Raw genomic sequence first — 57,265 nt, forward strand, 5'->3', positions numbered from 1 at the left:
GGACGCGGTCTTCGACGAGGACAACAGCGAGTTCACGTCCCTGCTCACCGGTCAGGCGCTGGACTGGTACCTGGAGAACCACGGGAACGAGGACCCGCTGCTCGACACCCGGCACATCCCCTTCAACCTCACCCCCGGCACGGCCGAGCCGATCGGCGACGTGGTCAAGGTGAACGGTGCGATGTGGGCGGAGGAGGCGGTCGACGAGTACGGGTTCGACTACCTGGCGGTCCGCACCGAGTACACGATCGTCCACCCGATCGCCCGTCCCGGCGATCCCGTGTCGGTGCGCCTGGTCACCTCGCACCTCGGTGAGGTCTCCTTCTACGACCGTGGCGACGGCACCTGGGACGTCTGGCCGTTCTGGACGCGCTCCGCGGGTCCCATCCACTGCCTGTCCGATCAGCACACCCTCACCCCCGCCTACCCCGACGAGCTGCCCCGGGGCGAGCGGCCCAAGGGCAGACCCGAGGACGCCTACGACCTGGACAACGCCCGCGACGACCTGGAGTCGGCGGACGAGGGGGAGTGCGGGACCATCCAGGAGACCTGACCGACCCGATCCGTCCGACCCGCGCTCCGGGGAGCGGCGCGCGCGGGCCCTCTTCCTGTTTGAATGACGTGCATGATCGTGCGTCGAGTACTGCCCGAAGAGATGAGCGCCGTCAGCGAACTGCGCGTGACCGCCTACCTCGCCGACGGCCTGTTGGAGGCCAGCCCGGAGTACGCGGAGACCCTCCGGCTCCTGGGCGCCGACGGGACCGGGGAGGTCCTGGTGGCCGTGGACGGGGACACCCTCCTGGGGACGATCATGTTCGAGCCGTGGTCGCCCGACAGCGAGGTCGCGCGGGACGCGGACGAGGCGGAGATCCGCGCGTTCGCCGTGGCTCCCCAGGCACGCGGGCTCGGTGTGGGGCGCGCCCTGGTCAACGCCCTCGTGGAGCGGGCCGGGGAGGAGGGCGTGGTCCGGCTCGTGCTGTCCACCCTGCCGCGGATGCGGGCCGCCCAGTTCGTCTACCGTGCCCGCGGGTTCACCCGGGCCCCGGAACGCGACTGGACCCCCGCGCCGGGAGTCGAACTCCAGGTCTACGAGCTGGAGCTCAAGGAGTAGGGGGCGGCGGGCCCGTCCGGTCCCGGTTCGGCCGGTCCTCCCGGCCTGGCCGGTTCCGATCCGCCGGGGCCGGACTCGGCCGCGTATCCGTCGGCCGCCCCGTTCAACACCCGACCGGGCGCACCCGGCGGGCGGCCTCGGCCAGCGGTTCGCCCAGGGCTCCGTCGGCGAGCCGGTCCAGGACGGCCTCGGCCGCCGGATGCCCCGTCAGCCACATCGTGCGCGTGAGCTGTTCGGCGCACGCCGTGTACCGGTCCCGGTCGCGGTCGGGCAGGGGGCTCCCGGCCTCGACCAGGATCGCGTAGCTGTCCAGGACGGCCCACACCACCTGGTGGGACGTGGGCACCTCGGCGTGCGTGCCGCGCAGGCGGCGCGCCCACCCGCCGAGCACCGGATGGTGCACGTACATGCGCAGCACCGGTGTCAGGTCGATGCCCAGCCCGGCCAGGGTCGCGGCGACCCGGTGGCGCCGGTGCCACGCCCGCGGGTCCGCGGAGGCCTCCAGCAGTTCCCGGGCGGCGGTGTGCGGCTCGCGGGTCGCCAGCCACCGGGTCATGAGCTCCTCGGTGTCGACCGGCCGCCCCTCCTCCAGGAGGGTGAGGACGTGGTCGGCCGCCATGTCCTCCACGGGGGGTGTGAGCGGAACCTCGGCGCCCGAGCGGCGCAGCTGCCGCACGACGAAGTGGTCTCCCAGCCGCGTCACGCGGTAGGAGTCCCCGCCGGTCCGTTCGACCGCTCCCAGCCCGACCAGCGTGTCCAGCACCGAGCGGAGGTCGTCGCCGGGACGGCCCGGGCACGGGCCCAGCGCGACCCCGGCGCCGAACACCTCGACGATCTGGTCCGGGGTGCGGGGCCGCCCGCTGACGAACAGGTCGGTCAGGGCGAGGAAGGCGGTCATCCCCCGCGCCCCCGTCATCGCGAGCAGGGCGTCCGCCCACGCGTCGGCCGCCGCACCCGGCGTGCCCCGCTCCCAGGCGCGGGCGACGCGTCCGCGCAGCACACGGGTGTAGGTGGTGCGCAGGAGCCCGGCCTCGCGGGCCACGCGGAGGATGCGGGGGACCGCGTCCGGGGGGACCCCGAGGGCGTCGGCGGCGCTGTCGCTGTCGGGTCCGGTCAGGGCGTCGTGCGGGCGGTCGGGGTCCAGGGGCCGCCCCTCACCCACCCACGCGGTCAGCCCGGCCGCCTCGGACAGGGGTCGGCACGGTCGGGCCGCGGCGTCCAGGTCGGCCGCGCGGGCGGGGACGATCGGGGGGAGCGGGTCGGGTTCGCCGCCGTCCGCGACCCCGAGACGGCCCAGGAGCGGCAGGGCGGCCTCGTCGAGGGAATCGGCGGTCGCGGATGGTCCGCCGGGAGTGAGGTCGACCGTCGAGATCGCCGCGCGCAGCCTGCGCGGACTCTCGCAGGAGAGCAGCCCGCCCCGGTCGACGAGGTGGTCGCACCAGGTCAGCCAGGTGTCCCGGAGGGTGTCGGGTACACGGTCCCAGTCGCGGACGGTGCCGACGATGTCGCGGACGTCGGCGGTGGTCCAGTCCCCGGGGTCGGGCGCCCCGGCGTCCCGATGGGCGGTCAGGAGGAAGACCAGGGCGTCGGCGTCCACGTCGACCGGGGGATCCAGGCCCCGGGCCCAGTCCAGGCACTCGTCTACGGCGGACAGGATGCGTTCGGTCATGGTCATCTCACCGAGAGTGGAACTCTGGGACGGCGTCAGGCTATATCCGTCGACCCCCGTCGCGGGGGAGAACGGGAGAATCGGGTCCGCGTCCGGCCTCCGTGCCCGGAGACGCCGGAGCAGGCGGGCGTCCCCCGCCGCCCGCCCGCGGGTTCTCCGAAGAATGGCGGCGCGTTTTCCCGGACTTCGCGGACGCACACGGGAAGGCACGCGAAAAGCGCGTGTCAGTGGGTGGAATTCCGTGATGGCGGCGTGCCCGGCCCGCGCTTTCCTCGGAAAACGCGCCTCAATCATGTCCACGCTGACCGGAACCGGCCAGCGGCGCCCCGGGCGCGGCGTTTGGTGACCGTGGGTGGGGAAGGACACGGGAGACGGCCGTGCGCCCTCGACCGGAGGCCCGGCACCGGGCGGGGGCGGACCGCCCGAGACGCGAACGCCGGAGTGCCGCAGGGCGAGGTTTGCCCGCACTCCCTGAGAGTACATATCCGATCAAACGCGATATTTGCGTGTAATTCACGCGTGCTCTCGCCTCCAGGAGGACACCAGCGTGGCAAGGAGCGCCGACAACGCACGACCACTCAGCGGCGACCACACCGGGGTCCAGGGAGAATGGCCCGAGACGATGGACGTCGAGGACCTGCTCGCCCTGGGGTGGCGCCCCACCCCCTTCCGCGAGTTCGTCCTCAAGGTGCACAGCAGGTGCAACCTGGCCTGCGACTACTGCTACATGTACGAGATGGCCGACCAGGGGTGGCGCGACCGGCCCCGCCGCATGGCCCGCCCCGTCGTCGAACGCGTGGCCGAGCGCATCGCCGAGCACGCCCGGGCCAACGGCCGCTCCGGCGTCGACGTCATCCTGCACGGCGGCGAACCCCTGCTCGTCGGCCTCGACCACCTGCGCCACACGGCACAGGTCCTGCGCAAGGCCAACGAACCCGACGTCCGCGTCGACCTGCGCCTGCAGACCAACGGCGTCCTGCTGGACACCCACTTCCTCGACCTGTTCGACGAACTCGGCGTGCGCGTCGGCGTCAGCGTCGACGGCGCGGAGGACGACCACGACCGCCACCGCCGCCGCGCCAACGGACGCGGCACCCACGCCGAGGTCCGGGCCGGGCTGGAACTGCTCGGCTCCCCGCGCTACCGCCACCTGATGACCGGCCTCCTGGCCACCATCGACCTGGAGTCGGACCCCGTGACCACCTACCAGGCGCTCCTGGAGTTCGATCCGCCCACCATCGACCTCCTCCTGCCCCACGGCAACTGGGACGCCCCGCCGCCCGGGTGGACCCCGGACGGCACCGCCTACGGCGCCTGGCTCACCGCCGTCTTCGACCGCTGGTACCACGCCCCCGCACGCGAGACCAACATCCGCCTCTTCACCGAGATCATCCGCCTCGTCCTGGGCGCCCCCTCACGCACCGAGAGCGTCGGCCTCTCCCCGGCCGCCCTCGTGGTCGTGGAGACCGACGGCTCCATCGAACAGGTCGACAGCCTCCGATCCGCCTACGACGGCGCCGCCGCCACACCCCTGCACACCCTCACCCACGCCTTCGACGAGGCCCTGTACCTGCCGTCCGTCGCCGCGCGTCAGATCGGCGCCCGCGCCCTGAGCTCCACGTGCGCGGCCTGCCCCCTGGCACGCGTGTGCGGCGGCGGCCTGTACCCGCACCGGTACCGGAACGGGAGCGGGTTCCTCAACCCCTCGGTGTACTGCCAGGACCTCTTCCGCCTCATCACCCACGTCCGGGCGACCGTGGCCGCGGACGTTGAACGCCTACGGGAAGGACGCTGAATGCCACCCGAGGACCCGCTCCCGGACGACGTGTTCGACGCGCTCGCCCGGGGCGGGGGCGGTCACGCGGCCACCGACCTCCTCCGCCGCACCCAGTACGCCAAGCACCTCCTGCTCGTGCGCCGCGTCCTGGACGCCGCCCTCGCCCGACACCACCCCGACGCGCCGCGCGCCCGCGCCGCCTACGACCTGCTCGCCCGCGCGGAGGAGGCCGACCCGGACGCGGTGTCCGCGGTCCTGCGCCACCCGGCCGTCGGCGTGTGGGCCCGGCGCACGGTCCTGGCACTGGACGGCCGCCGCGACGAGAGCCCCCGGGTGGGCACGCTCTCGGCGCTGTCGGCCGCCGCCGCGCTGCGGGCCGGGCTGACCGCACGCGTCGAGGCGCCCCTGTTCGGCCCGACCGCGCCGCTGCCCGCCCTCGGCCGCGCCCTGCTCGGCCGAGGGGAGGGGGACACGGCCGTCGTCGAGACGCAGGCCGGTCGGGCGCGGCTGTCGCGCGGGTGCGTCCACGTGGAGGTCCCGGCCGACCCGCACGAGGACGCGCCGGGGTGGCACGCGCTGCGTCGGATGTCGGCCGAGCACGCGGGGCGGCGGATCGACCTGGTCCTGGACGACCAGGACCCGGACCGGCTGCCCGGCGCCGACCTGGTCGCCCGGCGGCTGACGGGAGAGGAGGCCGCCCGGTGGCGGGGGAGCCTGCGCGAGGCGTGGGAACTCCTGGTGACCGACCACTGGACCCTCGCGGAGGAGACCGCCGACACCGTCGTCGCGCTGACCCCGATGACCGCGCCCGGCGGGGCGCACACGAGCGCGACGGCCCAGCACGCCTTCGGCAACCTCGGGCTGTCCGACCCGCCCAGCCCCGTGCTGTTCGCGCTCACCTTCGCGCACGAGGTGCAGCACGCCAAGCTCATGGCCCTGCTCGACCTGGTCCCGCTCACCCTGCCCGACGACGGGAGCACCTACTACGCGCCCTGGCGGCCCGACCCCAGACCCGTGTCCGGGCTGCTCCAGGGGGTGTACGCCCACCTGGGGGTGGCCGGGTTCTGGCGCCGCCACCGCGGCACGGTGACGGGAGAGCGGGCGCTCCGCGCGCACGCCGACTTCGCGCACTGGCGGGCGGCCGCCCACGAGGCCGCGCGCACGGTGGCCGGGTCGGGGCGGCTCACCCCCGAGGGGATCCGCTTCCTCGCGGCGACCGCGCGGACCCTGGCCTCCTGGATAGCGGAGGAGGTTCCCGAGGACGCCGTGGCGGCGGCCGACGCCGCCGCCCACCGCCACCTGGACCGGTGGCGCGCCCGCAACCGGGCCCCGGGGACCGCCGAACCCGCCGCCCGCGGTCGCTGACCGCGGCCCGCCCGAACCCGCCCCGCCCGCCCGCTCCGGGGACGCCCGGCCTCCGGTGCGGGTTCCGGTGCGGCCTCCGGCGCCCCGGCGTACTCGCGTGCGGATCCCTCCCTTCGGGGAGGGGAGCGGTCACAGCAGCGGTGGGTCGAAGTCCGTGACCAGACGGCTGCCCCGCTGGGCCGCCACCGTGTAGTGGTGCTCCCGGCCCAGCGTCCGCACCAGGGCCGTGTACGTGGTCTCCGCCAGCGCGTCCGCCTCCGCCGTCTCGTCCTCGATCCGCAGGTCCAGCGCGAGGTTGGCGGCGCACGCGAGCGTGCTGTGGTGGTCGTCGCCCAGCAGTGCGCGCAGCCTGCGCAGCGTTCCCCGGCCCAGGCGCACGGCGTTCTTCGTCTCACCCAGCGCCGACAGGTCGCTGGCCAGGTTGGTCGCCACCCCCAGCGAGTAGTGGTGGTCGCGGCCCAGTTTGTCGTCCAGGGCCGCCAACGCCGACTCGTTCATCGACCGCGCCCGCGACGCGTCGCCCAGCAACCGGTACAGCAGGGCCACGTTGCTCGTGCACCCGTGGTTGTAGGGGTGCTCGGGCCCGTACGCCCGCACGTACCGCAGGTCGGTGTCCTCGCCCAGCTCCAGCGCCCCCGTCAGCTCCCCGGTCACCCGCCAGATGTTGGTCAGGCACATGGCCGCCGCCAACGTCTCGGGGTGGTCGATCCCGTACAGCCGCAGGTACCGCGAGTGCACGTCCAGGGCCAGTTCGAGCGCCTCGTCGAACTCCCCGGACATGCGGCGGGCGATCGCCAGGTCCATCTGGGTGCGCAGCGTCCGCGGATGCTCGACGCCCAGCTGCTCCCGGCCGTAGGACAGCGCGTCCTCGCCCAGGTCACAGGCCTCGGTGAAGTCCCCCGACAGGCGTACCGACAGGGCCAGTCCGTGCCAGAACGACAGCAGCACCGGCGAACCGGGCGCCGCGCTGCGCCGCTTGTACAGCATGTACGCCCGTTCGTGCCGCGCCTGGGCCCCGGCGAAGTCGCTGGTCAGCGCGTAGTCGATGCCCAGGTTGTGCAGTGCGCGCAGGGTCGCGGACTCGTTGGGGCCCAGCGTCTCCTCGTGCAGCCGGAGGGTCTCCTCGTCGTGCTCGCGGGCCTTCCAGAAGTCCCCGCGCGCACGGTAGTCGGCGCCCAGGCCCGACAGGACGTTCAGGGTCTCGCCGTGGGTGCGCCCCAGGGTCCGGCGCACCTTCGGCAGGAGGGCCCGGTTGAGGTCGTAGGCCTCCTGGTAGCGGCCCAGGTCGCGCAGCCGGTTGGCGTACAGGCGCTGCGCCTCCAGCACGTGCGGGTCCTCGTCCCCGGAGTCGGCCACCCACCGGTCGATGAACACGCGGGCGTAGCGGCTGGCCGTCTCGTAGTTGCCGACCACGAACAGGAAGCCCAGCATGCTCAGGGCGAACCGGCGCACCCGGGGGTTGGTGCTCTCGGCCACCCGCGCGGGTCCCACGTGCGGCAGCAGCTCCTGGTAGCGGGCCTGCGCGGCCGGATCGGTCCGGCTCTCCGGCGCCGACGCGCTCAGCAGGGCCCACACCTCGGTGCGGATCGAGTCCTGTGTGGGCTGGTCGAGCTCCTCCCGCAGCAGGGCCTGGATGAGCCGGTGCACCTGGATGGTGCGGTTGGCGTTGTCCAGCCGCACCAGCGCGTACCGCCCCAGCTGCCCGATCGCCCGGCTCAGGCGGATGGGGTCGGCCATCAGCTCCGCGAGTTCGGGTCGGACCCGGCCGCCCTCGACCGGGAAGAACAGGTCGCGCGGGATGGGGTCGGGGCCGAAGAACGCGCAGCAGCGCAGCAGCTCCATGGCCTCGGGCAGGTTCTCCTGGAGCTTGGCCACCGACAGCTGCCAGGCGGCGGTCATCGGCTCCGGGTACTCCGGCGGCTTGCCCTCGCGCAGGAGGGGTCCGGTGCGCTCGGAGAGCAGCGACAGGTACTCACGCGCCGACATCCCGGTCTCGGACTGCAGCGCCCCGGCCTGTTCCAGCGCGAGGGGCAGGTGACCCAGCGCCTCCGACAGCTCGACCGCGTCCTCGATGCTGATCCCCCGGGGGATGCGCCGTTTGAGGAACTCGACGCTCTCGTGGGACGGGAAGACGTTGACCGACACCGTCCGGGCCACCGACTCCCAGCGGTGGTTGCGGGTGGTCACGATCACGTGGCCGGGGCCCTGGGGGATGACGTCGGTGAGGTCCTCGGGCTCGTCGGCGTTGTCGAAGACGAGCAGCCACCGCGAGTACGGCTCGCCCCGGCGCAGGGCGTCGAGCACGCCGTTGGCCGCGTCCTCGACCCCGGTCAGGCCGGGCCCGGGCAGGTCCAGGTGCGGGGCGAGGTGGGCCAGCGCCGAGCGCACGAGGCCGGGCTGGTCGGCCATGATCCACCACACCAGGTCGTACTCATCCCGGAAGCGGTGGGCGTACTCCACCGCCATCAGGGTCTTGCCGACGCCGCCGTAGCCCTGGAGGGTGTGGGGGACGACCGCCGTCACGTGGCCCCGCAACCCCTCGTACAGCTCCTGGAGCTGTTCCGAGCGGCCGGTGAAGTTCTTGTTCTGCGGCGGGATCCTCCCCCACACCTTGGGATAGCGCGGGGGGTTGTGGCCGGTGGCCCTCGTGGAAGCGCTCACGCGATGTCCTCCGGTTTCACATCGGCCCCACCAGGCATTCTGGACCAGTTCCGGAAGATTCCTGGTGTCGAGTCGAGGATTTCGGTCAGCGGGTGCGGAACGGGCGGGAATATGCACTCAGGGTAGGCGAAGATGTTAGGGAAGGACAGGCCGGTGGTAGAAACTCCATGGGACTGACGAAGAAACGAAAAGGAGGGCGGCAGCGGCGCGATCGCTTCCGTTCTCTCCTTTATCGCTGGCCGGAAGGACGAAGTCGATGCCACAACAGCACCTCTCCGGAGGAGCGGCCCTGGTGGACGCCGACGGTCTGACCCTGCGCGATCTCGACGGGTACGGGGAGACGGCGATCATCCGGGCGCTGCGGTCGGTTCTGGATCCGGGAGCGGGCGCCTCGGAGGCGATCGCGGCGTTCACGAGTGACGGGGACGAGGACGGGTAGGGTGCGGCCCCTCCCGGCGCCCCCGCCCCGGGAGTCCCTTCCGAACCGTGTCGCCGATCCGTTCCCCCAGGTCCGCCACGGGGCCGCGATAAAGGGCCGGACAATGTCGCCCGGGCCCGAACACGCGCCCTTCACCGATTCGGGGTGCCCGCCGTTTCCCGGCGGGCCGGAACCCCCCCAGGCTCGGAGCTGATTTCATGCCACGAATCGCCGCCGGTCACCCGCGTCGCACGGGACCGTTCGTCGGTGCGCGGCCTTTCGGTTCCCGCGACCGCCATCTCTTCCTCGGCCGGACGGAAACGGTACGGGATCTGGTCGGGGCGTGGACCGGAGCCCGCCTCACCGTGCTGCACGGCGACGCGGGGGTGGGCAAGACCTCCCTCCTCCACGCGGGCGCCGTCCCCGCCCTCACCGACCGGGGCGCCCACGTCCTGCCCGTGGGGCGGCTCCTGATCGACCCCGCCTTCCCCAGCGCCGTCCTCCCCGAGCAGAACCCCTTCACGCGCGCCCTGCTCGCCTCGTGGAACCCGGACGAGTTCCCCACCCACGGGCCGGGCAGGTCCGCCGGCGACTTCCTTCGCGACCACGCGCGCGCCGACCGCTACGGCCGGGTGCGGCCCCTCTACGCCGCCCTCGACCAGACCGAACCGCTGCTGCGCTCCCCGGCTCTCCCCGAACCCCACCGGGGCGACCTGATCGACGAACTCCTCGTCGCGCTCGACGACCACCCCGGCCTGCACCTGCTGCTCACCGTGCGCACCGAGCACCTGGCCGACCTGCGGCGCGTGATCGCCGCACACGGGGCCGACCACGCCGAGGTGCGCCTCGGCCCGCTGACGCCGACCGCCGCCGTCGAGGCCACCGCCCACGCCCTGGACACCGTCGGTGTCCAGCACGCCCGGGCCGTCGCCGAACGCCTGGTGGAGGAGGTGCGCACGCTTCCCGGGCAGCCACGCACCGGCCCCGCTGTGACCGGCGGTGCCACGGAGCCCACGAGCGCTGACCGCCATGGCCGTCCCGGTGGTCTCACGGAGTCCACGAGCGTTGACGGCCACGGTCGTCCCGGTGGTCTCACGGAGTCCACGAGCGTTGACGGCCACGGTCGTCCCGGTGGTCTCACGGAGTCCACGAGCGCTGACGGCCACGGTCGTCCCGGTGGTCTCACGGTGCCCACGAGCGCTGACGGCCACGGCCGTCCCGGCGGCCCCTCCACGACCGGCCCGGCCCAACCCAGCGACCCCGAGAGTCTCGGTGGCTCCATCGGTTCCCTCGACCTCACCGTGACCGTGAACCCCAGGGACCTCGCCGCGACCGTCGACCCCGCCCTGCTCCAGACCGTCGGCGCCCTCCTGTACGCCGAGGGCTCCGAGGCCTTCGCCGCCGCCGACGTCGACCGCACGCTCGCCGTCCACCTCTCACTCCTCCTGGAGGAGGTCGCCGCCGAACACCTCGTCCCCCGCGACCTGCCGCACGCCTGGCTGCGCCGCGCCGCCGCTGCGGGCGCCCCCGCGCCCGGCACGGACGACACCCGCCACACCGACCTCACCTGGGGCCTGGTCCACACCCTCCAGGACCGCCACCTGGTCACCCCCACCGCCGAGGGCACCGCCTACCGCCTGCGCCACCCCCGTCTGGCCCGCCCCCTCCTGGACCTGGCGGCCCACCCGCGCGAGCCCACCCCGCAGCCCTGGACGACCGCGGACCGCATCGTCGTCGCCCGTCGCGCCCACACCCGGGGCGAGCCCGACCTCGCGGGCGAGCACGCCCGGCAGGCCCTGCGGTCGACCCCGCCGCCTCCACCCCGTGACCGCGCCACGCTCACCTCGCTCCTGGGCGACCTCGCCTTCGAACGCGGCGAGCCCGCCGTGGCGGCCGCGTACTACGCCGAGGCCGCGGAGCTGCTGGAGGCCGTCGGGGACAGCGCCGGCGTGGCCCGGCTGCTCGTCGCCCAGTCGAGCAGCAGACTCCGGGCGGGCCAGCGCTCCGCCGCCCTGGACGGGCTCCGGGCGGCCGCCGGTCGCGTGCGCGGGGACTCCAGCCTGCGCACCGGGATCGGCCAGGCCCTGTGGCGGATCGGGCAGAGCCAGTCCGCGCTCGACGTCCTGGACGCGGTCCTGACCGGTGACAGGTCGGCCAGCGAGGCCCGACGCACCCGCAACCGGATCCGCGCCGAGCTCATGTCCGCGCGGGGCCTGGCCCCGCGCCGGGGTTGGTGACCCGACCGTATGGACTCCACCGTGTTCATCGCGCTCGTCACCGGCGCCATCACGGCCCTGAGCACCCTCGGCGCCACCGCGCTGGCCGCCCACCGGGCCGCGCGCACCGAGCGCTGGCGGGCCGAACACGCCCTGGAGGTGGAACGGACGCGGCACCTGTTCGAGCGGGAACGCCGCCGGGACCAGGAGCTGCGGTCGCGCTTCGACGACGCGCGCAGGGCCGTGCTCCGGCTCGGCATGTCGGTGCGGGTGGTCACGCACATCCGCGCCGAGGGCCCGCCCCGCCCCGGCGACGAGGAGCTCGGCGACCTGCTGCGCCAGGCCCGCACCGACAGCCTGGACGCGGTCGTGGCGGTCGAGCGCCTGCGCGGCGTGCTCCCCGAGGGGCGGCGCGGGCCGGTCGACGAGCTGCGTGACGCCGCCGACCGGGCGTTCAACCACGTTCAGACGAGGACAGGCCAGGTCGGCGACGCCCTGCGGATCCAGAGGACGCTGGACACCGCCCTGCGGTCGGTGGGGGAGTCGCTGTTCCCGGTGGGGGAGCGGGGCGCGGCGCGGGCGGATCCCACACGGCGGCCGGAGTCAGGGTGAGCGGCACGGCGAGCAGGAGGATGAACGCGGTGACCGCCACGGCGGTCGCCTGAACACCGACGCTCTCCAGGACGTGGCCCCCGCACAGCACGCCGACGGGGAGCGCCCCGTTGGTGACCAGACGGACGGTGCCCGTGACCCGTCCCAGGAGTTCCGTGGGCACGCGCGTGGTGTGGTAGGTGGTCACGGTGACGTTCATATGGGCGCCGACGAACCCGATCCCGCCCCAGGTCAGGGGCAGGATCACCGCCAGGTGCACCGGACCCGCCCACTCGGCCAGCGCCAGGGGCGCGGTGACCCCCGCCCACGCCCACAGGCACAGGGTGACCACGGTGGCGGGACGCAGCCGCCGCACCAGGTGGGGGGAGGCCAGGGAACCGAGCAGACCTCCGGCCCCCGTCGCGGCCAGCACCGCGCCGAGCAGGAACGCCGACAGCCCCCGCTCGGTGGCCGTGACGATGATGACCAGCCACACCGTCTGGAACAGGGCGTTGGTGCAGGCGCACACCGCCGTCGCCAGGAGGAGGAAGCGGTCGCGGCGCACCCGGGTCAGGCCCGCCGACAGGTCGCGGCACAGGGTCGACGCCCACCCCCGCCGCGACGTGGGACCGCCGTCGGCCGAGGGGGCGCGAAGCCGGGGCAGCCGTGCCACCAGCCACAGCCCGACCGCCGTGACCACCGCGTCGAACGCCGCGGGCAGGAACTGGCCCAGACCGAACAGCGCGCCGCCCAGTGGGCGCCCGGTCATCTGCGTGGCGTGCGTGCGCGCCTCGTTGCGCGCGGCGGCCGTCGACAGGTGGTCGTGGGGCACCAGGAGGGGCACGGCCGCCGACGCGGCGGTCGCGTGCAGGGCCGCGCACACGCCGTGGACGGTGGCGGCCGCGGCCAGCAGCGGCACGGGGGCGTCGAGGATCAGGACCGGGCCGATCAGCAGCGCCACGCACGTCAGGCGCACGCACTGGCTGGCGATCATGACCGAGCGGGGGTCGTGGCGGTCCACCACCACCCCGATGGGGACGTACAGCAGGGTGCGCGGCACCATCCCGGCGGCGGCGATCCACCCGGCCAGGGCGGGGGATCCGCTCTGGTGCAGGGCGAGCAGCGGCACGGCGAGGGTGAGGGTCATGGACCCCAGTCCCGACAGCGCGCCACCGGCCCACAACAGACCGAACCGGCGCCGCCAGCGTCGGTCGTCCCGTGCGTTCGACAAGCGTTCTCACAACGGTCGGGGAAGCTGGACGTGGATGCCCGTGGGGCGGCCGTGCTGGTCGGCGAACGCGCCCCTGGGGCCGTCGGTGGTCCCGCCGCCCCTGCGCCGTGTCCGGTGGGTGTCGACAGGGCGTGGGTGGGCTGCGCACATCCTAGCGGGAATGGCGTTGCGCCGGTGGACAGACGGAGAAATCGGAGATTATGGAGAAAGGGGTGAAAAACGGAATTCCGACTTTCTCCAGAGAGGAGAAGAACCTCTCCGGCATTCGGGTCGCCCGGTCGGCTTGACCTCAACTCTGGTTGAGGGTCCAGACTCCTCCTCGTCCGCCCACGACCGGAGGAGTCCCGTGTCCGACCACCCGTCCGTCCCCGCACCCGACCACATCACCGAGCGCCTGCGCTCGGCCCGCAACGTCTGGATGGGCACCTCGCGACGCGACGGCTCCTCGCACCTGACCCCGGTCTGGTTCACCCACCTCCGGGACCGCTGGTGGGTCTGCACCGGGCCGGGCACCGTCAAGGCGCGCAACATCGCCGCCGACCCCCGGGTGTCCCTGGCGCTGGAGGACGGTGACGCGCCCGTGGTCGCGGAGGGCACCGCGACGGTGCACACCGCCCCCTTCCCCGCCGACGTCGTGGCGTCCTTCCACGACCGCTACGGATGGAACATCGAGGAAGCCGTCGCGAGGAGCGGCCGCCCCCAGGTCCTGCTGGAGATCGGTGTCCGCCGCTGGCTGATGGCCGGCCGCGCTCAGGACCCCGCCTGACGGACGGGAGGGCCCGCCCGCGCCGGCCCTACCGCTCGGTCCAGGCGATCCGCGTGATTCGGTGCGCCTCGGTGGGGTCGGGGTACTCCCAGCGCCGGACCAGGCGCTCCACGGCCGCGGCCGGAACCGGGTCGGCGCGGCGGTCCAGCCGGGACCGCAGCACCCCCGGCGGCGCCTCCAGGGACACGATCTCCACCCGGCCCCGGTACGCCGCGGCCAGTCCGACGCACCGGTCGCGCACGTCGCGCGACAGGTTGGTGGCGTTCCACACGAACGACCGCCCCGCCCGCAGGTGTTCCCTGGCCAGCTCGTGCGCGGCGGCGGCCACCCGCCCCTGCGGCCCGGTCGGGGACACCCCCATCCGGTCGCGCACCGCGTCCAGGCTCACCACCGGCAGGTCCGCCCGGTGGGCGCCGATCCACGTGTCCTTGCCCGCGCCGGGCAGCCCGGACATGACCGTCACCGCCAGACGGGTGTCGTCATAGGCCGCGTAGTCGGGGTCGCGGTCCGGCTTGCGGAAGAACCAGAACCGCGCGTGGTCGGAGGGGAAGTTGCGGGGGCGGTCCAGGCACCGCTGTTCGGCGCAGTACTCGCGGTACAGCGCGATGTTGTCCAGCACCTCGGCCGTGTCGCCGCAGCGGCGTCCCAGGATGTCGGCGGTGGCCAGCAGCGCCAGGTCGTCGTTGCGCGCCACCAGGCTCACCCGGAACGCGATCGTGCGCGGGTCCGGGCGCTCCAGGGCCCAGAACGGCACCTGGTGGTGGCGGATCAGCGCGGCCACGTGCTCACGCCACCCGACGTCGGCGCCGCCCTCCCACAGCAGTCGGCGCGCCATGAGCTCACCGCGCCGTGAGTGCCCGTGCGCCGTGATCCGGCCGTCCTGGTCCCGACGCGTGCACGCGGGCTTGCCGACGTCGTGCAGGAGGACGGTCGCGAACAGTCGGACCCGCTCGGCGGCGGGACGCGCCCGCCACTCGGGCAGCTCCGCCAGCGCCTCGCAGGCCATGCGGGTGTGCGTCTCCACGTCCCCCTCGGCGTGGTGGACCGGGTCCTGCTCCACCCCCGCCATCTCCCGCACCCACGGCAGCGCCTCGCGGACCGCCGCCCAGTCCAGCGACCAGGCCGGGGGAGCGGGACACAGCTCATCGAACGGTCGCATGGAGCACCTCCGGGTCGGCGAGGCGGTTGGCGATGAGCGGGCGGTCCAGCCAGTGCGTCCCCGAGTCCAGTACGGCGGTGGTGAACTCCGGGCGCACCCACTTGTACCGGTCGACGGTGCGGTCGCCCTCCTCGACCTTGACGTACAGACCCTCCATCAGGTCGGATCCGTCGCTCTCGGCCAGGGCGCGGTCGGGGTCGGCGCCCCCGGCCCGCGCGGCGGCCGCCAGCGCCCGCCGCCAGTCCGGGGTCCGGCAGGTGGAGGGCCCCACGAGGCGGGTCAGTGCGGCCAGGTCGGCCAGCGGGCCCGAGGACAGGACCGGGACCGACACCACCGGGGTGCCCTCCAGCAGCTCACGGCGGCGCGGTGTGGACAGGAAGACGTTCTCCCGGGTGTCGAGGACGTCGAACTCGCAGAAGAGGTGCGGCAGCGCGTCGTAGAACACCGTGTGCTTGGCGTACAGCCACTCGCCGTAGAGCACGTACCGGTCACCCAGCCGCGGCCACAGCCGGGGCGCGACCGTCGCCGCCCAGGCCTTGAGCGGGGCGAACTGCCGCTCGCGCGGGCCGCCGGTGAGGAAGTGGCCCCGGCTCTGCAACCGGAGCCGCCCGTCGGGGCCGAAGCTGATCCCCGCGTTGGCGCCGTCCAGCTTCTCCTCGACGACCAGGTGCCGCCCGACCAGGTCGCCGAAGGGCGTGGCGGACAGGTCGCCGTCGCCCGGCTGGAGGCGCGACCCCCGGATGTGCCGGGTCCGCGGGTACTTGTGCAACATGCACCAGGTTCTATCCGGTGGACGCGGCGCACGGCCACCGGTTTTTCCGTCGAACCGGGCGCCGTCTGCCCGTCAGTCCCCCCGGACCGGGCGGCGCCCGCCCAGCGATGCGGAGTCGGCCGCCGCCCGGCCCTCGACCCACCCGTCCTCGCTGTGGGGGCCGCGCACCCGCGAGTGGGTCAGCTCCCCGAAGGCCTCCTCGACGGCGGCGCTCACCTCGCGCTCCCGGGCGGCGAACAGCGGCACCAGGTCGGCGCCCGTCTCGGCCGCGGCGGCCTCCCGCGCGGCCCGGGCCGACTCCGCGAGCCGTTCCCCCACGCGCACCGCGAACGCGGAGAGGAACGACGCCCGGAAGTCCCGGCCCGCGCCCCGCCCCGACCGGTCGCGCACCGCACCGCTGGCGCGCATCGCGCTCTCGGCCTGCACCAGCAGCGACGTGAACATCAGCTCGACCGCGTCGAGGTCGTCCTCGAACCCCATCACCGTGCACAGCCCCAGCTCCCGGTGCCAGATCGCCTGACAGCGGTTGGCCTCGGCGACCTCGTGCAGCAGGACGGCCCTGTGCTCGTCGTAGGGGGCGTCCACCGCGAGCCGTCGGGCCGCCGTGGCGTTCGACTCCCCGGGCTCCTCCGCCAACAGCGCCCGGTCGATGCTGTGCCGCGCCATCAACTCCTGGGCGCGGGCGCTCAACGCCTCCGCCTCGTGCGGGAACTCCGTCGACTCGGCCTTGGCCAGCAGGGCCCGCACCCGCTCCAGCCGGGAGCGGTCCGCCGACGACACCGCCCGCGCCGCGGCCTCGCGAGCGGGGCGAAAGGCGCCCGGCGGCGGTCCCAGCGGACGCATCGGCGGCAGCACCCGCAGCACGGCCAGCACCCGCAGCGCCGTCTCGACGACCTCGAACCGCGACAGTCCGTGCCGTGTCCCCGCCCGCGCGAGGTACCCCTCGCCCCACTCCGGCACGGGCTCCAGCTCCCGCACCTGTGCGCTCCACCGGGGGTCCACCGTGGCGGGGGAGTGCCGGCCGTGCTCGGCCACGACCGCGTCCGCGCACACGGCCGCGGCCACGCGGTCGAGGTCCCGGCCGACCTGGCGCACCGTCTCGGCGGGCTGCCAGCCGCGCGTCCACACCCCGACCAGCCCCTGGGTCAGGGCGTCCGTCACCGCCGACCCGGCGGTCCGCGCCCAGGTCGGATCCTCGACGTCGGCCAGGCGTGCGACGGCCATGTCCACGCCGCCGCCGTCGTCACCCAGGACCAGTGCGTCGACGGCGCCCCGCACCACCTCGGCGGGGGAGTCCGCGGGCGCCGGGCCCGCCCAGGCCTCGGCCCGCGGGTCGAAGCCGCGCCGCCGCCGTCCGCGGCCTCTCTTGCCCACGGTGTGTTCTCCCTGGTCGTGGTGGTCGAGCCGACGGACCATCCTAGCCGCCCGCCGGATTCCTCCCGGCCGCGCCGTGACACGCCCGAAACGTCCCCGCAACCGACGCCGTCGCACACCGGCGGACCAATCCTCCCAAGTCCGACTTGCGGGCTGATGTCCCCCGCCGAAAGCCGGAGCTTTCGTGCCCGAAGCACCCCGGAAACATGCGCGGCATAACGTCGCGTGGCATCCACAGCCACCGAGGAGTCTCCATGCACCACGGAACCGGATCCGCCGACCGCGACGGCGTCCCGGACGGCCGGGCGGAGGCGGCCCGCTGCCCCGTCGGCGGGACACTGGCCCTGCACGAGCCCACCCCCGCCGACCTGCCCTGGGGCCGTCTCCGCGACCAGTACGGGGGCCTGGCGCCGGTCGAGATCGCGCCCGGCGTGCCCGGCTGGCTCCTCCTCGGCTACAAGGAGAACCTCCAGGTCCTGCGCGACCAGACCCACTTCTCCGCCGACCCCCGCCCGTGGAGCGCCTCGGGCACCGCGCCCGCGCGCACGGGCGCGCTCACCCACGACGGCGAGGAGCACCGGCGGCTGCGCGCGCCCATCGTCGACGCGCTCACCCCCGTGGGCACGCCCCAGCTCGTCCCGGTGGTCGAGCGCGCGGCCGTGCGTCTGCTCGACGCGGTCGCGGCGGACGGACACGCCGACCTCATCGGCCGGTTCGCCGCTCCGCTGCCCGCGCTCGTGCTCAACGAGCTCCTCGGCCTGCCCGACGCCTACGGGAGCCTGCTCGCCGACCTCACCGCGCGGCTGTGGAGCGGCGACCCCGAACGCGCCGAACCCGCCGCGCCGGCGATCCGCGCCTACTTCACCGGACTGGTCGCCCGCAAGCGCGCCGAGCCGGGCGACGACCTCGCCAGCCGACTGCTGGAGCACCCCCACGCCCTCACCGACGACGAGGCGGTCGAGGCCCTGTCCCTGCTCTGGGAGACGGGGCACGAACCCACCACCCACCTCATCGGCAACGCCCTGCTCAAACTGCTGGAGGACCCCACCGTGTGGACCGCCTACCTGGGCGGCGCCCTCACCCCGGAGGACTTCGTCGACTACGTCATGTGGACCGACTCGCCGATCCGCATGCTCGCCGGGCGCTACTCCGCCATGGACCTCCGCTTCGCCGGGGCCCGCATCCGCCGGGGGGAGCCGATGCTGTTCGGGTTCGCCTCCGCCCACGCGGACCCGTCGGTGGTCCGCGACGGGGACGACGCGATGGCCATGGCGGGCAACCGCTCCCACCTGTCCTGGGGCGCGGGGGCGCACCGCTGCCCCGCCACCGGCTTCTCCCGGGACCTGGTGCGCACGGCCATCGACATGGTCGTCGACCGCCTGCGCGGCATGGCGCTGGCCGTCGACCCGAGCCGGTTGACCTGGCGGGCCTCCCTGGCCATACACGGCCTGGAACGGCTGCCGGTGACGTACACCCCCACGGGCGAGCGCGCCGAACCCGGGGCCGAGGAGGCCGCGCCGACCACGCGCGGGCGCTGGGTCCGCCGCAAGCGCCGCCCCACGCCGCGGGGCGCCCGCTACCAGGCGCCCCTGGCCCCCAAACACGACACCGAGGAGACCGGGAACGACACGGCCGCCCCCCGCGCCACACCGGCCCCCCGCACCCGGGCGGCCGCCCCGCGCGCCGTCGGAGCGCGCTACCAGGCGCCGTTCGCCCAGCCGGAGCCCGGCACGCCCGACCCCCTCGAACAGCTCCTGGCCACCTGGCGTCCGCGCGGGTAGCGGCGTCCGCCGGACGGGGGAAGACCCGGGCGCACGCGGCTACCCGCGTTCCCCCCGCGGACGTCCCGGCCCCCTCCCCGCGTGGTCCTCCGTCTCCGGGGGACCCGTGGCCGCTACACCCCCGGTTCGGCGCCGCGCTCGACGACGAACACCTCCAGCGAACGGGGGCCGTGCACGCCCTCCACCCGGTCGAGCTCGATGTCGCTCGTCGCCGACGGGCCGCTGATCCACGTGAGCGGCCGACGCGGGTCGAGCAGGCGCACGGCCTCCGGTACCCCGTCGACCACCTGCTCGGCGCGGACCACGCACACGTGCAGGTCCGGGACCAGGGTGATCGCGCGCCGACCCTGCTCCGGCCCCGTGTCCAGGACGATCGTGCCGGTCTCGGCGACGGCCACCGCGCACCCCGTGACGACCCCGTCGACCGCGTCCAACGCGGCCACCGACAGCGGCTCCGCCACGGAGTCGCGCAGCACGGTCACCCCCGTTGTCCGCGCGAACCACGCGGGCGGCGCTCCGCCGGGGGCCACCACCCGGGAGGCGCCGCGCCGCTCCAGACAGGCCGCGACGCCCTCGGCGAGCCGGTCGGCGCCGACCCGGTGCACCACCGCCCGGTAGTCGGCCAGCCGGTCCGCCAGCACGTCCAGGGTCGGCCCGGCGCCGTGGCCGTCGGCGTGGGGGCGACCGGTCCGTTCCGGCCACCGCGCCGGTTCGTCACCCGGGACGTCCGCCAGGGCCGCCCGCACCCTGCCCAGGACGCGTTCGCGCGCACTGCTCACGCCTTGCCCCTCTCCCGCTTCTCCCACCACCGACGGAACGACTCCCGGGGGACCTCGGGGACGTCGCGGGTGTCGGTCCACGCCGCCCCGGCCCCCGGAAGGCGCCGCGGGACGGCTCCGCGCAGGAGCCCGGCGGCCCGCTGCACCGCGTCCAGGGCGCGCGGCGAGCCCAGCACCGCCTCGGCGCCCGCCATCGCCGCCCGCTCCGCGAGGTGGCCCGAGCCGCCCGCGACCCGCTCACGCAGGTGGACGAGGACCTCCGGGATGTCGATCGCCACCGGGCACACCTCGTAGCAGGCCCCGCACAGCGACGACGCGTACGGCAGCGCCGCCTCCGCCCGCGAGGCCGTCCCGCGCAGCTGCGGGGTGAGGATCGCGCCGATCGGCCCCGGATACACCGAGCCGTAGGCGTGCCCGCCGACGCGCTCGTAGACCGGGCACGTGTTCAGGCAGGCCGAGCAGCGGATGCAGCGCAGCGCCTGGCGGCCCACGGTGTCGGCCAGCACGTCGCTGCGGCCGTTGTCCAGCAGCACCAGGTGGAACTCCCGCGGCCCGTCGCCCGGCGTCACCCCCGTCCACGTCGAGGTGTACGGGTTCATCCGCTCCCCGGTCGACGAGCGCGGCAGGAGCTGGAGGAAGACCTCCAGGTCAGCCCAGGTCGGCACCACCTTCTCGATCCCGACGACCGAGATGAGCGTGCGCGGCAACGTCAGACACATCCGGCCGTTGCCCTCCGACTCCAGCACCACGAGCGTCCCGGTCTCGGCCACCGCGAAGTTGGCCCCCGACACCGCGGTGCGCGTGCGCAGGAACCGTTCGCGCAGGTGGACCCGGGCGGCCTCGGCGAGCGCGCGCGGGTCGTCGGTCAGCCCCGGCGGCGCGGGCGTGCCCCACCGGGACATCTCCTCCAGGAAGATCTCCCGGATCCGCGACCGCCCCAGGTGGATGGCGGGCACGAGGATGTGCGAGGGCAGGTCGCCGCCCAGCTGGACGATCAGTTCGGCCAGGTCGGTCTCGTAGGCGGTGATCCCCGCCTCCGCCAGCGCCTCGTTGAGCCCGATCTCCTGCGTGGCCATCGACTTGACCTTGACGACGTCGCTCTCGCCGCTCTCGCGCACCAGACGGGTGACCACCGCGTTGGCCTCGTCGGCGTCGGCCGCCCAGTGCACCCGGCCGCCCGCCCGCTCCACGGCCTCCTCCAGCCGCTCCAGGTAGTGGTCCAGGTGGCGCAGGGTGTGCTCCTTGACCGCCGCGCCGCGTGCGCGCAGCCGCGCCCAGTCCTCGCCCATCTCGTCGACGACGGCGGCGCGCTTGTCGCGGATCGTGTGCGTGGCACGGCGCAGGTTGTGCCGGAGCTGGGCGTCGCCCACGGCGGACCGCGCGGCCTCGGGGAAGGGCGGCATGCCCAGGAACGTGCCGCTCATCGACGGACGGCCTCCCTCTCGGTGCTGGCGAGGATCTCGGCCAGGTGCGCCACCCGCATCCCGGACCGCTGCCGCGACAGGGTGCCGCCGATGTGCATGAGGCAGGAGTTGTCGACCGCGCACAGCACCTCGGCCCCGGTCGACACCGCGTGGCGGGCCTTGTCCGCGCCCATCGCGGCGGACACGTCGGGGTTCTTGACGGCGAAGGTCCCGCCGAACCCGCAGCACTCGGCGGCGCCGGGCAGCTCCACCAGGTCGAGCCCGCGCACGGCGCGCAGCAGGCGGTACGGGCGGTCGCCCAAGCCGAGCACGCGCAGCCCGTGGCAGGTGGGGTGGTAGGCGACCCGGTGCGGGAAGTAGGCGCCCACGTCGGTCACGCCGAGCACGTCCACCAGGAGTTCGGCCAGGTCGTACACGCGCGGGGCCAGGTCGGCCACCGCGCGTGAGAGCCGGCCGCCCTCCTCGCCCAGGCGGGGGTAGGCGTCGCGGACCATCGCCGCGCACGAACCCGACGGGGCGACCACGACGTCGGCGTCGGCGAAGGTCTCGACGAAGTGCACGGCCAGCCGGGTCGCCGCGCGCCGGTAGCCGCTGTTGTGGTGCATCTGCCCGCAGCAGGTCTGGTCGGCGGGGAAGACGACCTCGTGGCCCAGCCGTTCGAGGAGGCGGACGACCGCGCGGCCGGTGTCGGGGAAGAGCGTGTCGTTGACGCAGGTGACGAACAGCGCGATCCGCATGGGCCTCCTCGACGCCCGCCGACGCGGGCTCGGGACCACTGTGGCACGGACCGGGGCCCGGCGTCACCGCGTACGTGCGGCCGGTGGCGCACGCACCACGTGCCACATCCGACCCAGGCCGCACGTCCGTTGCCGGCGCCCGTCGGCCGCGCCGGGCTCGGGCCCGGGTCAGTCCTGGCGGCGCCGCACCTTCTCGGCGAACTCCTCGGCCTTGAGCAGCCGGGCCAGTTCCTCGCGCCGGGGCACGGACGAGCGGTCCTCGTCGGCGGCCAGCGCGGGGTCGGGGATCTCCTGACGGACCTCCGCCTCGATGCCGAGGACGTCGTGGTCCTCGATCTCCTCGATGCGGTGCCCGTAGGGGTGGTCGAGCAGGTACTCGGCCACGGCGCTGTCCTGGTCGGGCGCGCCCACGTCCATGACGGCGTCGACGTCGTCGATGTCGGCTGAGCCGTCCACCGTGAAGTCCTCGGGTTGCTCCGTCACCGGCGGCCCCCTCGCGCTCGCTTCCCCTACTTTGATCATGCCTGGTCGGAGCGGGGGATGCCAGTCATGGCCCCGGAAGATCACCGGTGGCGGGACGCCGGCGGGACCCACGGCCGTGAAAGGGTGGGGGACGCCGCACGAGCGGCCCCGGCACGCCGACCCCTCGTGCCGGCCCACGGATGACACGGACGACGAGGAGCGACCGGATGCCAGGCAGTACGACCTCCCACGGCGCGGTGGACACCGGGGACCGGGCCCGACCGGCCACCCCGCTGGACCAGCGGGGGGAGTGGAGCGCCCTGGGCGAGCACCGTACCCGGTTCGGCGCGTCCCACCTGCGCGACCTGTTCGCCGACGACCCCGGCCGCGCCGAGCGGTTCGCGCTCGACGTCGGCGATCTGCACGTCGACTACTCCCGCAACCTCGTGACCGACCGGACCCTGGAGCTGCTCGCCGCGCTCGCCGACGCGACCGGGGTGGCCGACCTGCGCGACGCCATGCTGCGCGGGGACCACATCAACCTCACCGAGGGCCGCTCCGTCCTGCACACCGCCCTGCGCGCGCCGCGCGGGGCGGTCATCGCCTCCGACGGCCACGACGTCGTCCCCGACGTGCACCGCGTCCTGGACCGGATGGCCGCCTTCGCCGACCGCGTGCGCTCCCGCTCCTGGCTCGGACACACCGGGCAGAGCGTCCGGCGGGTCGTCAACATCGGCATCGGCGGCTCCGACCTGGGCCCGGCCATGGCCTACGAGGCGCTGCGCCCCTACACCGACCGCGGCCTGGAGTTCCGGTTCGTCTCCAACGTGGACGGCACCGACCTGCACGAGGCGCTCGTCGACGCCGACCCCGCCCGCACCCTGTTCGTCGTCGCCTCCAAGACGTTCACCACCGTCGAGACCATCACCAACGCGACCGCCGCGCGCGCGTGGCTGGCCGACGGTCTGGGTGTGGGCGCCGACAGCGAGGCCGTCGCCAAGCACTTCGTCGCGGTCTCCACCAACGCCGAGGCCGTGTCCGCGTTCGGCATCGACCCCGAGAACATGTTCGGGTTCTGGGACTGGGTCGGCGGCCGCTACTCCTACGACTCGGCGATCGGCCTGTCCCTGATGGTGGCGCTGGGCCCGGAGCGGTTCCGCGAGATGCTCGCCGGGTTCCACCTCATGGACGAGCACTTCGCCACCGCGCCGCCCGCGCGCAACCTGCCCTTCCTGCTCGGCCTGCTGGGCGTGTGGTACGGCGCCTTCTTCGACGCCCACAGCCACGCGGTGCTGCCCTACAGCCACCACATGTCGAAGTTCACCGCCTACCTGCAACAGCTGGACATGGAGTCCAACGGCAAGTCGGTGCAGCGCGACGGGCGGCCCGTCACCTGGCAGACCGGCCCGATCGTGTGGGGCACGCCCGGCACCAACGGCCAGCACGCCTACTTCCAGCTCCTGCACCAGGGCACCCGGTTCGTGCCCGCCGACCTCATCGGCTTCGCCAACCCCGCCCCGGACCTGCCCGACGCCCTGGTCCCCCAGCACGACCTGCTCATGGCCAACCTGTTCGCCCAGGGGCAGGCGCTCGCCTTCGGGCGGACCGCACGGGAGGTCGCCGCGGAGGGGGTGTCGGCCGAGCTGGTCCCCCACCGCACGTTCGCGGGCAACCACCCCACCACCACGATCCTGGCCGACCGGCTGAGCCCCTCGGTGCTGGGGCAGCTGGTCGCCCTCTACGAGCACAAGGTGTTCGTGCAGGGCGCGGTGTGGAACATCAACTCCTTCGACCAGTGGGGTGTGGAGCTGGGCAAGGTCCTGGCCAAGCGGGTCGAGCCCGCCCTGACCGGGGGCGCCGACGTCCCCGGCCTGGACGCCTCCACCGCCGCGCTGGTGGCGCGGTACCGGGCGCTGCGCGGTCGTGGTTGACGTGCGCTCCGCCATGACCGCCGAGGGGGCCGCACCGACGCCGCGCCGCCGGCGGGCGATGGATCGAACCAGCGGACGAGAAGGGAACAGAGGAAGAGTGGGAGTACGCGTCGCGGTTCGGTGGGTCGGAGCGTTGTTCCTGGCCGGTGCGGTCGCGGGCTGCGCCTCGGCGCTCGGCGAGGGAAGGGCCTGCACGGAGATCGGCGTCCCGGTGGGAGTGTCCCTGGACGTCGCGCCCTCCGACGCCGCGGCGGTACGGACCGCCGAGGTGGAGGTGTGCTGGGACGGGCGGTGCCGAGGATCCGAGATCGAGCTGTCGGAGTCCGCCGAGAGCGTCGACGAGGGCTGTGAGGAAGGGGCGGAGGGGGCGTGCACCGCGCGGTCCGCCCCCACCGGAGGGCTGACCGGCTTCGCCCCCGTCGACGACCTTCCCACCGACCCCGTCGAGGTGCGTGTCGCGCTCCGGGGAGAAGGCGGGGAGGAGCTCTTCACCGACACGGTCACCGCGACCCCCGGGATGCTGGAGGCCAACGGCCCCGGTTGTGGGGAGGGCGGCCCGCAGACGGGTGTGGTGGTGCGGGACGGGGCCCTCCGCGAGCGGTGAGCGGACGGCCGACGCCGGTGCCCCGCCTGAGGTGAGGGGCGGCCGGCGCCGGTGCGCGCGGGGCGGGCGGGAAACTTCCTTGCCCGCCCCCACCCTCTCCGGTTAGCCTGCGATCGACATGCGTAACTGACATCGAGACCGACCGCCGGACGCGCGGGGCTCGCCCTCGGGGCTGGAGCCGACCCCGTCCGGCGCATCCACGTCCAGCCCGTGGTGCGGTCTCGGTGTCGACGACCTCCGTCGTCCCTCGCGGCCGCCCCGGGCGCCGCCGCGCGCATCGAGGCCCACCCCGAACGAAGGGTGGTCCCATGACCTTCGACGCCAAGACCCCGACGCTCCCGCGCGACGCGGCGCCGCTCACCGCACGCGACCTCGCCAGAACCTACGGGGACCGCGTGGTCCTCGACGGCGTCAGCCTCGACGTCGCCCCGGGCCAGCGGCTCGGCCTCGTGGGGGAGAACGGCGCGGGGAAGTCGACCCTGCTCCGCCTGCTCGGCGGTGTCGAGGACCCCGACGCCGGGACCGTGACACGGCCCGCCGACACCGGCTTCCTGCGCCAGGAGCTGCCGCACGCACCCGACACCACCCTGGCCGAGGTGGTCGCCGAGGCGCTCGAACCCGGTCGGGAGGTCGAGCGCCGCCTGGCCGCCAGCACCGCCGCGCTGGACGCCGACCCGGCCGACGACCGGCTCCTGCGCGCGTACGGCGAGGTCCTCGCCGAGGCCGAACGCCTCGACGTGTGGGACGCGGAGCGGCGGGCGCGGAGGGTCGTGGCGGGCCTGGGCCTGGACGGGGTCGAGGCGGACCGGCCGGTGGGGCGGATGTCGGGCGGCCAGCGCGGCCGCCTGGGCCTGGCCGCGCTGCTGATCCGCCGCCCCGGCGCGCTCCTGCTCGACGAGCCGACCAACCACCTCGACGACCAGGCGCTGGAGTTCCTGGAGGGGTACCTGCGCGGCCTGCCCGGCGTGGTCGTCCTGGCCAGCCACGACCGCGTGTTCCTGGACGCCGTGTGCACGGGTCTGATGGACCTGGACCCGGCCGTGGACGGCCCCGTCCTCCACGGCGGCGCCTACTCCTTCTACCTGCGCGAGAAGCGGCTGGAGCGGGAGCGCTGGGAGCAGCGCCACCAGTGGGAGCAGGGCGAGCTCAGGGCGCTGCGTGAGGCGGTGCGCACCACCGCGCGCCGGGTCGCGCACGGGCGCGGCCCCACGGACAACGAGAAGATGGCCTACGACTACAAGGGCGGCCGGGTGGACAGGCAGGTCTCGCGCCGCGTCCGCGACGCCCGTGTCCGCCTGGAGACGCTGGAGCGCGACCAGGTGCGCAGGCCGCCGCGACCGCTGCGGTTCTCCGGGGCCCTGACCCGGGACCCCCGTTCGGCCGCCGACACCGCGGTCCGGGTCCGCGACCTGGTGATCCCGGGCCGTCTGCGCCTGGACCGACTGGACCTGCCCGGTGACGGTCGGCTCCTGGTCACCGGACCCAACGGGGCGGGCAAGTCCACGCTGCTGTACGCGCTGGCGGGTCGGCTGCGGCCGCGGTCGGGCCGGGTCGAGTGGCGGCGGGGGTCGTCGGTGGCCCTGCTGGAACAGGACGTGGTCTTCCCCGACCCGACGCGCACGCCGCGGTCCCTGTACGAGGAGCGGCACGGGGCCGGATCGGACGCGCCGCGCCTGGGCGACCTGGGGCTGGTGGCCCCGCGCGACCAGGACCGGCCGGTGGGGGAGCTGAGCGTCGGTCAGCGGCGGCGGCTGGCGTTGGCGCTGCTGGTCGGGCGCGCCCCGGACGTCCTGCTGCTGGACGAGCCGACCAACCACCTGTCCCTGGCGTTGGCCGAGGAGTTGGAGGCGGCGCTGGGCACCGCGCCCGGGGCCGTGGTGGTGGCCACGCACGACCGGTGGCTGCGCCGCCGTTGGCAGGGGGAGGGGCTGCGGCTGGCCGACGGGCGCCGAACTGTGGAATCTACGGCGTAAAGGTGGCGGTCGGCACCGCCGCCGAACTCACGGCACACGGTCGCCGCCCGCCGCGACACCCCCGTCGGCGCGGACGCTGGAAAACGTCCGCGCGCCTCGGGCAGTCTGTGCGTAGTCGAACGACCACGTACAGAGAGCAAGGTGGGCATGGCCGCGCCGTTGGACGCGCCCGAATCGTCCCAACACGCCGAACCCGAGGAGATCGTCGCCCGGGGAACCGACACCGCGAGCAGATCCCTGCGCCAGATCGCCTGGCAGCGGTTCCGCCACGACAAGGTCGGCATGGCCGGGGGCGTCACCGTCGTCCTGCTCATCCTCGTCGCGATCTTCGCGCCCCTGCTCACGGCCTGGTGGGGCTACCCGCCCAACCAGTTCAACCAGAGCCTGGTCGACCCGCTCACCGGCGGCGTCCTGCGCGACCCCGAACGCCCCGAGCTGGGACTCGACCCCTGGGGCGGGATCAGCCTCGACCACCTGCTCGGCGTCGAGCCCGTCAACGGCCGCGACCTGTTCAGCCGCATCGTCTACGGAGCGCGCACCTCACTCCTGGTCGCCACGGTCGCGACCGTGCTGTGCGTGCTCATCGGCACGGTCCTCGGCATCACCGCGGGGTACTTCGGCGGGTGGGTCGACACCGTCATCAGCCGGGCCATGGACATCTTCCTGGCCTTCCCCCTGCTGCTGTTCGCCATCGCCCTGGTCGGCGTCATCCCCGACGGCGCGTTCGGACTCACCGGCAACGGCCTGCGGGTCGGCGTGCTGATCTTCATCATCGGGTTCTTCAACTGGCCCTACATCGGCCGCATCGTCCGCGGCCAGACCCTCACCCTCAGGGAACGCGAGTTCGTCGAGGCCTCCCGGAGCCTGGGGGCGGGCAGCCCGCACATCGTCTTCCGCGAGATCCTGCCCAACCTCGTCACCCCCGTCCTCGTCTACTCCACGCTGCTGATCCCCACCAACATCCTCTTCGAGGCCGCCCTGAGCTTCCTCGGCGTCGGCATCAACCCGCCCACCCCCACCTGGGGCGGCATGCTCGACAACGCGCTGCGCTTCTACACCACCTCGCCGCACTTCGTGATCGTGCCCGGCCTCGCCATCTTCGTCACCGTCCTGGCCTTCAACCTGTTCGGCGACGGACTCCGCGACGCCTTCGACCCCCGCTCCTCCGACTGACGGCCCCCGGCCCCTCCCCCCACCCGACCCCCGGGCCGTGCTCCCAGCGGGCCCGACAGGTAACCGACCAGGAGGCAAGGTGACCACCCACCACCCGAGGCCCGCGGAGCCGCATCGGAGGCGGCGCCGACGGGCGAGCGCGCCCATGGCCGTCACGACGGCCGTGGCCCTGCTGCTGGCCGCGTGCGGCGGCGCTGACACCGGAGGAGGTGAGATGTCGGACGCCGAGTTCAACGCGGGCGAGACCAGCATCGTCAACCCCTCCGACGCCACCGGCGGCACCCTGCGCTACGCCATCTCCGCCGACTTCGACTCACCCGACCCGGGCAACACCTACTACGCGTTCAGCTGGAACTTCTCCCGCTACTACGCGCGCACCCTGCTCACCTACACCGAGGCGCCGGGGGAGGAGGGCACCGAACTCCAGCCCGACCTGGCCGAGGCGATGCCGGAGGCCAACGAGGACGCCACCGAGTGGACCGTGCGCATCAAGCAGGGCCTGCGCTACCAGGACGGTTCGGAGATCACCGCGCGCGACATCAAGTACGCCATCGCGCGCAGCAACTTCGGCCCCCAGGCCCTGCCCAACGGCCCCAAGTACTTCCAGGAGCTGCTGGCCGACAGCGAGGACTACGAGGGCCCCTACGCGACCGACGGGGACCCGCTGGAGGGCTTCGACGGCATCGAGACCCCCGACGACCACACCCTCGTCTTCCGCCTCGACACGAGCTTCTCCGAGTTCCCGTACGTGCTCATCCAGCCGCAGACGGCGCCGGTCCCGCCCGACGCCGACCGCGGTGAGCAGTACCAGAGCCACGTCATCTCCTCCGGCCCCTACAAGTTCGACGGGGACTACCGGCCCGGCGTGTCCCTCGACCTGATCCGCAACGAGGAGTGGGACGCCGCCACCGACCCCACGCGCCGCGCCCTGCCCGACCGGATCGAGGTGCGCATCGGCGTCGACCAGAACGAGATCGACCAGCGCCTGGTCAACGGCGAACTCGACGTGGACCTGGCCGGCGCCGGTGTCGGGCCCGCGATGAAGGGCACGCTGATCACGGACGAGAACGAACGCGCCAACGTCGACAACCCGCAGACGAACACCCTGCGCTACGTCAACGTCAACACCGTCGTGGAGCCCCTGAACAACCTGGCCTGCCGCCAGGCGGTGCTCTACGCGGCCGACCGGGACTCGCTGCAACGCGCCTGGGGCGGCGACACCGGCGGCGACATCGCCACGCAGATCATGCCCGCCGCGCTGCCCGGGTCGGACCCGGAGATGGACCTGTACCCGTCCGATGACGACAAGGGCGACCTGGAGATGGCACGGGAGAAGCTGGCGGAGTGCGGGCAGCCCGACGGCTTCTCGACCGCCATCGGCGCCCGGGCCGACCGCCCCTCGGACGTGAGCACGGCCGAGGCGTTGCAGCAGTCCCTGGCCCGCGTGGGGATCGACGCCGAGATCAAGCAGTACCCGTCGGACACCTACACCAACACCCAGGCGGGGTCGCCGGACTTCGTGCACGCCAACGACCTGGGGCTGACCGTCTACGGGTGGGCGCCGGACTGGGCCAGCGGGTACGGGTTCATGAGCAAGATCCTGGACGGCGACGCGATCCGGGAGGCGGGCAACGCCAACATCTCCGAGCTGGACGACCCGCAGATCAACACGTGGTTCGACGAGGTCGTCACGATCGAGGATCCCGACGAGCGCGCCGGGATCTACACCCAGATCGACCGCCGGGCGATGGAGCAGGCCGCGATCCTGCCGGCGGTGTTCGAGCGGACGGTGCTGTACCGGCCGCCGAACCTGACCAACGTGTATTACCACGCGGGGTACTCGATGTACGACTACATGTCCCTGGGCACGACGAGGGAGTGATCCCGGTCCCGTGACGAGGAGGGACCTCCGCCCCGGCCAGCAGTGGCCGGGGCGGAGGTGTGTCAGGCGTCGACGGCCGCGACGAGCGCGCGCCACTCGCGCGCCCCGAAGACCAGGTGGAGGTGGTCGGGGTGCTTGGAGTCGCGCATCGCGACGTGGCGGGGCAGGTGCGCGGTCTCGACGCAGTCGGACACCGTGCCGCTGTAACTGCTCTTGAACCAGCTCGGGTCCGGCATCGCTACCTCGACGCAGTGGGTTTCCGATCCGCTGTAGCTGCTTTTGAACCATGCAAAGTTGGCGGGAGCTGTCATTCGGTCAGCGTTCCTTGTACTCGTCTGCAATCCTTGCCATGAGTTCGAGAGAATCGCTTGGGCTGAGGGAAGACTCTCTGATCGCCATGGCGTTCTGAACATATACGTCTGTGTCTTCTGGTTCGTCCAAGAACAGACTTGACCTCTTGCTTTCAAGATGAACGATCGTACGGGCCTTCGGGAACTCCATGAGGACGAACGGGCCGTCCAGTCCCCGGTGAAAGCCTGTGTCGCGAGGGATGATTTGGACTGTGATGTTGGGCTGTGCAGCGGCTCCGATCAACGAGTCCAGCTGGTCTGCCATGACAGCGCGTGAACCGATCATTCGGGTAAGAACCGTCTCATCAATCATCACCCGATACTCCGGTGCGTTCGGCTTGGTCAATGCCGACTGGCGGCCGAGACGCGTAGCCACGCGGGTGCGTGCGATAGCTTCAGGAATTCCGGCTCCCAGCATCACGGCCTGAGAGTAGGACGCGGTCTGGAGTAGACCCGGGATCAGCAGCATCGAAACGTCAATGATTCGGCTTGCTTGGCTCTCAAATCCGATGAGTGCTGTGAGTTGTGATGGCAATCCCGGGTCGCCCGTCTCCCACCAGCCAGGCTTGTCTACCTCCCGGGCGAGCTGTATGAGCCGATCGCGTACTTCTGGCTCCGGCTTGTAGATCACCAGCATCGCGGCGACCTCTTCGCTCGTCACGCCACGGCTGCCGGTCTCGATCCGGCTGATCGTGCTGGCAGACCAGCCGAGCAGCTGTCCGACCTTGGTCGTCGAGAGTCCGGTGTTGGCCCGAAGCTCCTTGAGTTCGACGCCGAGACCACGAGCGCGGACGGTCTTCTTGCGGCTTCGAACCACGGACAGCCTCCTTCGATGAGCTACTGGGCAGATCCTAGTGCGAACTGGTGTTCTCGCTGAAAGTGACTAGCCAGTACGCATTGCGATGCTTTGCAGACAAGTTTACTCTTGTCTGGCAAGCTCGATGGGCACCCCAGCCGCTGACTTGCTGAGAACCCCTCGATAACTCTGCGGAGGAACTATGGACCACAAGCCGATCTCGGCCGTCCTGGCGGAGAACGCCCTCGACGACGCGGTGACCGCGATGTGCCTGGAGTCCAGGCCGCGCCTCTTCGCCCTGGCCAGGATGGACTACCAGGCCGAGGACGCCGAGATCATCGCCTGGCTGCTCGTGTGGGACGAGCGGATCGTCGTGCAGCGGTGCGACCGGAGCAACGTGAACAGCTACGAGACCCGTGCGGACTTCATGGCGGTGTACGGCCCGCGTTTGAAGAACCGGACCTACAAGCTCGTGTCGATGGACGGTCGGCCCATGGCGGACGGTATCCCCTACCGGCTCGCGGGTGAGTAGCCACGAATGAGAGCCCCCGAACACGCGAGACCGGTTCGGCCCTGAGACAAGCAGGGCCGAACCGGTCCGTATCTGACCCTATCCCCTTCCCCGGTGGCGGCGCGGTGCGAGGATCAGGCCGAGCCACCGAGGTCGTCGGTCTCCGGCGCGCCGTCGCGGGCCACGGTGTTCCCCCGATCCGGTGCGACGGACGGGGGCGTGCGGCGGTCCCGGGTCGAGAGCCGGGACAGGTGCCACACCACGGAGAAGAGCAGAATCCCGGCGAGCAGGGCGGCTCCGCCTCCCTTGACGAGGGTGGCCAGCACGTACTCGACACTCACGTCCCCGTACATCTCGTCCGCCGCCTCACGGCTCCACAGCGACACCGCCCCCAGGACGGCGACCGCGCCCAGCGCCGCGACGGCGAACAGACGGCCACGGGGCGAGAGGCCCCCGGTCGCGGAGCGAACCTCCTCGGCGTCGGGGTCGGTCGCGCGCCATCGGCGCACGAGGACGATGGCGAGCACCGCCAGACCGAGAACCGAGCTGAGGTGCTGGAGCAGGCGGTTCCAGGTCAGTCCGTCGACGACGTCGGCGCGCAGGAACGCGACGTTCTGGACCACGGCGCTGTCGCCGTGGGTGAGGGCGTCCCATGCCAGGTGTGTGGCCACGCCGATGACCGCCGAGGCCAGCAGCCAGAACGCGAACACGGCCCAGCCCTCCCGCCGGGGCTGGCGGGGGATGCCGACCAGGCGCGCGGGCAGCAGCGCGGCCACGGGGTCACGGATCAGCAGGTATCCGAGCAGGAGGGCGGCGGTGATCGGCAGGTCGAGCAGGATCATGCCGATGAGGGAGTGGGTCGCGGTGGCGTTGGTGAACGGTTCGTACCAGGATTGGGCGGAGACCGGGACGCGCAGGAAGTAGGGCAGGTCCGGTGCCATCGCGCCGGCCACGAGCGCCGCCGGAACGAAGGGGCGTCGGAGCAGGGGGACGACGGCTGCGGGGTGCGCCAGCGTCATCGGCACGGGATCGCTCCTTTGATCGGATGGTCGGATCTGTGGCCGGACCGCCTCCCTGGTCCAGCGGGCGACCCCCTGGCTGGAGCACGGGCAGGGGCGCGGACGGGGATCTCCTCGGAAGGATATCCAGCCTGGTCGGTGCGGTGAACGGGGATGGAGCCGCGTGCCGAGAGCGTCCTCAGCGAATCACTGGGCACCACGAGGGAGTGGCGAACCGCGGTTCGGGCACGGCCCTTTCCGAGGATCGGATCGGCGGGGTTCACCGCTCCCCTCGTCGTTCGGCGAGCCCCAGCATGTCGGCGAGGTGCGCCACGTGCCGGGAGAAGGCGCTCTCCCGGTCCTCCAGTACCCCGTCGAACTTCGTGTCGCCCCACCCGATCCGTCATGCCGTCTGAGGTTGCATGATGCCGCCGGGTGTCGTGTCAGTCCATAACTGAAGAACACGAACGGAGTACAAACGGCCGCACGATGGCGTCCGATGGCACTTCGCGAGGTTGTCATCCCGTGGACGATGTGAGGTGATTGGAGGTGGGTGGGTCCTTCAGCGACGAGTAGGGTTCTGCGGTCAATGGGGTTTGATGTGTGTTGTTGCTCATCTTTGTTTCTTGTGTCTGATTTTCAACAACTTGCAGATTTGGGCTGCCGGGGAGAGTGAAGGGCCAGGTCAGGAAGTCTGCTCCCCGCGCACGCGGGGATGGACCCTCGGGGCGGCGCAGCCACATGCTGTCGTCGTGCTGCTCCCCGCGCACGCGGGGATGGACCCGCGATCTCCCGCAACGCTGGCTTCGCGTCCTCCTGCTCCCCGCGCACGCGGGGATGGACCCGGGTGGTCAAGGAGGGCGCCACACCGAAGATGCTGCTCCCCGCGTACGCGGGGATGGACCTTTCAGGCCCGTATCCGGGCCCCGCGCCTCGTCTGTTCGACTCGCGGATCCCGTCTGACCTGGGGTTTTGTGGCGCACCCGGAAGGATTCGAACCTGCGGCCATCGGATTAGAAGAGCACGTCGGCGAGGTACGCCACGTGCCGGGAGAAGGCGCTCTCCCGGCCCTCCAGCACCCCGTCCAGCTGGCCGAACACCTCGAAACCGATCCAGCCGTACAGGCTCGTCCAGGCGGAGAGGGCACGGGCCACGACCTCCTCGGGGCTGTCGCAGAAGAGCTCACGGACGGTCGGGGACAGTTTCAGCGGTCCCGCGTCCGGGTGCGGCCGTTCCGCCGCGCGCAGCGCACCCGCGCGGTGTGCCTCCACCACGATGCGCGCGAGCACGGCGGTGCTGCGGGAGGCGGGGCCGACGGTGTCCCGCGGTGCGCGGTAGTCGGGCACGGGTGAGCCGAAGAGCAGGGCGTACTCGTGCGGGTGGGCGAGGGCCCAGTCGCGCACCGCGTGGCACGAGGCCCGCCATCGTCCCGGGAAGTCGGAGGTGTCGCGGGCGGCGTCGGCCTCCTCCACCGCCCGGCCGAGTGCGTTGTAGCTGTCGATGATCAGCGTGGTGAGCAGCTCGTCCTTGGACGGGAAGTACCGGTAGACGGCGGAGGAGGCCATGCCGAGATCGCGGGCGACGGCGCGCAGGGAGAGCCCGGCGGCGCCCTCGGTGGCGAGGTGGCGGCGCGCGGTCCGGGTGATCTCGCTGGTCAGCTCGGCGCGGGCGCGCTCTCGGGCGGTCTGACTTGCCTTCATGGAGTGCAGCCTAACAGAGCGGCGATCACAACCGAGAGCAGTGCTCTTGACATGGCGCCTCACAAGCGAGAGCATTGCTCTCGAAGGAGATCACTGATCTCGTCGTGCGAGAGTGAAAGGACACGCTCATGGCGCGTCACGTCGTCGTCGGAGCTGGACAGATCGGATCCCCGCTGGCCAGTGCTCTGCACCGCAAGGGGCATGAGGTCACCCTCGTCAGCCGTTCCGGGCGCGGGCCCGACGAGGTGGAGCGGATCGCGGCCGACGCCTCCGACCGGACACGTCTCACCGAGATCGTCCGGGGGGCCGACGTCCTGTACAACTGCGCGAACCCGGCCTACCACCGCTGGCCCACGGACTGGCCGCCCCTGGCCGCCTCCCTGCTCGGCGCGGCGGAGGACACCGGCGCGGACTACGTCCTGCTCGGCAACCTCTACGTCTACGCGCCGCCGACCCGTCCGATGCGCGAGTCCGACCCGCTCGACCCGCCCAGCGCCAAGGCCCGGACGCGCGTGCGGATGTGGCGGGACGCGCTCGCGGCCCACGAGGCGGGCCGGATCCGCGTGACGGAGGTTCGGGCGGGGGACTACTTCGGCCCGGGATGCGTGGACCAGACGCACTTCGGCGAACGGTTCTTCCCCCGCCTGCTCCGGGGCAGGGCGGCCAGCTTCGTCTACGACGCGGACCAGCCGCACACGTGGACCTACGTCCATGACGTGGCCGAGGCGCTGAGCGTGGCGGCCACCGACGAGAGGTCCTTCGGACGCGCCTGGCACGTGCCCTCCCCTCCTCCGGTCAGCGCGCGCCACATCGCCGAGGTGGCCGGGGAGATCGCGGGCCTGGACACGGCGCGGGTCGACGTCCTCCCGCGCTGGCTGGTGCGGACGCTCGGTCTCGTCTCGCCGATGCTGCGCGAGCTGGAGGACGTCCGTTACCAGTTCACGCGACCGTTCGTGGCCGACTCCACCGACTTCCAGAACACGTTCGGTGTCGCCCCGACGCCGCTGGAGACCGCCCTGAAGGAGACGGTGGCCTGGTGGCGCGAGCGCCTGGCGGACTGAGCCCGACGCTCACCGCCTCGGGGCCACGGCGGTGGCCCCCGCGCGTCGGTCAACGGCCGTGGTCGAGTCCCTCGGCGTGGTAACAGACCGGGCAGGTGATGTGGCGGGCCGGATCGGGCATCTCACTCTGTCCCGGGTTCGCGGCTCGGCGGACCTCCACCGGAGTCTCGTGCGCGTGGTCGACGCACACCCCGGCTCCGCACCTCATGCACACCGCGACGGCGGAGGCGGTCCGCCCTTGTCGGGCACAGTCGTAGCACTCCACGTCCGTCACCTCCTCATCCCTGGTCAGCCGCCTGACGGGAACCCCCTCATCTCTCGCATGCCCCTCCGGCCTCTGGTCACACCTCTGGCCGGGGGCCCGCATGAGGGAGAGCGCCGTCCGACGCGTGTCGGTGCGTATGCGTGATCGACCGAACACGTTCCGCTAGCGTGACCACCGTGGACACGTCCCCTTCGAGGGCGGTCACCACGGCCCCGGCGGCACGTGCCGCGGTCGGCCCCCGCCCGAGCCCCTGTCGAGAGAGCGCGCCTTGCTGACCTACATCCTGCGCCGCCTGGGCGCCGGCCTCCTGCTGCTCGTCGTGGTCACCATGGTCACGTTCGGCATCTTCTACGTCGTCCCCCGGTGGGCGGGGCGCACCACCGAGCAGCTGGCCACCATGTACGTCGGCCGCGCCCCCACCCCGGAGGCCATCCAGGCGACCATCGACCGGCTGGGCCTGGACCGTCCCATCGCGGTCCAGTTCTGGGAGTTCGTCAAGGGGATCTTCGTCGGCGCCGAGTACCAGTTCGGCCGGGACGTCGTCGAGTGCCCCGCGCCGTGCCTGGGCTACTCCTTCCAGACCTACCAGCCGGTCTTCACCGAGATCGTCCACCGCCTGCCGATCACCGTGTCCCTCGCCGTCGGCGCGGGCGTCATCTGGCTGATCGGGGGTATCGCCGTGGGGGTGGTCTCGGCCGTGTGGAAGGGCAGTGTCTTCGACCGGATCGCCATGGGCGTGGCGCTCGCCGGGGTGTCCCTGCCGATCTTCTTCACCGGTCTGCTGGCGCTGGCCTTCCCCGTGCACGCCTGGGACTGGTTCCCCACGCCGCGCTACGTGCCCCTGATCCAGGACCCGGCGGCGTGGGCGGTCGGCTTGTTCCTCCCGTGGCTGACGCTGGCGTTCCTGCACGCCGCCATGTACGCGCGACAGACCCGCGCGGGCATGCTGGAGACCCTCGGCGAGGACTACATCCGCACCGCCCGCGCCAAGGGGCTCAGCGAACGCACGGTGGTGCTCAAGCACGCGCTGCGGCCCACGCTGACCCCGATCGTCACCATCTTCGGCCTCGACCTGGGCCTGGTGCTCGGCGGCGCGGTCCTGACCGAGCAGGTGTTCTCGCTCAACGGCATCGGCCGGTACGCCGTCCAGGCCATCACCCAGAGCGACCTCCCGGTGATCCTCGGCGTGACCCTGGTCGGCGCGTTCTTCATCGTGGTCGCCAGCCTGGTCGTGGACCTGGTGTACCCGCTCATCGACCCCCGTGTCCGCATCCACGACTAGCACCCGCCCCGAGGAACGAAGAGGATGCCCGATGAGCCAGACCCCGTCCGAACCCGCCGAGTCCGTCGTCCGGGTGGACGACCTGCGGGTGACGTTCCCGACGATGGACGGTGACGTTCACGCGGTGAACGGGTTGTCCTTCGAGGTGCCGCGTGGTGGCGCGTTGGGGATCGTGGGCGAGTCGGGCTCGGGCAAGAGCGTGACCTCGCTGGCGTTGATGGGGTTGCACCGGGGGAGCCGGGCGCGGATCTCGGGTGCGATCGAGGTGGCGGGCCAGGACGTGGTCGCGGCCTCGGACCGGCAGCTGCGGCGGATGCGCGGCAACGACATCGCGATGGTGTTCCAGGACCCGATGCAGTCGCTGCATCCGCAGTACACGATCGGCAACCAGCTGGTCGAGGCGTTTCGGGTGCACCACCCCAAGGCGTCCAGGGCGCAGGCCAGGGCCAGGGCGATCGAGTCGCTGGAGCGGGTGGGCATCCCGGACCCGTCCCGGCGGGTGAACTCCTACCCGCACGAGTTCTCGGGGGGTATGCGTCAGCGCGTGGTGATCGCGATGGGGTTGATGTGCGACCCCAAGGTGTTGCTGGCCGATGAGCCGACCACCGCGTTGGACGTGACGGTGCAGGCCCAGGTGTTGGACCTGTTGGACGAGTTGCGCCGTGATCTGGACATGGGGTTGATCCTGGTCTCGCACGACCTGGCGGTGGTGGCCGGGTCGGTGGACCAGGTGGTGGTGATGCGTCACGGTGTGGCGGTGGAGCGGGGTGATGTGCGCACGGTGCTGTCGGCGCCCGAGCACCCGTACACGCAGGCTCTGTTGGCGGCGGTGCCGCGGGTGGAGGTCTCACGGGCCCAGCGCCGCGCCCAGGACCGCGCCGACCGAGCCGCGAGGGAGGGGAGGAAGAGCAGGCGCGAACCCGCCGAGGCGGCTGAACCCGCCGAAGCGGTCGAACCGGCCGGTGCGGAGCGCGAACTCCTCGCCCGGGTGGAGGATGTGGCGCAGTGTTTCAAGGTGCGTGGTGGTCTGTGGGGTCGGGCGTCGGATTTCTGGGCGGTCAAGGGGGTCTCCTTCGATCTGTACCGGGGGGAGACGCTGGGGATCGTGGGGGAGTCGGGGTCGGGTAAGTCGACCCTGTCGCGGATGGTGATGCGGTTGCTGGAGCCGACCCGGGGCCGGGTGGAGTTCGAGGGCCGCGACATCACGCACATGTCCGAGCGGGAGTTGCGTCCGTTGCGGCGGGATGTGCAGATGGTGTTCCAGAACCCGTACTCGTCGTTGAACCCGCGGGTGACGGTGGGGGACGCGATCGGCACCGCGCTGCGGGTGCAGGGGGAGAGGGACACCGGGAAGATTCGTGCGCGGGTGCGGGAGTTGTTGGAGCGGGTGGGGCTCTCGCCCGATCATTACAACCGGTTCCCGCACGCGTTCTCGGGTGGGCAGCGGCAGCGGATCGCGATCGCGCGGGCGTTGATCCTGAAGCCGAAGTTGATCATCTGTGACGAGCCGGTGTCGGCGTTGGACGTGTCGACGCAGGATCAGGTGCTGAAGTTGTTGTCGGAGTTGCAGGACGACTTCGGGTTGACGTACATCTTCGTGGCGCATGATCTGGCGGTGGTGCGGCAGGTCTCGGACCGGGTGGCGGTGATGCGTCAGGGCGAGGTCGTGGAGATGGGTGACAGCGACGGTGTGTATGAGTCGCCGTCCTCGGAGTACACGCGTCAGTTGCTCGCGGCGGCGCCGGTGTTGGATCCGGACGAGGCCCGACGCCACCGCGCCGAACGGGCCCGTCTCCGCGCGAACGGGGGCTGACCGGGCGACCGTCCGGCGAACCGCCGGGGGAACACGGGCCCGGGGCGGTGGCCGCGCCCCGGACCGCCGCGATCAGAACATTCGCCTGCGCCCGGCCAGGGAGTCGATCCACTGGTGCAGGTAGCCCGCCCAGTCGCGGCTGGCGCCCTCCTCGTGGGAAACGGCCACGTGGTGGTAGGTGTCGCTCCCCTCGGAGAACAGGCCGCCCTTGCGGTCCAGCTCCAGGACGACGTCCATCCCCTGATGGTCGGCCACCAGGGTCAGTTCGAGCTCGTTGAGGCCCTGGTACTGCCGGGGGGAGTAGTACTCGATCTCCTGGTAGAACGGCAGCGTCTGACGCGTGCGCAGCACTCGGCCCTGTTCCAGGTCCGCGTGCTTGAAGTGGAAGCCCAGCCGGTCCAGCGCGTCCAGGAAGGCCAGCTGCGACGGCAGCGGCTCGATCTCCACCGGGTCCAGGTCACCCGGGTCCACGGCCCCGGCCAGGCTCAGACGCGTGTTCACACCGACCTTCATCGGGAACAGGCGGCGGCCCCGGACGCTCGTGAGCGGGGCCTCGAAGGGGACGTGGAGCTCGAACGGCACCTGGAAGTTCTGCCCCGGGGCGATCACCGCCTGACCGCCCACACGCACGCGCTGGAACTCCACGTTGCGCGAGTACTCGTGGTCACCGGACTCGGCCTCGACACGGGACTCCAGGCCGACGGTGAGTTCGTCGATCCGCTGCTCGACGTCGCCCGCCTGGATGTGCACGGTCCCCCGGACGACGCCGCCGGGCTGCACGGTGGGCGTGTGCAGCGTCGTCTCCACCGAGGCTCCGCCGACACCGATGCCGGCGAGAATGCGTTTGAAAACCATGGATGTGCTCTCTAGCTCGCCCGACCGTGGGGCGACGGTCCGAGGAGCGTGGTTCGACGGCGTTGTTCCCCCTGGTTCAGACGACCGGCGGCCGCCCCTGGTTCCGCTCGGTCACCGGGATCACGCCTGCGGGTGGGCGAGCCCCCGCAGCAGGGCCCGCAGGCCGAACCCGAACCGGGCCTCGCGCTCGGCCGCGTCCGGGGCGTCCTCGTCGTCCTGGTGGCGCACCTCGTGGACCACCGCTCCGATGCAGTAGGAGTACAGGGCGTCGGCGGCGCTCTCGACGTCGTCGCCGCGCAGCCCCGCCTCCTCGAACGCGCCGTGCACGAGGGCGTGGGTGGCTCCCTGCACGGGTGTGCGCGGGGCACGGTGGACCAGAAGGGACAGGGCGCCGGAGTGCTCCAGCAGGCGGGCGCGGTAGGTGTGGGCCCAGTCGGTGAGCCGGGCGTCCCAGGGGCCGGGGTCCACCGCCTCGGCCGTGTCCGGGCCGCCGTCCTCCTCGGCCGCCGCGTCGTCGAGGGGTGTGCCGGCGGGCGAGGTGACGTAGGCGGCGATGGCGTTGAACAACTGGTCCTTGCCGAGGGGGAAGTGGTGGTAGACCGCCATCGCCTCGACCTCTAGGGCGTCGCCCAGACGCCGCATGGACAGGCCGCCCAGCCCGCGTCCGCTGATGATGTGCAGCGCCTCGACGATGATGCGCTCCCGGCTGAGTCCGGCGTAGTTCCTGCTCACGGTTGTCCTTTCGGGGATGTGCACCGACAGCGTGGCGGTACGGCGCGCCGGTGGCCGTCTTCGACGCGCGGAACCGGTCGCGAGATGATCCACGTCACCAGTTTTCTCCGAGGATGCCTCGGCCTTCGTGCTGGGGAGGAATCGGAGCCTCTCCGCCTCAGGGCGTGGTGACGGCCAAGTCGACCAGAGTGAGGTGTCTCACATCGGATGGGGATTCTCCCTTCCCTGTCGGGGCTTCCCGTTAGATTGCCGATCGTGACGACACCACCACACACAGGCCAGGAGGCTGGGTATGCCCGGTACACCTTCCGGCTGCGTGTGTCGTCCACCGCCCGCCGGGCCCTGTCGGGTGAGTGGGATCGGTGCCGGTGGGTGTGGAACCAGTGCGTGGCCGAATCCCGCGCCGCACACAAGGCCAAGGAGGAGTGCGGCCAGGCCCGGCTGGACAGACTGCTGACCGGGTGGCGTGCGGCCCGGGGGTGGCTGCGCGAGGGCGGGTCGGTCCCCCAGCAACAGACGATCCGCGACTTCTCCAAAGCCCGCTCCAAGGCCTTGAAGGACATCCAGAACCGGGTACCCGTCCGTCAACGTGCCGGGATGCCCCGCTTCAAGCGGAAACACGCGGCGCGTCCGACGTTGAACTACACCCGGCGCGGGTTCCGCCTCAAAGAGGGGCAGCTGTGCCTGGCCGGGGGCATCTGCTTGACGGTGGTGTGGTCGCGCCAGCTGCCCGCCGAGCCGTCGAGCGTGCGGGTCTACCGCGATGGTCTGGGCCACTGGTACTGCTCGTTCGTGGTCCCGGCCCAAACAGAGCCCCTGCCGGAGACGGGGCGGGTGATCGGCGTCGACTGGGGCGTGGCCGAGACGGCGACCACCACCTCGGACGAGCACGACCTGCCGCACGCCGAACACGGACGGCGGGCCGCCCGACGCCTGGCCCGGTACCAGCGGATGATGGCCCGCCGCAAGCCACCCAAAGGACAGAAGGCGTCCAAGGGCTACCAGCGAGCGAAGAAGCGGGCCGCCAAAGCGCACGCGAAGGTCGCACGCCAGCGCCAGGACACCGCACGCAAGTGGGCCAAGCGAGTCGTGCGTGACCATGACGCGATCGCGGTCGAGGACTTCAAACCCAAGTTCCTCGCCAAGTCCTCGATGGCGCGCAAGGCCGCCGACGCGGCGATCGGCGCGACGAAGCGCGCTCTGGTGGAGATGGGTCGCAAGCACGGCCGGGACGTGCGCTTGGTGCGCCCTGCCCACACGACGATGGACTGCGGCGACTGTGGTGCGAGAGCCAAGCACCGCCTGCCGTTGTCGGAGAGAACGTACACCTGCACCGCGTGCGGGGTTTCGCGTCCCAGGGACAAGAACTCCGCGCACGTGGTGTTGGTCCGGGCGGGTCTGGCCCCGGCTGGTGTCGAGGGCGGAGGACCCGAACGTCCGCTGGACGTTCGGGCGGCCTGAGCCAGGAATCCCCGCAGGTCCCATGGTGGGAAGGGTGATGAGCATCCCCTTCCTTTCAGGGAGGGGAGCAGTCAACCTAGAGTGAAGCGTGACCGACGGCACACGGGTATGGAGATCGGACATGGCACTGACCGAGCAGACCAGGACGCAGGCGCGTGAGAGCCTCGCCCACGACCGGGAGGAGGCCGCGCGGCTGCCCGAACTCCTGGAGCGCGTCGCCGAGGCCGAGGCGGCCCTGGCCGAGGCGCACGAGCGGCACGCCTCGGCGACGGAGCTGCGCCACCTCGGGCTGGTCCTGGACGGGGTGCTGACCGAGGCCATGCGCGCCGCCTACGCCCGTGAGCGGGTGCTCATCGGCGTCCGGGGCTACCGTGACCGGATCCACCGCCGCAAGCGCCTGGCCCGACCCGAGGTCCGGGAGGCGACGCGCGTCGCCGAGCGCCTGCTCACCGCCCGTGAGGACCACCGCCTGCACGGCGTCCAGCGGGTCCCGCGTCCGGTCGGCTGAACGCCGTCCCCGCCGATGAGGGTGGGTTCCGCCGGGCCGGGTAGGTTGGGGTTCGGCTGACCGGACACGGTCTCCCCGCGCACGCGGGGATGGAGCCTGGTGGGGAGAGCAGAAGGTGATGGCGGAGTTCATCCGCATCGATCCGACGTCGAAGGTACCGCCCTACGAGCAGATTCGGACGGTCGTCGCGATCGCGGCGGCCAACGGCGATCTGCCCGTGGGGTACCGGCTGCCCACGGTGCGGGCGCTGGCCGGGCAGCTGTCCGTGGCGGTGAACACGGTGGCCCGCGCCTACCGGGAGCTGGAACAGGCCGGTGTCGTCGAGACGCGCGGCCGGTCGGGGACCTTCGTGGCCGCCGCGGGCGACGACCAGCGCGCCGAGGCCCTGGCGGCGGCGCGCGCCTACGCCGAGGTGATCTCACGGGTCGGGCTCGACCCCGAGGAGGCGATCGAGATCCTGCGCGCCGCCCTGGAGGGCTGAGCGGGCGCTCGGCACGACCGACCGGGACCGGTAACCCGGCGCGTCGGTCAGCGGCTCAGGCCCCTGACGACGACGATGTAGAAGATGATCATCCCCGCCCAGAGGAACGCCACGGCGTCGCCCCCGACCAGGGTGGCGGTCATGGCGGTCAGCGGGACGCTCAGCCCGAGGGTCACCAGGGCCAGGACGAAGCGTGCGGTGTTGCCGGACATCCCGCGACGGGTCTGGGGCGCCTCGCCGAGCTGTTCGGCGACGTGGTGGCGCACCCGTTCGTCGATGGTGTCGTCGATCCGTTCCACCAGGGACGCGGCCAGGGCGTCGTCGTACTCGGGGCCGAGTTCGCGACCGGCGCGCAGGGCGGCCGCGATCTCGTCCTGCCGTCGTGAGGGAAGGTCCGTCATGGCGTCCATCGTCGCATTTCCGCAGGACGCGTGAGCGGGATCGGGCCCCAAGTCAGGGAGATCTCCGGGTTGTCCCTGACCCGCCACGGCGCTCCGGACACACGACGGGGCCGCTCCCCGGTGAGGGAACGGCCCCGAGGCGTCTCGCCCGGCGGCGTGTGGGCTAGCTGGCGAAGTCCAGCAGCTGCTGCGCGCGGCTCGGGTGGCGCAGCTTGGACAGCGACTGCTTCTCCAGCTGGCGGATGCGCTCGCGGGTCAGGCCCAGGTGCTTGCCGATCTCGTCCAGCGTGCGGGGCCGGCCGTCCATGAGGCCGAACCGCAGGGACATGATCGTCGCCTCGCGCGGCTCCAGGTCGGACAGGGCGTTGCGCAGCTGGTCGGCCATGAGCTGGCGGTCGACCACCTCGGAGGCCTCCGAGGCGTCCACGTCCTCGATCAGGTCGCCGATCCGGGTCTCGCCGTCCTCGCCGATGGTCGAGTCCAGGCTGATCGGCTGACGGGTGACCCGCAGCAGCTCCTCGATCTGGGCCGGGGTCTTGTCCAGCTCCAGCGCCAGCTCCTCCGGCGTGGGCTCGCGGCCCAGCGCCTGGTGCATGTCGCGCTCCAGTCGGCTGACCTTGCTCAGCAGCTCCAGGACGTGCACGGGCAGGCGGATGGTGCGGGCGGAGTCGGCGAAGCCGCGCTGGATCGCCTGGCGGATCCACCACATGGCGTAGGTGGAGAACTTGAAGCCCTTGGTGTAGTCGAACTTCTCCACGGCCCGGATCAGGCCGAGGTTGCCCTCCTGGACCACGTCCAGCAGCGACATCCCCCGGTCGCTGTACTTCTTGGCCACCGACACGACCAGGCGCAGGTTGGCCTCGAGCATGTGGGACTTGGCCTGGCGGCCGTCCTCGGCCACCCACTCCAGTTCCTCGATCTCGGCCTCGGCCATCGGCACCGAGCCGTCGACCTCGCCGTGCAGGCCCAGGCGGTACTCGGCGTACAGCCCGGCCTCCACGCGCTTGGCCAGGTCGACCTCCTGCTCCGCCGTGAGGAGCTGGCGGCGGCCGATGGCCTTGAGGTAGGTGTGGACGGAGTCGCCCATGGCGGGCGACTGGTCGTCGAGATCGGCCTCACCGGTCTCCGGATCGGTGGTGGCCTGGGTGGTCTCGGTCTTCTTGGCGCGCCGCGTGGAGCGGGCCTTCCTCCGGGTGGAGGGGCCCTTGCCCTTGCGGGGCGCGACCTTGCCGGATGCGGCCTTGGGTGCCTCGTCGGTGTCGGGCACCGTCGCGATGAGAGTGTCTTCCAGCACGTCGTCCTCGGCGTCAGGATCGGCCACCGGCGCGGAGTCGTCGCCCCCGTTGGCGAGTCGGACTCCGTTCTCGGTGAGTTCACGCAGGATGGAGCGGCTGTCGGGAGCGGAGATCCCGGCCGCGGAGAAAGCGGTACGCAGTTCGGAGAGGGACAGGTGTCCCTGAGAGCGCCCGCGTGTGATCAGGTCGGACAGAGCCGCCTGGGCGGCGGTCTCCTGGTTCGGAGCCGTGCCTGCGGGGACTTCGGCGGCGGGGGCCGAAGCGGCTGAGGCGGTGCTCGTCATCTGGACACCTCCCTCCCTTCCATGACGTGTGGCACGTGGCGGAGGGTTCCCGCCGACTGGACGCGCCAATATGTCCAACGTGTCGGGGAGTCAAATGTTCCCTGTCTCGATTGGATATCGAAGGGAGTGGTATGGATCACGGTGTGATCGGTGGCCATGCGTGTCCGGGAGCGGGTAAGAGGGCTCGTTTCCGGCGCGGGGCGACAGGGGCCCCACGGGTCGGGCACGGGGGAGGGCGCAGGGCCGGGAACGAGTGGACCGATGGCTCTCGCCAACTGCGGACCTCCTTGGGAAAGAGGGGCCGGGGGACCGGATACACAGGTAGACGTCGGGACACGTCCGGAAGTTCCCCGACCTGTCCGGACACGGCGCGTGGGGTGCGCGCGGGCCCGGAGGGCGTGGTCCGGCCGTGTTCCCAGGTCCCACCTGGTGCGGGTGCCATCGGCCTGGGCTGGGGCACCCGCTGAGGTCAGGGTCCCATGTGTTCGGAGTGACCCGGTAACGCCGGTTCGGGTCGAGGCGGCCCGAGGGGGGCGCTTCGGGGGTCGGGCGCGGTCCGCGGGGCGCGGCGTTCGCGCGGGCGGCGAACGGTGGTCGAATCATTTCCGTCCGGCATGTTTCCGTGCCTTTCGGGTGGTCGGGGGATTCCGTGGGCGCGGTGGGATCGTGGGCGCGGGGTTCGCTTTCTTCCTTATGGAACTCGCTCTGGGGAAATGTCGTGTGTGGATGTTCTTCCGACCCCCGGGTGCTCCCGCGTGTGGTGCTTCCCCGGTGGGGGAGGCGTGGTGCGCCGTGGTCACCAATGCCCATGTCATGGGCGTTTCTGGGCGGCTGTCGGTGATGTGTCCTCCTGTGGGCGGGGTGGCGGAGCGCGGAAGGTCGGGAAACTCCGGCAAAAGCCGCGAATTCTGAGCCGTGAGGTCCGGGGTTCCGCCGCAGAATTGATGACGATTCTTCGTTCCGGTACGCTGATCCACGAATTCGGATAACCCCAAGACCCGCTCCGCCGTTGCCCGAAATTCCATGCCGAATCGGGTGCGTTCGGGATCCACCACACGTCGCGCGTGCCGCGCATGAGGGAGAGTTGATGACCCAGTCACTGACGGGACCGGTGCGTTCGGACGACGCGGGTGGAGGGGAGTCGCCCGACCTGGCGACCCTGGAGATCCCGCGTCAGTCCCCCGGCCTGGAGCGGTGGTGGTTCAACGCGCACCTGGACGCCGATGACGGCGCGTTCGGGCTGGTCTTCTCCTTCGTCCGGCACCGCGTTCCCACCCCCGACGGATCACCCCTGGACGCGCACGCCGTCGTCTGGTTCCGCAGCGACCCCGGCGCCGCCGCACACGTCGGCGAGTCGTGGTTGGACGAGGGGGCCGTGCGGCTGGTCCGCGACGCGGCGGCCACGGACCGGAGCATGGACGCCCGTGTGCGGAGCGCGCTCACCGAGACCCTGGAACAGGGGCGCGGGTTCCGGCCCGACCACGCCCTGCCCGGTCCCGTGAAGGTGGCCCCGACCCGGCTCGACCTCGACTACGGGGTCGCCCGGCTCGGCAAGGACGGCGACGACTACCTGGCGGAGGCCGACGGGGCCGGATCGGGCTTCGCCCTCCGTCTGACACCCCTCAAGCCCGCCGTCCACGCGTCGTTCCCCCACGCCGGTCTCCGGGGCGGCGGCGACACCACGCACGCCCCCTTCATTCCACGCCTGGCGGTGACCGGCACCGTCCGTGCCGGTGAGCACACGCGGTCGGTACGCGGCGACGGCTGGTACGAGCACGCCTTCGGCGACACCCGGCACCGCCTGGACGGCCCCCCACCGGTCGATGATCCGGAGTGGACGTGGGCGGGACTGCGGCTGGACAACGGCTGGGAGGTGTCCGTCCGCGAACCGAGGCGCGCCGACGTGGCCGGTGGACGGACCCGGGCGGAGGAGGCGTTCGCCGTGGCGGTGTCACCCGACGGACGCCGGGTCCAGGCGCCCGCCCGCCTCCGGGCCACCGACTCCTGGACGTCCCTGGCCACCCTGAACTCCTACGGCACGGCCTGGGAGGTGGAGATCCCCGATCTGGATCTGCGCCTGGGCGCACGGGCGTGGTTCCCCCACCAGGAGGTCCGCTCCCTGATCCTGCTCTCGGGCATGCTGGAGGCACACGTCACCGTCGAGGGGACCATGGCGGGGCGGCCCGTGCGCGGGCGCGGGGTCTGCGAGGTGTTCCCGTCCAACCGGATCGGGGACTTCGAGCGGTACGTGACCCGGGTCCGCGCCGTGACCCGGAACGAGATCGACCGCCTGTACTCCGCGGGCCCCGACCACACGCTGGCCAGCGTCGCCGGATCCGAGGACCGTCCCGGGCGGCTGGACGCCCTCGTCGCGGACGATCTCCACGGTTCGCTCGTGGAGCCGATGCGCCACGCGACCCGCGGCCTGGGCAGGAGTTGGCGCTCCTACGTCGTCGCGGCGGTCACCGAGATGTGCGGCGGTGACAGCGAGCGGTACCGACCCCTCCTGGCCGCCACCGAACTGATGCACACCGGATGCCTGGTCATCGACGACGTCCAGGACGCGTCACCGATCCGCCGGGGCCGCGAGTCCGTGCACACCGTCTTCGGAGAACCCACCGCCATCAACGCGGGCACCGCGGCCTACTTCGCCTTCGACCGGGTGCTGCGCGAGGTCCTGCCCGACGACGACCGTCTCCGGCTGCGCGTGTACCAGACCTACCTGCGGGTGCTCCGGGCCGGGCACGCCGGACAGGCCCTCGACATCGCCGGTCACGCCACCGCCATGGACGCGGCGGTGGCCGCCGGTGACGCGTCCCGGGTCCTGCGCCGCCTGCGCACGGCGCACCGGCTCAAGACCGGCGTCCCGGTCGCGGGACTGGCGGAGATGGGCGCCCTGGTCGCCGGGGCCGACGAGCACGTGATCGCCGCCACGGGCGACTACTTCGAGACGGTCGGACTGGCCTACCAGATCAGCGACGACGTCATGGACCTGCGCGGTGTCACCGCCGTGGACGCCTCGGGCGGACGCCGACGCACCAAGCACACCGCCGAGGACCTGCACGCGGGCAAGGTCACCATGCCCCTGGCGCACGCGGTGGGGCGCGTTCCCACTCCCCGCATGCGCGAGATCTGGCACGAGGTCAGGGGCGGCGACGCCGACGAGGCCACCGTCGCGGGGGTCGTGGCGGACCTGAAGGCCCACGGCGCCGTCGACGCGTGCACCGACGAGGCGCGCCTGCTGGTCGACGAGGCCTGGAAACCCCTCCGGGACCTCGTCGCGCCCAGCTGGCACACGGTCATGATGCGCGCGCTCGGCCACTACTGCGCCCAGCGCGAGGCCGAGTAGCCCCGTGTCGATCCGCCCGACCACCCCATCGGACCAGGAGGTCCCCCGTATGTCCGGTTCCCTGCCGTACCTCACGGTCGTCGACGTGCACAAGTCCTACGGCCGGTACCACGTGCTGCGCGGCGTCCGCCTGGAACTTCCGCCCGGATGCCTGGCCGGAGTGGTCGGGGAGAACGGCTCCGGCAAGTCCACGCTGCTGCGCATCCTCGCCGGACGCCTCGCACCCGACCACGGCACCGTCGACCACCCCGGCGGGCTCGGCTACTGCCCCCAGCACACGGTGCTCAACCCGGCCTTCACCGTCGCCCAGCACCTGCGCCTGTTCCAGGTCGCCTACGACCTGCCCACACTGGACCGCGCCCACGAGCTGATGGACGTCCTCCACTACGCCGAGTACCTCCACCACCGGGTCGGCACGCTCAGCGGGGGTACCCAGCAGAAGCTCAACCTCACCCTCGCGCTCATGCACGATCCGCCGCTGCTCCTGCTGGACGAGCCCTACCAGGGCTTCGACTGGGACACCTACGAGCGGTTCTGGGCGCTGGCCGCCGAGCTGAGCCGTCGGGGCCGCTCGGTCCTGGTCGTCTCGCACATCGCGTTCGACACCGCCCGCTTCGACGCCCTGTGGCGGCTGGAGGGCGGCGTCCTGGTCGACGGTGACCGCGAGGCCGCGCACGCGGGCGCGGCCGTCCCCGGCGGCGTCACCGTCCCCGGCGCCGTCGCCGTGGCGGGGGGCTGACCGTGCGACGCGCCTGGACCCGTTACACCGCGGCCGCCCGCCACGCCCTGCTCGAACACCTGCGCAACCGGCTGGCGCTGGTCCTCGTGGTGTTCTTCATCCCGACCTGGATCACCCTGGTCTACCTGGTGATCGCCGACGCCGACGTGTCCTTCCTGCTGCGCGCGACCGGTGAGACCGTGGTCGTGCACGGCAACCACGTCAGCAAGATCTCCGGCGCGATCAACGCCGTGACCCTCATCGTCGGCTTCATGATGTTCATCGTCACGTTCCGGTCCGCCGACTTCGACGCGCGCCTGGCCATGGCCGGGTACCCCCGTGCCCACCTGCTCGCGGCCAAGCTCACCGCGCTCCTGGTCGCCGCCGCGCTGGTGTGCGCCTACGCGGTGGCGGTGATCTGCGTGTACTGGGTTCCGGAGCAGCCGGTGACGCTGTGGCTGTCGCTGCTGGGCGCCGCGCTGGCCTTCGGCGGCATCGGGGTGATGCTGGCGGCGGTGCTGCGGGGCGAGCTGGAGGGGATGTTCTGCATCATCATGCTGTCCATCATCGACATGGGCCTGCAGAACCCCGTGTCCAACCCGGCCTCCGACAGCGACGTCGTCAGGTTCCTGCCCACCTACGGCACCATGCAGACCGGCGTCGCGGCCGGGTTCCTCGACTCCGTGCCCGTGGCCCACCTGTTCCTGGGACCGCTGTGGTTCGTGTGCGCGGTGCTCGTGGCGGCGGTCGCGTTCCGGGTGAGCACGCGCGACCGGACGAGGTCCCCGTTCCGGTGGCCGCGGGCGGCCCCGGGCGCTCAGGCAGTCGGGGAGCGCAGCGCCACCAGGTCGGGCTTGCCCGACGCCAGCAGCGGCAGCGCGCCGCGGACCTCCAGCTCGCGCGGCGCGGCGTAGGCGGGCAGTCGCTCGCGCACCCACGCGCGCAGCTCCTCCAGCGTCGGCGGGTCGGCCGGGTCGGCGGGGACCACCACCGCGCACACGCGCTGGCCCCACTCCGGGTCGGGCCGGCCCACGACCACCGACTCGGCCACCGCCGGGTGCGCCAGGACCAGGTCGTTGACCTGACCGGGCACCACCTTGTGGCCGCCGGTGTTGACGACCTCGTCCGCCCGGCCCAGCACGCTCAGCCGCCCGCTCCCGTCGACGCGCCCCAGGTCGTTGGTGCGCAGCCACCGGCGGCCGTCGGCGTCGGTGACCAGCGCGCCGGGATCGGGCTCCACGCCCGGGGCGAGCCGGTAGGCGGTCAGCAGCATCGGGCCCGACAGCAGGATCCGTCCGGGCGCGCCGGGGCCGTCGCCGTCCACGCGCACGCGCGCCCCGTCCAGCGCGAGGCCGTCGTAGACGCAGCCGCCGCAGGTCTCGGTCATGCCGTAGGTGGTGACCACCCGGCCCCCGGCGTCGCGGGCCGCGGCGAGGAGCGCGGGTTCGGCGGCGGCCCCGCCCAGCAGGATGGCGCCGAACACCGACAGGTCCGTCCCGGCGGCCAGGAGCCGGCGCAGCTGGGTCGGGACCAGGGACACGTGCGGGCGCAGGCGGGAGGCCAGGTCGGTCACGGTGTCGACGTCGAACGGCGCGTGCACGGCCTCGCTGCCGGTGGCCAGCGCCCGCAGGATGACCTGGAGGCCGGAGACGTGGCCGGCGGGCAGGACGCACAGCCACGCGTCGCCGTGCGACGCGCCGACGCGCTCGACCGACGCGCGGGACGAGGCGCGCAGCGCGGCGGCGGACAGCTCCACGCCCTTGGGCGGTCCGGTCGACCCGGAGGTGGTGACGACCAGCGCGGTGTCGGCGTGGACCGGCGGCCCGCCGTCGAGGCCGGTGACGCCGTCGGGGGTCAGCAGGGAGGACGGGCGCATCGCGGACAGGAGTTCGCTCACGCGGGCGTCGGGGGTCCCGTCGGGGATGGGCAGCAGGGCGGGGCCGTCCCCGCCCAGGGCGCGTGCCACCAGGTCGCCCAGACGCCCGGGGTCCAGGCCCCTGACGGCGCGGAGGGGGCGGCCGACCTCGGGCGGATCCGTCGGTCCGGGGAATATTCCTGGTGTCTCGTCTGCCACGCGGGACAGCCTACGCCTGAGTAGCCTTCCGGAGTCCCCACGGGGCCGGGAACAGGGGGTGTGCCCGCACGTCCCCGCTCGCCTGGCACAATGCGTAGGGTCGACGCGTGGACGCGGTCCCCCGTGTCCACACCGTTCCCCGTGTCCCCGTGAGGAGAAGCAGAAGCCGTGAGCAGCGTGATCGACTGGCAGCGGTCGGGCGAGTATTCCGACATCATCTACGAGACCGCGGAGGGCATCGCCAAGATCACGATCAACCGCCCAGAGGTCCACAACGCCTTCCGGCCGCAGACGTTGTTCGAGCTCCAGGACGCGTTCAACGTCGCCCGGGACGACTCCGAGGTCGGTGTGATCATCTTCACCGGCGCCGGCGACCAGGCGTTCTGCTCCGGCGGTGACCAGAAGATCCGTGGCGACGACGGTTACATGGGCGACGACGCCGTGGCCAGGCAGGGCATCGGCCGCCTCAACGTGCTCGACCTCCAGGTGCAGATCCGCCGCCTGCCCAAGCCGGTGATCTGCATGGTCGCCGGGTGGTCCATCGGCGGCGGCAACGTCCTCCAGGTCTGCTGCGACCTCACCATCGCCGCCGACAACGCCAAGTTCGGGCAGACCGGCCCGCAGGTCGGCTCCTTCGACGGCGGCTACGGCTCCTGGCTGCTGGCCGAGACCGTCGGCCTGAAGAAGGCGCGCGAGATCTGGTACCTGTGCCGCCAGTACAGCGCCCAGGAGGCCCTGGACATGGGCATGGTCAACACCGTCGTGCCGCTGGCGGACCTGGAGAAGGAGACCGTCCAGTGGGCGCGTGAGATGCTCACCAAGTCTCCGCTGGCCCTGCGCATGGTCAAGGGCGCGATCAACGCGGTCAGCGACGGCGCGGCGGGCATGCAGCAGTTCGCCGGGGACGCGACGATGCTCTACTACATGAGCGAGGAGGCCCAGGAGGGCCGGGACGCGTTCAAGGAGAAGCGCCGTCCGGAGTTCGACAAGTTCCCGCGCCGCCCGTGACCGCCGACCCCGGGTCGGCGGACGGTCCCGCCGGGGGGCGCTCCTTCGCGATCGGCCTGCGCAACCGCTTCCGCGGCATCACCGTACGCGAGGGCATGCTCGTGCGCGGACCGGCCGGGTGGGGTGAGTTCTCGCCCTTCGCCGAGTACGGTCCGCGCGAGTGCTCGCGCTGGTGGGCGGCCTGCCACGAGGCCGCCCACCTGGGCTGGCCCGCGCCGGTGCGCGACCGTGTGCCGGTCAACGTGACCGTGCCCGCCGTGGACCCCGACCGGGCCGCCGCGATCGTCCGCGCCGGGGGCTGTGCCACCGCCAAGGTCAAGGTTGCCGAGCGCGGCCAGGACCCGGGCGAGGACATCGCCCGCGTCGAGGCCGTGCGCGACGCCGTCGGCCCCTCGGGGCGCGTGCGCGTGGACGCCAACGGCGCCTGGGACGTCGACACGGCCGTGCGCATGGTCCGGGAGCTGGACCGGTTCGGTCTGGAGTACGTCGAGCAGCCGTGCGCGAGCCTGGACGACCTCGGCCGGGTGCGGCGCCGGGTCGACGTGCCGGTCGCCGCCGACGAGTCGGTGCGCCGGGCCGAGGACCCGCTGCGCGTCCGCGCCGCCGGGGCCGCCGACATCGTCGTGCTCAAGGTGCAGCCGCTCGGCGGCGTGCGCGCGGCCCTGCGGGTCGCCGAGGCGTGCGGCCTGCCGGTGGTGGTCTCCAGCGCCGTCGAGACCTCCGTCGGCCTGGCCGCCGGGGTGGCCTTGGCGGCCGCGCTGCCGGAGTTGCCGCACGCGTGCGGGCTGGCGACCATGCAGATGCTGACCGGCGACGTCACCGCCGACCCGCTGCTGCCCGAGGGCGGGTACCTGCCGGTGCGCGCGGTGTCGGTGGACGAGGAGCGCCTGCGCGCGGTCGAGACCGATCCGTCGGCCTGGCGGTCCCGCGCCGAGGCCGCCCGCACGGCGGGAGGCTCGGCCGGACCCTGACCGCGTCCCGGAGGGGCGGGGCGCAGATCACAGCCGTGACCAGCCGCCGTACCCTCGTGAACGGGGTTCACTGGACAGACGGGTCCCACCCGAACCCTCGACACCACCGCCGCCCACGGCACCGACCGGGGCATCGACGACCGGTACCCCCGCACCCGCGAGCGGGCTGACGGCCACCGCGACACCACCCGCAAGGAGGCAGGGGCGTCCCTCCCGGACAGAGCAGTCCCGGGAACCGGCCCCGAGAACCCGATGAATCCGTCTACCGCCCTGGCCCGGGTCCTCGTCGACGAGCTGGTCCGGTGCGGCCTGGAGGAGGCCGTGGTCGCGCCGGGGTCGCGCTCGACGCCGCTCGCGCTCGCCCTGGTCGCCCACCCCGACGTCCGTGTCCACGTGCGGGTCGACGAACGCTCGGCGTCCTTCCTCGCGCTCGGTCTGGCGCGGGCCTCGCGGCGTCCGGCGGCGGTGGTGTGCACCTCGGGGACGGCGGCCGCGAACTTCCACCCGGCGGTCATGGAGGCGGACGAGAGCGGGGTGCCGCTGCTGGTGCTCACCGCCGACCGGCCGCCCGAGCTGCGGGGCACGGGAGCCAACCAGACGGTCGACCAGATCGGCCTGTACGGGGGCGCCGTGCGCATGTTCGCGGAGGTGGGCACGCCCGACCCGGTTCCGGGCATGGTGCCGTACTGGCGGTCGCTGGCCTGTCGCGCGTGGAGCTCCGCGGTCGACGGCCGCCCCGGCCCCGTCCACCTCAACGTCGCCTTCCGCGACCCGCTGACCCCCGACGGACCCTCGTCCGTGGCCTGGACCGCGCCGCTGGACGGCCGCGAGGGGGACCGTCCGTGGATCAACCGGCCCGGTCCGCCGGCCGCGCCCGCCCCCTACGTGCTGCCCGACGTCGAGCGGGGCGTGATCGTGTGCGGTGACGGCGACTACGACCCGGTGCCGTTCCTGGCCCTGTCCGAGCTGACCGGGTGGCCGCTGCTGGCCGAACCCACCTCCAACGCCCGCCGGACCGGTGCGCTGTCCACCCACCGCCAGCTGCTGGCCGCACCGCGCTTTTCCGCCGCGCACGCGCCGGAGCTGGTGGTCAGCGTCGGTCGCCCGAACCTGTCCCGCCAGGTCCTGGCCTACCTGCGGCGCGCGCCCCGGCACGTCGTGGTGACCGCATCGGCCGTCGGCGATCCCGCCGCCGGGCTGGCCAACGCCTTCTCCGACCCGGCGCGCACCGCCACCGACGTCGTCGCCGCCGTCGCGCCTCCGGCCGGGGTGTCGTGGGACGAGCCCGCGCGCACCGACTGGTCGCGTTCGTGGTGGCGGGCGGAGGAGGCCGCCCGCCTCGCGCTGGACCGGCTGCTGGACGCCGACGAGATGCTCAGCGAGCCCCGCCTGGCCCGCGACCTGGCCTCGCAGCTGTCCGCGGGATCGCTGCTGTTCGCGGGGGCGAGCATGCCCATCCGCGACCTGGACGCGACGATGCGCGCCCGCTGCGGGCTGCGGCTCGTCGGCAACCGGGGGGTGAGCGGGATCGACGGGACGGTCTCCACGGCCGTCGGGGCGGCGCTCGCGCACCAGCGCGACGGCGGCGGTCGCGCCTACGCCCTGCTGGGCGACCTGGCGATGCTGCACGACCAGAACGGCCTGATCATCGGGCCGGGGGAACCGCGCCCGGACCTGGCCGTGGTGGTGGTCAACAACGACGGCGGGGGGATCTTCTCCGGGCTCGAACAGGCCGGGCACCCGGACTTCGAGCGGGTGTTCGGGACACCGCACGGGGTGTCGATGGAGCGCGTCGCGGCCGTGGCCGACCTGCCGTACACGCGGCTGGAGTGGGCGGCCGACCTGCCCAAGGCGCTCATGGGCGAGGGGCTGCGCGTGGTCGAGGTGCGTACCGGGCGGTCCGACAGCGCCGTGCTGCGCCGCCGCATGCAGGCGGTGGTCGACGGGGCGGTCGACGCCCTGCTGTGAGGCGCCGTTCCAGGGTTGGGCGTGGGGTGGGAGGGGAAGGAGGCCCACAAGGGACCGGCGAGACACCTGATCCCCGGGGGGCGTGCGTGGCGGGGTCGATCACGATGAACTACGTGCTGCACATGACCGAACTGGCCCGTTGGCGCGGGGGCAGTGGAGATCTGGAGCCGGACAGCCTGCACACCCACGGGTTCGTCCATGCCTCTCCCAACGAGCACGCCATGCTGGCGGTGGCCAACTCCCTGCACCGGTCCGCGACCGAGCCGTTCTGCGTCCTGGTGGTCGACACCGCGCGCCTGACCTGCGAGGTGCGCTGGGAGGACCCCTGCTCCCACATCACGTTGGACGAGCGGTTCGGCGCGGCCCTGGCCGAGGACCTCCTCTTCCCCCACATCTACGGCGCGATCCCGCGTGAGGCCGTCGTGGGCGTGCGCTACCTGCGACGCGAGCCCCCGGGGGTGTTCACGGCCGTCGACCAACGCGGATCGACGGCCGAGGCGCTCGACCTGTTCCCGCACCCCGAGGGCGGGTGGTTCCGGGCCACGTGGCGCAGCGGGGTGTACGTGCGGCCGGAGGGCTACGACGCCGAGCGCGAGACCGCGTCGGCGCTGCAGTACCTGCTGTGCCCGGGGGAGCGGTGCCGGTGGCACCGGCTGAGGTCGGCGCAGATGTGGTCCTTCTGCCGTGGCGGGCCGACCCTGGTCGAACTGGGCGGGACCGGGCCCCAACCCGAGGTGCGGGAGAGGTACACGCTGGGCCCGCACGCGGAGGCGGGGCAGTCGCTCCAGGTGCTGGTGCCCGCCGGGACCTGGCAGACCGCGCGCACGCTCACGGCGGAGGAGACCCTGGCGACGTGTTTCACGTCGCCCGCGTTCGAGTTCGAGGACCTGGAGGTCGCCGACGCGGGCGGGAGTCTGCGGTTCCCGCTCTTCGACATCCGGCCCTGAACCGGGGCGGGCCGCCCGCCGAGGCGCTCAGCCGCCGGACCACCGGTGGCGGGCCAGGCGAAGGACGGCGGCGCCCACCGCGTAGGAGCCCAACACGGCCATGGTGAACGCGTTCACCTGGTGCACTCCGGTAAGGGCGATCCCGGTGAGCCCGGCCAGCATCGCGACCAGGGCGAACGCCAGCAGGGCGCGCCAGGCCGCGGTTCCGATCGGCGACGCGGTCCGGATCCGCCATCCGGCGCTGGAGGGGGCGGTGCGCGCCTCGACGCCGCCGAAGGCGACCACGAGGACCGCCAGCACCAGGGCGACCGAGACCAGCCACGGCACCCGTTGCAGCAACCACGCGGCCGAGTCCACGGGCCACTGCGCCAGCAGGCCGGTGCCGTACAGGGCGGCGCCGGTGATGACCGCGGCGCTCATGTGCCACAGGAACACGGTCAGCACCACCGAGTTCACCGCCACGACCGCGGTCCAGGGCCGGGGACGCCGCAGCAGCCGCCGCGCCGGACGCGAGAGCCACAGTACGACCGCGGTCTGGGTCAGACCGAGGACCAGCAGCGCGAACGTCGGCGGTGAGGTGTTGCCCAGCTCCTGACCCGGGACGGTCACCATGCTGATCGGGTAGGGGCCCAGCACGGTCAGTCCGAGCAGCAGCGCGCACCCGCCCAGCGCGGCGGCGGCCACGACGAGGGGGCGCGGACGGGCCCGGCGGTCCCGCCACAGATACCCGAGCTGGTGCATGGTGAGCCAGACCAGCAGGTAGTTGGCGGCGCCGACGATCGGGACCCCGAAGCCCAGCCGCGCGGCGTCCAGGACCAGGACGAGCCCGACGAGCACCAGCGGCACCGCCGCCCCCCACCGGCGGTGCAGCCCGTGCGTCACAGGGGCGAGGACGACGACGCACAGGTAGGCGGCCAGGAACCACAGGGGGATGGCGGCGGCCCAGACCGCCAGGCCGACGACCTCGGGCGGAACGTCCAGCAGCAGCGCCGCGAACGCGACCGCCCACACGGCGGCGAGGAACGCCGAGGTGGGGCGGAGCAGGCGGTCGGTGCGCCCCAGCACCCAGCCGAGCGCGTCCCCGCCCCTGTCCCGGTGCGAGGTCAGCGACGCCGCGTTGGCGTACCCGCCGACCAGGAAGAACACCGGCATGACCTGGAACAGCCAGGTCAGCGGTTGGCTCCAGCCGAGCTCACCCAGGGCGTTGCGCCCGGAGATCCCGTCGTCGGTGGTCACCACCACGGCCAGCCAGTGGCCCAGGACCACCATCACGATGGCCAGGGCGCGCAACAGGTCCACGTAGCGGTTGCGGTGCTCCGGGGTCGATCGCGCGGTCTGGCGTATCCGGCGCAGGACCGCTGGTGTTCTGGGACACCACGTGTGGGGCATGGGACGCGACCACCGATCCGGATCCGACTGCTTGCCAGTGTGTGGGTTCACCTATCCGGAGGGCGGGCTCTGACACGGACCGAGGGAGACCTTGACCGCCTCCATACCTTGGGCGCGGGTCCTTCCCGGTTCCGAGGACGGAACGGAGCCGGGAAGGACCCACGGGGTGTCGTAGGCCTCGGGCACAATGCG

49 protein-coding genes and 1 CRISPR repeat array (2 of these 50 only partly in view) are annotated in these 57,265 nt (G+C 72.8%); of the genes, 28 read left to right on the forward strand and 21 right to left on the reverse strand.

Features of this window, described 5'->3' with window-relative positions:
- Both AB0I72_RS07185 and AB0I72_RS07190 read left to right on the forward strand, forming a co-directional pair.
- On the forward strand, positions 1-553 hold the 3' portion of the coding sequence (locus AB0I72_RS07185; protein WP_358563977.1) for a hypothetical protein. The gene continues 323 nt to the left of window position 1, outside the view; only the last 553 of its 876 coding nucleotides appear in the window; its start codon lies beyond the left edge, outside the window; its stop codon occupies positions 551-553.
- 102 nt (positions 554-655) lie between these two features.
- Positions 656-1,111, forward strand: coding sequence for a GNAT family N-acetyltransferase (locus AB0I72_RS07190; RefSeq protein ID WP_358564575.1), 456 nt, complete (start codon positions 656-658; stop codon positions 1,109-1,111).
- Between the two features lie 103 nt (positions 1,112-1,214).
- Here the strand turns inward: AB0I72_RS07190 and AB0I72_RS07195 are convergent, their stop codons facing one another.
- Positions 1,215-2,786, reverse strand: coding sequence for a hypothetical protein (locus AB0I72_RS07195; protein WP_358563979.1), 1,572 nt, complete (start codon positions 2,784-2,786; stop codon positions 1,215-1,217).
- Between the two features lie 616 nt (positions 2,787-3,402).
- Between AB0I72_RS07195 and AB0I72_RS07200 the strand changes: the two genes are divergently transcribed.
- Together AB0I72_RS07200 and AB0I72_RS07205 are read left to right on the forward strand one after the other, a co-directional pair.
- Entirely contained in the window at positions 3,403-4,575 is a 1,173-nt protein-coding gene (locus tag AB0I72_RS07200; RefSeq protein ID WP_358564577.1) for an FxsB family cyclophane-forming radical SAM/SPASM peptide maturase, read from the forward strand.
- Complete coding sequence (locus AB0I72_RS07205; RefSeq protein ID WP_358563981.1) at positions 4,576-5,922, forward strand: HEXXH motif domain-containing protein; 1,347 nt, start codon at positions 4,576-4,578, stop codon at positions 5,920-5,922. It begins immediately after the preceding gene.
- A 129-nt stretch (positions 5,923-6,051) separates the two neighbouring features.
- On the opposite strand, the gene fxsT is transcribed toward AB0I72_RS07205, so the two are convergent.
- On the reverse strand, positions 6,052-8,583 hold the full coding sequence (gene fxsT, locus AB0I72_RS07210) for an FxSxx-COOH system tetratricopeptide repeat protein (protein WP_358563983.1): 2,532 nt from the start codon (positions 8,581-8,583) through the stop codon (positions 6,052-6,054).
- A 256-nt stretch (positions 8,584-8,839) separates the two neighbouring features.
- On the opposite strand from fxsT, the gene fxsA reads away from it, so the two are divergent.
- Positions 8,840-9,022: an FxSxx-COOH cyclophane-containing RiPP peptide gene (gene fxsA, locus AB0I72_RS07215; RefSeq protein ID WP_358563985.1), complete on the forward strand. Its 183-nt coding sequence runs from the start codon at positions 8,840-8,842 to the stop codon at positions 9,020-9,022.
- A 197-nt stretch (positions 9,023-9,219) separates the two neighbouring features.
- On the forward strand, positions 9,220-11,238 hold the full coding sequence (locus AB0I72_RS07220; RefSeq protein WP_358563987.1) for an ATP-binding protein: 2,019 nt from the start codon (positions 9,220-9,222) through the stop codon (positions 11,236-11,238).
- Positions 11,239-11,671: 433 nt separating this feature from the next.
- On the opposite strand, the gene AB0I72_RS07225 is transcribed toward AB0I72_RS07220, so the two are convergent.
- The gene (locus tag AB0I72_RS07225) at positions 11,672-13,039 is read right to left on the reverse strand and encodes an MFS transporter (RefSeq protein ID WP_358563989.1); all 1,368 of its coding nucleotides are present in this window, start codon (positions 13,037-13,039) and stop codon (positions 11,672-11,674) included.
- A 346-nt stretch (positions 13,040-13,385) separates the two neighbouring features.
- Here AB0I72_RS07225 and AB0I72_RS07230 point away from each other — a divergent pair, with 346 nt between their 5' ends.
- Entirely contained in the window at positions 13,386-13,805 is a 420-nt protein-coding gene (locus tag AB0I72_RS07230; protein WP_358563991.1) for a pyridoxamine 5'-phosphate oxidase family protein, read from the forward strand.
- Between the two features lie 28 nt (positions 13,806-13,833).
- On the opposite strand, the gene AB0I72_RS07235 is transcribed toward AB0I72_RS07230, so the two are convergent.
- The 3 genes from AB0I72_RS07235 to AB0I72_RS07245 form a co-directional block, all read right to left on the reverse strand.
- Positions 13,834-14,964: an AAA family ATPase gene (locus tag AB0I72_RS07235; RefSeq protein WP_358563993.1), complete on the reverse strand. Its 1,131-nt coding sequence runs from the start codon at positions 14,962-14,964 to the stop codon at positions 13,834-13,836.
- Positions 14,948-15,736: an RNA ligase family protein gene (locus tag AB0I72_RS07240; RefSeq protein ID WP_358563994.1), complete on the reverse strand. Its 789-nt coding sequence runs from the start codon at positions 15,734-15,736 to the stop codon at positions 14,948-14,950. The genes AB0I72_RS07235 and AB0I72_RS07240 overlap by 17 nt, the downstream gene beginning before the upstream one ends.
- A gap of 72 nt (positions 15,737-15,808) precedes the next feature.
- Entirely contained in the window at positions 15,809-17,110 is a 1,302-nt protein-coding gene (locus AB0I72_RS07245) for a DUF2786 domain-containing protein (RefSeq protein ID WP_358563996.1), read from the reverse strand.
- Positions 17,111-17,364: 254 nt separating this feature from the next.
- Here AB0I72_RS07245 and AB0I72_RS07250 point away from each other — a divergent pair, with 254 nt between their 5' ends.
- Positions 17,365-18,891, forward strand: a complete 1,527-nt coding sequence (locus AB0I72_RS07250; RefSeq protein ID WP_358563998.1) for a cytochrome P450 — start codon at positions 17,365-17,367, stop codon at positions 18,889-18,891.
- A 113-nt stretch (positions 18,892-19,004) separates the two neighbouring features.
- Here AB0I72_RS07250 and AB0I72_RS07255 read toward each other — a convergent pair whose 3' ends face one another.
- The 4 genes from AB0I72_RS07255 to AB0I72_RS07270 form a co-directional block, all read right to left on the reverse strand.
- On the reverse strand, positions 19,005-19,670 hold the full coding sequence (locus AB0I72_RS07255; RefSeq protein ID WP_358563999.1) for a lactate utilization protein C: 666 nt from the start codon (positions 19,668-19,670) through the stop codon (positions 19,005-19,007).
- Entirely contained in the window at positions 19,667-21,094 is a 1,428-nt protein-coding gene (locus AB0I72_RS07260) for a lactate utilization protein B (protein WP_358564001.1), read from the reverse strand. Before AB0I72_RS07260 ends, AB0I72_RS07255 begins: the two co-directional genes overlap by 4 nt.
- Positions 21,091-21,831 (reverse strand): (Fe-S)-binding protein, encoded by a 741-nt coding sequence (locus AB0I72_RS07265; protein ID WP_358564003.1) that lies wholly within the window; start codon positions 21,829-21,831, stop codon positions 21,091-21,093. Before AB0I72_RS07265 ends, AB0I72_RS07260 begins: the two co-directional genes overlap by 4 nt.
- 168 nt (positions 21,832-21,999) lie before the next feature.
- Entirely contained in the window at positions 22,000-22,314 is a 315-nt protein-coding gene (locus AB0I72_RS07270) for a hypothetical protein (RefSeq protein WP_358564005.1), read from the reverse strand.
- Between the two features lie 206 nt (positions 22,315-22,520).
- On the opposite strand from AB0I72_RS07270, the gene pgi reads away from it, so the two are divergent.
- The 5 genes from pgi to AB0I72_RS07295 all read left to right on the forward strand — a co-directional run bounded on the left by pgi (position 22,521) and on the right by AB0I72_RS07295 (position 29,856).
- Positions 22,521-24,224: a glucose-6-phosphate isomerase gene (gene pgi / locus AB0I72_RS07275; RefSeq protein WP_358564007.1), complete on the forward strand. Its 1,704-nt coding sequence runs from the start codon at positions 22,521-22,523 to the stop codon at positions 24,222-24,224.
- A 97-nt stretch (positions 24,225-24,321) separates the two neighbouring features.
- Positions 24,322-24,828: a hypothetical protein gene (locus tag AB0I72_RS07280; protein WP_358564009.1), complete on the forward strand. Its 507-nt coding sequence runs from the start codon at positions 24,322-24,324 to the stop codon at positions 24,826-24,828.
- 308 nt (positions 24,829-25,136) lie between these two features.
- The gene (locus AB0I72_RS07285) at positions 25,137-26,801 is read left to right on the forward strand and encodes an ABC-F family ATP-binding cassette domain-containing protein (protein ID WP_358564011.1); all 1,665 of its coding nucleotides are present in this window, start codon (positions 25,137-25,139) and stop codon (positions 26,799-26,801) included.
- A gap of 147 nt (positions 26,802-26,948) precedes the next feature.
- Positions 26,949-27,974: an ABC transporter permease gene (locus AB0I72_RS07290; RefSeq protein ID WP_358564013.1), complete on the forward strand. Its 1,026-nt coding sequence runs from the start codon at positions 26,949-26,951 to the stop codon at positions 27,972-27,974.
- Positions 27,975-28,053: 79 nt separating this feature from the next.
- Positions 28,054-29,856 (forward strand): ABC transporter substrate-binding protein, encoded by a 1,803-nt coding sequence (locus AB0I72_RS07295; RefSeq protein ID WP_358564015.1) that lies wholly within the window; start codon positions 28,054-28,056, stop codon positions 29,854-29,856.
- A gap of 62 nt (positions 29,857-29,918) precedes the next feature.
- Here the strand turns inward: AB0I72_RS07295 and AB0I72_RS07300 are convergent, their stop codons facing one another.
- Together AB0I72_RS07300 and AB0I72_RS07305 are read right to left on the reverse strand one after the other, a co-directional pair.
- A complete protein-coding gene (locus tag AB0I72_RS07300; RefSeq protein ID WP_358564017.1) occupies positions 29,919-30,269 on the reverse strand; it encodes a DUF397 domain-containing protein in 351 nt (116 codons plus the stop codon).
- Complete coding sequence (locus AB0I72_RS07305) at positions 30,172-31,023, reverse strand: helix-turn-helix transcriptional regulator (RefSeq protein WP_358564019.1); 852 nt, start codon at positions 31,021-31,023, stop codon at positions 30,172-30,174. Before AB0I72_RS07305 ends, AB0I72_RS07300 begins: the two co-directional genes overlap by 98 nt.
- Before the next feature lie 181 nt (positions 31,024-31,204).
- Here AB0I72_RS07305 and AB0I72_RS07310 point away from each other — a divergent pair, with 181 nt between their 5' ends.
- Positions 31,205-31,534 carry a hypothetical protein gene (locus AB0I72_RS07310; protein WP_358564021.1) on the forward strand — a complete coding sequence of 110 codons (330 nt, stop codon included), beginning with the start codon at positions 31,205-31,207 and terminating at the stop codon, positions 31,532-31,534.
- Positions 31,535-31,647: 113 nt separating this feature from the next.
- Here the strand turns inward: AB0I72_RS07310 and AB0I72_RS07315 are convergent, their stop codons facing one another.
- Positions 31,648-32,532 carry a DUF4184 family protein gene (locus tag AB0I72_RS07315; protein ID WP_358564579.1) on the reverse strand — a complete coding sequence of 295 codons (885 nt, stop codon included), beginning with the start codon at positions 32,530-32,532 and terminating at the stop codon, positions 31,648-31,650.
- A 673-nt stretch (positions 32,533-33,205) separates the two neighbouring features.
- Positions 33,206-33,417: a CRISPR direct-repeat array (repeat unit 29 nt; unit sequence CTGCTCCCCGCGCACGCGGGGATGGACCC).
- A gap of 107 nt (positions 33,418-33,524) precedes the next feature.
- On the reverse strand, positions 33,525-34,211 hold the full coding sequence (locus AB0I72_RS07320) for a TetR/AcrR family transcriptional regulator (RefSeq protein ID WP_358564023.1): 687 nt from the start codon (positions 34,209-34,211) through the stop codon (positions 33,525-33,527).
- 128 nt (positions 34,212-34,339) lie between these two features.
- On the opposite strand from AB0I72_RS07320, the gene AB0I72_RS07325 reads away from it, so the two are divergent.
- The gene (locus AB0I72_RS07325) at positions 34,340-35,272 is read left to right on the forward strand and encodes an NAD-dependent epimerase/dehydratase family protein (RefSeq protein ID WP_358564025.1); all 933 of its coding nucleotides are present in this window, start codon (positions 34,340-34,342) and stop codon (positions 35,270-35,272) included.
- A gap of 49 nt (positions 35,273-35,321) precedes the next feature.
- Here AB0I72_RS07325 and AB0I72_RS07330 read toward each other — a convergent pair whose 3' ends face one another.
- Positions 35,322-35,639, reverse strand: coding sequence for a DUF2180 family protein (locus AB0I72_RS07330; protein WP_358564581.1), 318 nt, complete (start codon positions 35,637-35,639; stop codon positions 35,322-35,324).
- A 166-nt stretch (positions 35,640-35,805) separates the two neighbouring features.
- On the opposite strand from AB0I72_RS07330, the gene AB0I72_RS07335 reads away from it, so the two are divergent.
- On the forward strand, positions 35,806-36,819 hold the full coding sequence (locus tag AB0I72_RS07335; RefSeq protein WP_358564027.1) for an ABC transporter permease: 1,014 nt from the start codon (positions 35,806-35,808) through the stop codon (positions 36,817-36,819).
- Between the two features lie 31 nt (positions 36,820-36,850).
- Positions 36,851-38,632: an ABC transporter ATP-binding protein gene (locus tag AB0I72_RS07340; protein WP_358564029.1), complete on the forward strand. Its 1,782-nt coding sequence runs from the start codon at positions 36,851-36,853 to the stop codon at positions 38,630-38,632.
- 72 nt (positions 38,633-38,704) lie between these two features.
- Here the strand turns inward: AB0I72_RS07340 and AB0I72_RS07345 are convergent, their stop codons facing one another.
- Together AB0I72_RS07345 and AB0I72_RS07350 are read right to left on the reverse strand one after the other, a co-directional pair.
- A complete protein-coding gene (locus AB0I72_RS07345; RefSeq protein WP_358564031.1) occupies positions 38,705-39,487 on the reverse strand; it encodes a sporulation protein in 783 nt (260 codons plus the stop codon).
- A 120-nt stretch (positions 39,488-39,607) separates the two neighbouring features.
- The gene (locus AB0I72_RS07350; protein WP_358564033.1) at positions 39,608-40,219 is read right to left on the reverse strand and encodes a TetR/AcrR family transcriptional regulator; all 612 of its coding nucleotides are present in this window, start codon (positions 40,217-40,219) and stop codon (positions 39,608-39,610) included.
- 207 nt (positions 40,220-40,426) lie between these two features.
- Here AB0I72_RS07350 and AB0I72_RS07355 point away from each other — a divergent pair, with 207 nt between their 5' ends.
- From AB0I72_RS07355 to AB0I72_RS07365, 3 genes are all read left to right on the forward strand, one after another.
- Positions 40,427-41,680: a transposase gene (locus AB0I72_RS07355; protein WP_358564035.1), complete on the forward strand. Its 1,254-nt coding sequence runs from the start codon at positions 40,427-40,429 to the stop codon at positions 41,678-41,680.
- Positions 41,681-41,801: 121 nt separating this feature from the next.
- Complete coding sequence (locus tag AB0I72_RS07360) at positions 41,802-42,188, forward strand: hypothetical protein (RefSeq protein WP_358564037.1); 387 nt, start codon at positions 41,802-41,804, stop codon at positions 42,186-42,188.
- Positions 42,189-42,306: 118 nt separating this feature from the next.
- Positions 42,307-42,669: a GntR family transcriptional regulator gene (locus AB0I72_RS07365; RefSeq protein WP_358564039.1), complete on the forward strand. Its 363-nt coding sequence runs from the start codon at positions 42,307-42,309 to the stop codon at positions 42,667-42,669.
- 47 nt (positions 42,670-42,716) lie between these two features.
- Here the strand turns inward: AB0I72_RS07365 and AB0I72_RS07370 are convergent, their stop codons facing one another.
- Positions 42,717-43,079, reverse strand: a complete 363-nt coding sequence (locus tag AB0I72_RS07370; RefSeq protein ID WP_358564041.1) for a hypothetical protein — start codon at positions 43,077-43,079, stop codon at positions 42,717-42,719.
- A gap of 154 nt (positions 43,080-43,233) precedes the next feature.
- Entirely contained in the window at positions 43,234-44,649 is a 1,416-nt protein-coding gene (locus AB0I72_RS07375) for a sigma-70 family RNA polymerase sigma factor (RefSeq protein WP_358564043.1), read from the reverse strand.
- Between the two features lie 1,087 nt (positions 44,650-45,736).
- Between AB0I72_RS07375 and AB0I72_RS07380 the strand changes: the two genes are divergently transcribed.
- Genes AB0I72_RS07380 through AB0I72_RS07390 form a run of 3 tightly spaced genes read left to right on the forward strand, consistent with a single transcriptional unit; the run spans position 45,737 to position 49,630 of the window.
- On the forward strand, positions 45,737-47,998 hold the full coding sequence (locus AB0I72_RS07380) for a polyprenyl synthetase family protein (RefSeq protein WP_358564045.1): 2,262 nt from the start codon (positions 45,737-45,739) through the stop codon (positions 47,996-47,998).
- A 49-nt stretch (positions 47,999-48,047) separates the two neighbouring features.
- Positions 48,048-48,737 carry an ABC transporter ATP-binding protein gene (locus tag AB0I72_RS07385; protein WP_358564047.1) on the forward strand — a complete coding sequence of 230 codons (690 nt, stop codon included), beginning with the start codon at positions 48,048-48,050 and terminating at the stop codon, positions 48,735-48,737.
- Positions 48,738-48,739: 2 nt separating this feature from the next.
- The gene (locus tag AB0I72_RS07390; RefSeq protein WP_358564049.1) at positions 48,740-49,630 is read left to right on the forward strand and encodes an ABC transporter permease; all 891 of its coding nucleotides are present in this window, start codon (positions 48,740-48,742) and stop codon (positions 49,628-49,630) included.
- Here the strand turns inward: AB0I72_RS07390 and AB0I72_RS07395 are convergent.
- Positions 49,534-50,709 (reverse strand): AMP-binding protein, encoded by a 1,176-nt coding sequence (locus AB0I72_RS07395; protein ID WP_358564583.1) that lies wholly within the window; start codon positions 50,707-50,709, stop codon positions 49,534-49,536. The genes AB0I72_RS07390 and AB0I72_RS07395 overlap by 97 nt on opposite strands.
- A gap of 249 nt (positions 50,710-50,958) precedes the next feature.
- On the opposite strand from AB0I72_RS07395, the gene menB reads away from it, so the two are divergent.
- The 4 genes from menB to AB0I72_RS07415 all read left to right on the forward strand — a co-directional run bounded on the left by menB (position 50,959) and on the right by AB0I72_RS07415 (position 55,684).
- Positions 50,959-51,798, forward strand: a complete 840-nt coding sequence (menB, locus tag AB0I72_RS07400) for a 1,4-dihydroxy-2-naphthoyl-CoA synthase (RefSeq protein ID WP_358564051.1) — start codon at positions 50,959-50,961, stop codon at positions 51,796-51,798.
- Positions 51,795-52,769: an o-succinylbenzoate synthase gene (locus AB0I72_RS07405; RefSeq protein WP_358564053.1), complete on the forward strand. Its 975-nt coding sequence runs from the start codon at positions 51,795-51,797 to the stop codon at positions 52,767-52,769. Before menB ends, AB0I72_RS07405 begins: the two co-directional genes overlap by 4 nt.
- Before the next feature lie 252 nt (positions 52,770-53,021).
- Complete coding sequence (menD, locus tag AB0I72_RS07410; protein WP_358564055.1) at positions 53,022-54,737, forward strand: 2-succinyl-5-enolpyruvyl-6-hydroxy-3-cyclohexene-1-carboxylic-acid synthase; 1,716 nt, start codon at positions 53,022-53,024, stop codon at positions 54,735-54,737.
- 86 nt (positions 54,738-54,823) lie between these two features.
- Complete coding sequence (locus tag AB0I72_RS07415; protein WP_358564057.1) at positions 54,824-55,684, forward strand: cupin domain-containing protein; 861 nt, start codon at positions 54,824-54,826, stop codon at positions 55,682-55,684.
- A 27-nt stretch (positions 55,685-55,711) separates the two neighbouring features.
- Here the strand turns inward: AB0I72_RS07415 and AB0I72_RS07420 are convergent, their stop codons facing one another.
- A complete protein-coding gene (locus AB0I72_RS07420; RefSeq protein ID WP_358564059.1) occupies positions 55,712-57,073 on the reverse strand; it encodes an acyltransferase in 1,362 nt (453 codons plus the stop codon).
- A gap of 187 nt (positions 57,074-57,260) precedes the next feature.
- Between AB0I72_RS07420 and AB0I72_RS07425 the strand changes: the two genes are divergently transcribed.
- Positions 57,261-57,265, forward strand: the beginning of a protein-coding gene (locus tag AB0I72_RS07425; protein ID WP_358564060.1) for a VOC family protein. It continues 367 nt past the right edge of the window; the window shows 5 of its 372 coding nt (coding positions 1-5); the start codon lies at positions 57,261-57,263; the stop codon falls past the right edge of the window.

This window comes from Nocardiopsis sp. NPDC049922, from assembly GCF_040660275.1.
In the GTDB taxonomy this organism is placed as follows: domain Bacteria; phylum Actinomycetota; class Actinomycetes; order Streptosporangiales; family Streptosporangiaceae; genus Nocardiopsis.

Bases quoted from the DNA above. Each gene is read 5' to 3' on its own strand.
- AB0I72_RS07190 (WP_358564575.1), top strand. From the start codon at position 656: ATGAGCGCCGTCAGCGAACTGCGCGTGACCGCCTACCTCGCCGACGGC.
- AB0I72_RS07195 (WP_358563979.1), bottom strand. From the start codon at position 2,786: ATGACCATGACCGAACGCATCCTGTCCGCCGTAGACGAGTGCCTGGAC.
- AB0I72_RS07200 (WP_358564577.1), top strand. From the start codon at position 3,403: ATGGACGTCGAGGACCTGCTCGCCCTGGGGTGGCGCCCCACCCCCTTC.
- AB0I72_RS07205 (WP_358563981.1), top strand. From the start codon at position 4,576: ATGCCACCCGAGGACCCGCTCCCGGACGACGTGTTCGACGCGCTCGCC.
- fxsA (WP_358563985.1), top strand. From the start codon at position 8,840: ATGCCACAACAGCACCTCTCCGGAGGAGCGGCCCTGGTGGACGCCGAC.
- AB0I72_RS07220 (WP_358563987.1), top strand. From the start codon at position 9,220: ATGCCACGAATCGCCGCCGGTCACCCGCGTCGCACGGGACCGTTCGTC.
- AB0I72_RS07235 (WP_358563993.1), bottom strand. From the start codon at position 14,964: ATGCGACCGTTCGATGAGCTGTGTCCCGCTCCCCCGGCCTGGTCGCTG.
- AB0I72_RS07240 (WP_358563994.1), bottom strand. From the start codon at position 15,736: ATGTTGCACAAGTACCCGCGGACCCGGCACATCCGGGGGTCGCGCCTC.
- AB0I72_RS07250 (WP_358563998.1), top strand. From the start codon at position 17,365: ATGCACCACGGAACCGGATCCGCCGACCGCGACGGCGTCCCGGACGGC.
- AB0I72_RS07260 (WP_358564001.1), bottom strand. From the start codon at position 21,094: ATGAGCGGCACGTTCCTGGGCATGCCGCCCTTCCCCGAGGCCGCGCGG.
- AB0I72_RS07265 (WP_358564003.1), bottom strand. From the start codon at position 21,831: ATGCGGATCGCGCTGTTCGTCACCTGCGTCAACGACACGCTCTTCCCC.
- pgi (WP_358564007.1), top strand. From the start codon at position 22,521: ATGCCAGGCAGTACGACCTCCCACGGCGCGGTGGACACCGGGGACCGG.
- AB0I72_RS07285 (WP_358564011.1), top strand. From the start codon at position 25,137: ATGACCTTCGACGCCAAGACCCCGACGCTCCCGCGCGACGCGGCGCCG.
- AB0I72_RS07290 (WP_358564013.1), top strand. From the start codon at position 26,949: ATGGCCGCGCCGTTGGACGCGCCCGAATCGTCCCAACACGCCGAACCC.
- AB0I72_RS07300 (WP_358564017.1), bottom strand. From the start codon at position 30,269: ATGTTCAGAACGCCATGGCGATCAGAGAGTCTTCCCTCAGCCCAAGCG.
- AB0I72_RS07310 (WP_358564021.1), top strand. From the start codon at position 31,205: ATGGACCACAAGCCGATCTCGGCCGTCCTGGCGGAGAACGCCCTCGAC.
- AB0I72_RS07315 (WP_358564579.1), bottom strand. From the start codon at position 32,532: ATGACGCTGGCGCACCCCGCAGCCGTCGTCCCCCTGCTCCGACGCCCC.
- AB0I72_RS07320 (WP_358564023.1), bottom strand. From the start codon at position 34,211: ATGAAGGCAAGTCAGACCGCCCGAGAGCGCGCCCGCGCCGAGCTGACC.
- AB0I72_RS07325 (WP_358564025.1), top strand. From the start codon at position 34,340: ATGGCGCGTCACGTCGTCGTCGGAGCTGGACAGATCGGATCCCCGCTG.
- AB0I72_RS07330 (WP_358564581.1), bottom strand. From the start codon at position 35,639: ATGCGGGCCCCCGGCCAGAGGTGTGACCAGAGGCCGGAGGGGCATGCG.
- AB0I72_RS07340 (WP_358564029.1), top strand. From the start codon at position 36,851: ATGAGCCAGACCCCGTCCGAACCCGCCGAGTCCGTCGTCCGGGTGGAC.
- AB0I72_RS07345 (WP_358564031.1), bottom strand. From the start codon at position 39,487: ATGGTTTTCAAACGCATTCTCGCCGGCATCGGTGTCGGCGGAGCCTCG.
- AB0I72_RS07355 (WP_358564035.1), top strand. From the start codon at position 40,427: ATGGGGATTCTCCCTTCCCTGTCGGGGCTTCCCGTTAGATTGCCGATC.
- AB0I72_RS07360 (WP_358564037.1), top strand. From the start codon at position 41,802: ATGGCACTGACCGAGCAGACCAGGACGCAGGCGCGTGAGAGCCTCGCC.
- AB0I72_RS07365 (WP_358564039.1), top strand. From the start codon at position 42,307: ATGGCGGAGTTCATCCGCATCGATCCGACGTCGAAGGTACCGCCCTAC.
- AB0I72_RS07370 (WP_358564041.1), bottom strand. From the start codon at position 43,079: ATGGACGCCATGACGGACCTTCCCTCACGACGGCAGGACGAGATCGCG.
- AB0I72_RS07375 (WP_358564043.1), bottom strand. From the start codon at position 44,649: ATGACGAGCACCGCCTCAGCCGCTTCGGCCCCCGCCGCCGAAGTCCCC.
- AB0I72_RS07380 (WP_358564045.1), top strand. From the start codon at position 45,737: ATGACCCAGTCACTGACGGGACCGGTGCGTTCGGACGACGCGGGTGGA.
- AB0I72_RS07385 (WP_358564047.1), top strand. From the start codon at position 48,048: ATGTCCGGTTCCCTGCCGTACCTCACGGTCGTCGACGTGCACAAGTCC.
- menD (WP_358564055.1), top strand. From the start codon at position 53,022: ATGAATCCGTCTACCGCCCTGGCCCGGGTCCTCGTCGACGAGCTGGTC.
- AB0I72_RS07420 (WP_358564059.1), bottom strand. From the start codon at position 57,073: ATGCCCCACACGTGGTGTCCCAGAACACCAGCGGTCCTGCGCCGGATA.